The following is a 56,193-nucleotide window of genomic DNA, read 5'->3' on the forward strand; positions in this document are numbered from 1 at the left end:
ATATGTCCATTGTAAAAAAGGTATCTGTTGTAGCGATCATGCTTGCTGGTTTTTCCAGTTTTAATGCATCAGCTGGCTGCTCAACAGAAACAAGATTAAAATGTGATACACAAGGTAACTGTTCGATTGAGATTGTAATAATCTGTCCGTTCCAAAGTGTCGCTTAAGTTTATGTCTACTATATGAGAGGAGGAAAAGCTCCTCCTCTCATTTTAGGAGAAGCTATGAAACAACTAAAAATATCTTTTACGCTGATTTTAATGACGATTTCATTTTTCGTGAATGCAAAAACTATCGATCAAGTATACGAAATGGATGTTAACGAATTTTTATCTTCAGGAATAGTAAATAAAGTACCAGCAGTTTACTTGTGGAGCAAAGAAGGAAAGCCCAAACTTTTCAAATCGGGAAATGAAGCTACTAATGCAATCAGATCTAACTTTCAATTCCCAAAAGAAGATCATAATTTAGAAAACAGTAACTTCGAAATTTTAAAATCTATTCTAGTTAGAGAAGAATATTGGAACGACAAAAGCAAGAACCTAGTTTTTCTAAAATTCGATCAGTCGGTAGGATCATGCCAAGCCTGCATCGACTCTGAAGAAGAAATTAATTCACTTGATCAGAATGACTTCAATATCATTGAAATATTAATAAAAAATTGAAACATTACTGAAAAATCAGGGACGTTATTAGCGTCCCTATTTCTTAAGGATGACCAAACTCACCGAATAAAGATTGAAACTTTAATTAACGACAAAAGGAAACAACTACACAAATATTTCGCCTCAATTTACCCCCTTTAGGCCAAAGCAGACGGATCTAAATTAAAAAATCTTATCCAACTGCTCACGATAACGGTCAAACGCTTCAAACTGCGGCATATGACCAAGGCCTTCCAGCTCATACAAGTGACCATCGGGAATTTGCTCTACCACAATTTCACCTAGTTGGTCGTAGCGGCCAAGCTGATAATCAACGCCTTCTTTTTTCCAGCCACGGCCAGGGCCGGTGGTGTCCCGGGTTCCCAGAATTAGATGCGTTGGTACCGTTAATTGGTCAAACTCGTTAGATACATTACCGGTAAAAATCATGTCGTAAGTCAACGCGTTATTCCAGGCTACCAGATCCCAGTCATCGCCGTTTATCCAGCCTTCGTGAATTTTGATTAACGCTTCGTAATCCTCTGACCATTTACCGTCATAGTAATTCTTCTTCTGGTAGGCCCGGACTTTATCAATGGTTTTGCCCTGCTCGTTCTTATAAAAGAAAGCCGGATCTTTGTATTGCACATAACGCAAATAGTCTTCCAGGCCAACAGGGTTAACCAACACCAGTTTCTCGACATTGTCGGCATGGTTCAGGGCATAGCGGGTAGCCAGCATGCCGCCCATAGAATGACCCATCACAACAAGCTTATCGATTCCAAGCGACTCCACTAGCCCTTTAGTGTTATTAGCCAGAGCTTCGAAGGAAAACTGATAATGCTCAGGTTTGGAGGACTTACCAAAACCGATTTGGTCCGGCATAAGTACCCCGTAGCCTTTTTCGTGAAGATAGTTAGCGGTTTTCTCCCAGTAGTCGGCTGCGAAATTTTTTCCATGCAGCAACAAAACCGTTGGCTGATCGCCTTTCGCCGGTAAGTGCATATAAGCCATTTCCAGTTTCTGTCGTTGGCTGTCAAATTCAAAGGTATGAACTTCAAAAGGGTAAGAATAACCGCTCAAGCGAGCGTCGTATTTCGGAGCATGGTCGTCAGCAGAAGCCGGCGCTGTCAGCCCAAATAGAAAAGCGGTAAACACGGTATAAATCCAGGTGCGCATGTGCAAGTCCTTAGTTTAACTTTTAATCGTTACTGTTTCGGTAAGCATTTAGACACGATAGTTCCTTTCGGCTACATCTGCAAAACTCAAGAGTACACACCGGGCTAGCCGAATAGGTCAGTATCAGAGATCACCCTCAACTTTATTGAGTATCAAGCTGCGATGGATAATACCAAGTTCAAAGCGGCTATCGTTGGCATTAACCGTGTTATCACCAAGAAGGAAATATTCTTCTTCGCCTGTTGTATATAAGCTATTAGAATATTTTTTACGTTTTATAACAGCACTAGCTGGCAAGTACTGCACTCCAGACTCAATCAGCTTTTCTGGTAGCTTTACTTTCTCATCATTTATATAGACACCATCTTCTTCGAGCTGAATCGTTTCATTAGGAAGACCTACGATTCTGAAAACCAAAAGATTAAATTGCTGAGGATTTTTCACGGCAACCACATCCCAGCGGCTAGGTTCATAGCCGAAAGACGAGAGAACCCCTATTTCAACTGTCTGCCCGGCTTTTATTGTCGGTTCCATTGAGGAGCCATTTTGAACGAATTCACGGCTAAAAGCAGATACACTGAACAATATCGTAATTATTAAAAAAACATTTTTTCTCATCTTTAAGCTACTTAATAACTGTTATATTTTTGCTTTCAATAACTGGTGAAAATGACTCAACCAGCCGTTCGTTGAAACCTTCTATTTTCTGAATATTTTCCAACTTATCTAAGTCGCTTAATGAGGACACCCCAAAACGGTCATCTTCACCATCCCAGAATGGTACTAGCTGACCGTAAATTTCTCTTGAAGCGTCGTAACTTAAATGAGTAATACGGGACAGTAGCTCTTGCGGAATAGCCAGCCCTCTCATGTAATCCAGAGCCTCAGGTATGCTTTCATAACCGGAAACTGAAATTTCTCTGGCGTCATAGGCTTTAGCGAAGTCTCTTAAATTAAATTCAGGAGACAACAACTTATTTACGTACATAAGCTCATCAATAACCATTAATTTAAAATTCAAATCTTCGAACTGAGCTTCACCGCCGGTAGGAAGCTTGTATGACGAGCTCACTCCCTGCTGCGTCAGCAGACCCGATAATTGCTTAGCTGCACTACCGCTTCCATTGGAGGCCAGTAATTTCGCCAGCTTCCCGGCCCCTTTTGAGCGAGTGAGTAAGGTTTTAACCGAGTTATTTTCGTCCTGCTCCAGAGCAAATAGACAATTAATTGCATGCTCGTTTTGCTCATCAGTCCACTGTCTGACTTTAGGCTCCAGATAAACGATTATTTGATTTAGCTGCTGAGCCGGGTATTCCTCAGGATCTAATAAGTCAAAGAAAAGCCGCCAGGCCATGCCACCATCGTTTTCATCAACCATAGAGGTTATATATAAATCAATGAGCCGTGCCACAACCTGAGGGTGCTCATCGGAGCGTTGCAATACAGACAGAATCAAGCCATTACCGAAGTTAATGTCTCTTTCGACACAGCTAAGCACCCATAACTCATAATTGGAGGGGCAGTTGTCTGAATGATAAAAACAAGTCGTTAAAAAGGTTTCGACGAGCTTGTAACCCGGCTGAAGGCCTGATTTATCAACCAGCAAACCTTCGGCATTAGAAACCGCTGATATTTTCTCGTAGATTTCGCTGAGAATAGGTTGCGACTCATCAAATACTTTTACCAGCTCACGCGGGCTCGGTGCGCTTCCGTCGCTTTGGTTTAGTAACAGCAACCATTGGTACGCCGCCTGACACTCTTCTTTCTTGTTATAGTCCAGATAAAGTAGTCGCCTAGACCACTCGTTAAATATAAATTTCGCACTCTCTGCCGATTTAGCCGCTTTTAAAAAGTAGGTTCCAATAGCCGCAATAAGCTGACCACTTGTCTTGTCACGAAGGTCAATATTGGCAGCCAATGAGAACAACTGGCGTACGAGTATATGCTTTGCTTCATCATCATAAGCATTCACGTTCTGCGAGAGCTTACCAATAATGCCTAATGTTTTTTTGCTACCGGACTTAATCGCAAAGTTTAAGTCTCGATCAGGGCCTTCAACTGCCTCAAGAAAGTTTTCGAATGCCATTAAGTGCCAGCCTCAAAGGGTTGTTATTCATATTTGAGAATTTCATTAAATGCGTCATCGCCCAATATCAGCGGAGCCATAAAGTCCCGTACGTACTCTTGTCGTTCCTGGGGGGCGGCCTCGCTCCACCAAGCTGAGTCAGCTATATGCTTAAGAAGTAACTTTGTTTCCAGTCGGTTCGTGTCGGCGCGTTGCCACTCGAGCCAGTCTTGAGCTCGTTTTTTCTGGCCTTCGTTGAAACTGGATGAAACAAGCAAATCGAACACCTTAAAAGCCAGGCTAGCCGTCAAAGGGCTACCTTGCGCGTCTTTGAGAGAAGAGTATTCGTCGAACTTAACGGCCATTAGCGTCTTATGTAAGGCCAACAACTCATAGTAATTTTCAATTTCAATATTCATATTTCATTTCTTATACTTTTTCTGTCACGCCAGTTCAACGACGTTGACTATTTCTTTTCAGCTGTACGGCCCGGTAAGGCATTAATAGAAGTCAAAATCTCACGTGTAATTTTTTCACGTTTGCCAAGATCAGCCATGCGGTTCGGTGTGTCGATGTTCAATGCAAAAAACACTGGGCCCTCTGGCCACTCAACCCAACCAACCCACCAACCAAAGCTGCCTTCCCAGCCGGTTTTTGCTCGCAAAATCCACTTCCGCTCAGCTTCAACAATCATCAGATCTTTTATCAACCGTTGATGTTCTACCGCAAAAGGCTGTTCGTTAAGGTAGAGCCTTTGCAAAAAATCAATCTGTTCGTTGGCAGAAATAGCCAACTTCCCATCCAGCCAATAATTACGGATATCGTCAGACGGAGCTGCATTTCCATAATCAATGCGCTTTAAGTAGTCTTTCGCTTTTTCCGCTCCAATACCTTCCGCAAACTGCTGATAAACCCAAACGGTTGAGTTGCGTATAGCCGAGCGCAGGTTCTGGTCACTATTGTGTCCGGCAAAACTGCGTTCCACTCCATCCCACTTAAACACCTCAAACTCGTCCTGAACGACGCCTGCATCAAGGGCAAAAAGCGTGTGTGGGATCTTAAATGTTGACGCAGGTGAAAACCGTTTTGCAGCTCTTTCTTTATCGAACACAAATGTCGTCTGATCATTTTCACGCCCATCGACTACGACAATAGTGCCCTGAACTTCATATTTTTCGAATACGCTTCCCCAATCAGAGCGCTCCTGAGTCTCCGCACACACGGGAACGGCAAAGCTCAATATAAAAAGCATGATTAAGCTAAATTTCATGTTGTCTCCAAAAGGTCTGGCGCTACGTTTTGATTCTATGGCTTACTTTACTGGCATCTGTGGAAATGGTGCTTCGACAGTCCTTAGGTTCCACAACTATTTACTACACCATAGCCAGCAAGAGTACCGCAATAAAATTTACGTTACACGAAAGTGACGCTGGCCGCTCGGGCGGCTACACTGTGCATTATTACTCGCTTTAACGGAGGCTCTATTATGCACGGCAGCTCACTTGGTCAATTCGGCAACTATCTGCGAGAAAAATGGGCCTCCCCGCGTCGCGTTCGGTTCTGGCTGTTGGTACTGATTATTCTCTACACCTTGCTGGGCTTTTTTGCCCTACCCTGGGTAATCCAGTACGTTGCGGTGAATACGGCTAAAGAAGATTTTGGCCGTGAGTTGCGCATAGAGTCGGTGCAAACCAACCCGTATACACTAACGCTTAGAATGAATGGCGTTGCGCTAAATGACAAAGATGACCGGCAGTTACTTGGCTGGGGCAATTTGTTCGTCAACCTGGAATGGTCGAGCATTATTGACCAAACCTGGACTTTCGAAGCAATTCAAATAGACAAGCTAATAATTCAGGAAGAACGCTTTGCTTCAGGTGAAACGCGCTTCTCACGTCTTGCCGCCGATAGCTCTGGCCCGGAATCGGAGAAAAAAGAATCAGGGAAAGAAGAGCCTGCGGAAATGCCTGCCTTACGCATCAGAGACTTTAAGTTGGAGAACGGTGTTCTGCGTTTTGCTGACAATCTAAAAGACGTAACAGCTGCTGACGATGCCGAACCCAAACAGGTGTCACTGGCTCTGCAGAACATAGGCCTTTCCGTAAAAGATTTCACCCTACAAAATGACGCGAGCTTCCCGCTGCGCCTGAATGGTCAGCTTACAAAGGGCGGTAAACTCGCCTTCAACGGAACTTTTCAATTATTGCCGAGCCCAGCTCTGGAAGGAAATGCCGAAATTAACGAGTTGGCGTTTAAGCAGGCAGCCCCTTACCTGCAGCAATTTATGAACGTGCAGCTTGAAAACGGAACACTGACCCTGAATGGGAAAATGAGTACCAATGCACAACAACCTTTTGCTTTTAAAGGCTCTGCCAGCATTAATACACTGAACATCAAAGAAGCCTCTAACGACGAGACTCTCCTTGGATGGGATAGCCTTAAAACCGAACAGTTTGATTTGAACATAGCAAACAACGAGATTGAAACAGCGCCCATTGTCGTTAAAGGCTTGTCCGGTCGGGTGGTCATTAACCAGGACAAAACCACTAACTTCGGACAACTTGTCGTTGATGCGCCGGCCGACACAAAAGACGATACGAGTAAAAGCGAGGAAACCAAACCGTTCGGTATCACTATAGAAGGTGTTGAGCTGTCTGACGGCGACATTCAGTTTTCCGATAACTCTCTGCCGCTGCCCTTCTCTACAAGTATTCACACACTAAGCGGAGAAGTGTCTACTTTGAGTTCCGATTCGTCTGAGCCGGCACGGGTGAAGCTTGAAGGCGAAGTTGCAGAGTATGGCCTGGCACAGGTAACCGGCACCGTTCACGCCTGGCATCCAACGCGCCAGACGACTGTTAATGTCAGATTCCGTAACCTTCAGATCCCTGAATACTCTCCTTATACCGTGAACTTCGCTGGCCGAAAAATAGCAGACGGCACGATGGATCTTGATCTCGACTACACCGTTAATGAGGAAAAGCTAGACGGACAGAATAACTTGGTGCTACATGACCTGAAACTGGGCGAAAAAATGGAATCCAGCGACGCAATGGATCTCCCCCTGGACCTCGCCATTGCATTGCTGCAGGACAGCGACGGTGTCATTGACCTAAATCTGCCGGTAAGTGGAGATGTTGGCAACCCGCAGTTCGACTTTGGCAAAGTTATCCAACAGGCCGTTGGAGACGCTATTAAGTCTGTCGTTACCGCACCTTTCAGCTTTTTAGCTAACCTTGTGGGCGCGGACTCAGAAGAAATGGGTAAAGTTGAGTTTCCGGAGGGACGTACCCATTTGCTCCCTCCCCAGCGTGAGCGCATTGCTAAGCTTCGCGAGGCCCTCAATGAACGTCCTGCTCTGGCTCTCGAACTAGCCGGTCCATTCAACCGGGCTTTCGATGCTCCTACTCTGAAAGAAGATAAAGCGGTGAAAGTTTTACGACAACGTCTGGCGGAAGAAGGAAGCGAGGTAGAGGAGCCAAGCCTGACAAGCGAGTCAAGTCAGGCCGCTATGGAGGCAATATTCTCCTCTCATTACCCGAACACAGAACTCGAAGCCCTGAAGGACCGCTTCACTGAAAAACCAAGTGAAGCATCCAATGAAGAGAAATTCGACGCTCTGGCCTATCGCAACCACTTAGCTGAAAAGGTTATAGCAGCGCAGTCGATTACAGATGAGGAGCTCAAAGCTATCGCAAATGCACGTGCAGAGGCAGTGCGTGATGCTTTGGTCAACAATTCTAAGAGCGGTATATCTGCTGATCGGGTACGTATTAGAGAGCCTCAGGAAGTCGATTCAGTAGAAAGCGAACGCATTGCCATGGAACTAGCTGTTACAACGGATTAAGCCGCTCACGTGGTTGGAGCACAGCAATATTCGTCAGCAAGGACGCTGTCGGTAGAACTGACATAATAACCGGTAAACCTCGGGCATGTGCTCTTTCATGTTCTGTGGATCTTCAAAAAAGGTTTCGCTACATACCGCGAAAAATTCAGCCGGGCTGGTTAACGAATAGCCATCAAGCGGTAACGGCCTATGATGGATAGAATCACTCTGCAACCTCTCCCAGGCCGCAGAAAAAATATCGTGCCATTCGCCGGGCTTCATATCCGGATGCATCGGCGGCGCACCGTTAGCACCATCGCGCAACATATCGAGTTTGTGGGCAAACTCATGAATAACGACATTACTAGCCTTTCCATGACGAGCATGAGGCCCTGTTTGACATACCGACTGCCACGATAAAATAAGCGGACCACGCAACCATGCCTCCCCACTTAACCCCGGGCTTTGAGGGTGAACAACGCCGTCGTCGCTACGATACGGACGATTAGGAACAAAGTCCCCTTCGTAAAGAATAATGGTGTATAAATGATCGTACCAATCTAACCCAAGGTGCAGAACAGGTACGCAGGCCATGGTCGCTATTTTTAGGCACATCGCATCGGTGAACTGAAAATCCCCGCCTGATGCAAAGTTTTTACGAACCAGAAAACGGAACGCCATATCTCGCAGTGCATCGCGCTCCGCCCCTTGATAACGAGCCATTACCGGCCAGTCAGCTACCGCGGACTCCCACTCACTTATCGTGAAACCCATTTTTCTAATGCGTCTATTCTCAAACCAATTGCGTAATCGCTTAAACATGGCGTCCTCGGCGTTGAACAGAAACGCAATAGTGAAATTGATTAACTACTTGGTTTCGCAATAGTTTGCACTCCTTTCCCTGAAAACACCCAGCCGCTTAGGCCGTCCTGGTTAATCTGAATGGCCATAAAGTCTTTGCCGTATCGTATACGTTTAACGTCATGGTCAGTTCCGGCCGGAACATCGAATACAACGCTGCAACCCGACTTATTAGGGTAGCCACATTCCCAGTTGCTGTATGCCGAGACAGCTTCCGTAATTTTTACTTTATTGCCGCGATCACTAGCAATATCGGCAGCCCATAGACCCAATATCACCAGGCAAATAGCGATGATTATTCCAATACTCAGTTTCATTGCCCACTCTTTAATTCAACGACAAACTCATCGAGAGACCTACCCATATCGAAAACACCAAAGTCAAAATCAACGTAGTAGACAGTACCAACAGAATTTGTAAAAAGCACGTTATCGCCTAAGGTGACGGCAAAAGGGCTGAGCTCCATGCCATTAAGGTAGGGCTTGTATGCATTCGCAATCTGCTCTTTGTCTTTCTGAAGAATTAGCTCAATAATTTCCAGGTTTCTATCCGGTATTTTCTCGGCAAGCTCCCGATACAAAGACACATCAATAAACTTTCCTACAATATCTGTGTTGTGATCAGGGGGAGCCAAAAGTTTGTCCTTTGTATTCCATAGAGTCGAAGGGAACTATCTTACCTGTTGAAATTAAAAAATTGCCAGCACCTTTACTTAACTTGATGACTCTTTATATCAACAATTCAAGGGTTAGGTGCTGAACTCATCAAAAGTACTTAGCAGACGTCTATTCGGGGGGAGCAAAGCGCCGAGGTTAGTCCTCAGCGCCGCTATCAGACTCTTCTGACTTGGTCGCCTGTTCCAGCATTTTTTCGCGGAAACTGTCCAGGCCTTTCATTACTAAATCGTAGGTTTTGTCGACACCACTTTCGACTTCGCCTTCATATGCTTGTAAGCCTGTAAGAATATTTTTGGCGTCATCAAAGCCTTTTTCAATACCGCCAGTAATAGCTTCCATGAAATTATTCAGAGTGTCTTCTTCCGATTCGCCCGGGTTCATCTCCTTGTAACGACCATAAAAATTGGTCGCAAAAGAAACAATGCGATCTGCCGTGGCCTCGGGAGAAGTATCAACGCCGGAATCGTAAATTTTCTGCGTGGCATTTTTGCCCATTACCGGTTCCAGCTCAGCGTTAATGCCTTCCAGCGCCGTTTTGTACAATAAGCTGAGCGAATCATTATTACTGTTCAGAGATACCCGCTCGTGAGCGCGCAAAATGCCAGCATTGTTTGCCTGCTTAGACTGCGCTGCCATCTCTTTCATACTGTTGCGGTTGTCGTCAGTTTTTGCGGGGCTATTCTGCTTGCCAGAGCCCGTTACGGAGGTGCTATTACCTGTAGTAATTGACATAATATTGCTCCTGAAAAGTTCGGCTATAGCTTGATTTTAGTATAGCCCGTAACTTGTTAACGGCAGCTACTGGTTAAAGTTTAATCTTTTTCCACAGCAGCATTGACCAGCCCAAGTATGCTCATTACTAGCTATTAATAACCACTTTCTCAGCATTTGGAAATAACGAGCCAGCTCGGTTAAACACCACGTCGGTATGTTTTTTCGACAGCGTGATATCAATTGCATTTGAGCTCTGATTGAAAACAGTCACAATTCTGTCAGCTTTCTGAATACGAGCTACCTTGTGTTTGTTAATGAGTTTCCCCAGAGACGGCACGACCCTGGCCAAAGGAGTATGAAGAATCCGTACGGAATCTCCCGTTTCTTGCAAAACATGTTCGGGATTATTTAAACGCGATGAGCGAAGCATAAAAAGAACAACAACTAATGAAAGCGGCCCTAATAAGCTTAGTAAGTAAAAATACTCCATTCGATACTCCTTTTCTTTTTGTTGCCTTCATCAGACAAGCTATCAGCTACAGATTGAAGAAACGAGGCAAGGCAGATGCCGCTTACAGCTTCAAGATCCCTCTCTTCCATTTTCCTGACAATCACCAAAACCTCCGGAAGTTTAATACTGCTGCGAGTAGCAAAACGGCAATTACGGTTATAAGGGTTGTCATAATTTGTTATCTTCTAAAAGACATATAAAGCGCATACTGTCATAAACCACACAACTGAGAGTGCTAAAACTGACTTTAGGTTAGCTGAACTCGCATTCGTTTTTATTAGAATATAACCAGAATATAGTGCAGGAACTACAGCCAAAAAGCCGCCAACGCAAAATCCCATAAAAAAACCAGCAATTTGAGCCCAACCGTCACCAGTCAAACTTACTACTAGAAAAATAAGCACGGCCAGCGCTACGGATGCTATGAGTAAGTTGAAAGACAGTTTTTCCGCCCGTTTAAGATCCATTGAATTCAATAATAGCTCCTTAACTCATAACCTTTGAACATACGGGTGGACACTTAGTGGACATTTAGTAATCAAGTGGTAAACAACTCCCGAAACAAGCGCTCTGACTCTTTTAATCCTTCCTCGGTGAACACAACAGACTTTGCCTTACCGACCGGGTTACCAATGAGTCCTTTTTCGTGAAGTCGGTTCATTGCATCCCAGTCAAAAGACTTCCAAGCCCGACTGTCATCATGCAATGCTAGATATAGCAAAGCCAAAACGGACTCATCGATTTTATCTTCGTCAATTGCCATAGATCATCCTCCAATGATGGCTTTGTTTAATGGAGAACTTAGCGGTTTCCTATACGGCTTATCCGAAAAAACAACAAAACTCATCTTCACTTACAACTTTAAAAACTTGGTCAATTGTTTTTACCTGGCTTTTAGGCTCGTAGGCATGCCACTTTAAATCACTCCGCATCCAGTAAATTTTCCAAACACCCTGACTGCGAACAAAGGTAGATTTTGCGATATCCAAATTCTGATATTCAGATGGATTATTCCAAACTGGTCGAGTTTCAAAAATATAAATAGATTGCTTTTCCAGGCGCCAACCAATATCTAGATCACTTCTTATACTTGGCGGTGGCCGGTGTTTAGCAAGAAATGCTTCTCCGGCTTTCTCTATTTTTTTGACCTCAAATTCAGTTAGAGCCATATATTCCTCCAGTTCAGAACTGTACTCGCTCAGAGTTAGCGAAAGAAGTCATACCAACGCCCGCTAATCCAAAAGCCTTTGGGGCGCATCCATGTCTTCGTGCAGAACACGAACAATAAGCACCTCTGACTTCAACACTTGATAGAAAACCGCATGATGCTCTACGTACAATCTGCGATAGCCGACAAGTACATGAGCATAGTCAGCGCCAAGCAACGGATGGCTAAGAAGCTGTTTCATGCCTGCCTCAAGATGATCTAAGTATTTATCAGCCTGCTCAGCTCCCCACTCTTCGTAGGTGTACAGCCAAATCGCGGTCAGGTCAGATTCTGCCTTCGGTGTAACGCTTAGCTTCAGCACTAATCAGCCGCCTTCATCAGTTTACGCCCAGCCGCTTTGATAGAAGATATATCCAATGGTTTAGGTTTTCCGCTTAACTCACCATCAGTAAGTGCCTGTCTTAGGGCGGCAAGACGTTCCTTGGCTTGCTGGTCTCTTCGAATGAGATCGCGGATATACTCACTATCATTGCCAAAATGACCGCTTTCAATCTGAGTTTTCACCCAGTCGTCCTGCTGCTCAGTCAGCGTGATTGTTTTCCTGTGCATGCTCATAGATAGTGCCTCTCGAAAAGAGCAGTATGAAAATATCATACCGCTTTCTTAAACTGAATCAATACCTCATTTATTGCCACCCATCAGCGCAGAGCACCTTTGGCGCGTCCGCTGAATGGTTTTGTTAGCTGCCTATTCACGGTTTACAACAGACTCATGGCTTGTTCTGAATTGCTCCAATACTTGCCATATTGCTTCCAATATTCATAAGCTTGATCAGCGCCTCCGACAATGATGCCCTCTGAGAAACTCGATTTTGGCTTTGGGTGACGCTTCCTTTTTAGTTCTTTTGCTACCAGAGGAAAAGCAGTCTTGGCATCATTAAGTAGTGTTCTTGCTTGATCAATTTCACCTAGCATAATTAACGCTAACGAATGCGTATACATGAGTTCTGGAGAGTAGTCGTCTGGATATTCTTTATTAAGACGCACAATAGAAAGAAAATCACCAGTTTCCATCCATAGCTTAGGCAAAACATACCTAACCCCAATGTTGTCATTTGGGCATGCAGAAAGCATATTTGAATACACTTTAATGGCCTCATTGACTTCATTTCGTTTTTCCAACCAAAGACCGAGATTATGATAGGCCCTTAAAAAAGGACGATTCTCAAGGTGACCCCATTCCATTTTTGACGTTGCCCATGAAAATTCTTCAGGAACCGCAGACAAACCTATTCGTACGCCCTCTCTACAGCAAAGGTAAGCTTCAAAATCGAGCCCATTTTCCTCATATATCATTGATGCATGATGGTAGGCATCTATGTGATAGGGATTTTTCTCTATAATATCTTTGATTAAGCTTTCAGCTTTATCTGGCTTTCCTGAATGCCACAGGTCTATTGCATCATCTAACCTCTCATGCACAGAGAAATCAACTAGGCTGTCCTCAAAAACCCACTCATCATCGCCAATATTGTGTAACTTGATCATACGATTCTCTTCGATTCTTGCGCTGCTAGCGCCGTTATAACCCGCCTAAACGGAGTTGGTTTGTTTGCGCTAGCGTAGCGTTTAAGCGCAAACGAAGCAACGCAGTGGAGGTCGGGTTGATAACTTTGTTATACACGCATTTACCTTGGTATATCGGGGAGAACCGCCCCCGGGTTTACCGATAAATGCCCCGGCATGCGCTCATAATCCAAAAGTACAGGAAGCGGATTTAATGTTGCCGAGTACAGCTCCGGCTGATACAAGTACAAGAGCAAACAAAATAATCCGCACAGCGACTCTTTAACGTTTTTTTGATTTGCTAATGTCGAATGAGTATCGCGCTGATGCTTAACCTTGTTGTGATCTTGCCACCAAGAAGGGTTGCTAGAGCCTGACCAACTTGCCCAAGGCTGAATATTGATGCCGTAGCGAGGAATCATGCACTCCACTGTATGAAATGATGGATACTTTTCAATAATTTCCGAGCAATAATCACCAATATTTCTTGCTGACGATGAAGCATTTATTTTCTTGCAAACCAGCTTGGCAACAACGTCGATCTCCGAGCATATGGCTAGGAATAGCTTTGTATATGCTACCGAGAAAGCGCCATCATTTGATTGGTTAAGCTCAACAAACTCAATCGTTTCGATGAAATCTCTTTCTAACGATAAAAAATGCTGCCAGTGTGGAAAATGCACTGAATCTCCTTTTGTGTATAGACACAATGACTCCCTGCCAAATGCTAGCCTCCGCATTTTCCTGGGTTAGCTAAAAGCCAGTGCCATAATTAGTTTGTTCAAGACTAAATCATTTGGAGGCTAGCATGAACAAACATAGCATGATTTTTCTAGGGTTGGATACTCATAAAGAGTTTCACGAAGTCGCCTATTGTGAAGAGCAACGGGGAGCGATTTAAAACCGACCGCCGTGATGCGCTGAAGTTGGTGAAGCTTTTAAATTCAGAGGATCTCACCCCGATTTGTGTGCCTGTGCCTGAAGACGAAGCCGTCCGTGATTTATCCCGGGTTCGCGAAACGGCGATGAAAGACTTAAAGAACGCGAAATACCAACTGAAAGCTCTGCTGCTCAGAAAAAATATTAATTATGAGGGCACGGCGAACTGGTTGAAGGAGCGCACAGTTATCGCTACCCCGCCAACGTGTCGAAGGACTTACAACTTAGCCAGGAAGGGTTACCCAAAGATATTGTAGATATCGCCTGGAAAACTCAGCTCAGGCTGTGCAAGCGCTATCAACGTATGAATAAAAAAGGCAAACATTACAATCTTATCATCACCGCCATAGCAAGGGAGATGGCAGCTTATCTCTGGGCCATTGCCAGAGAAGTGGTACTCACGCCAGTTAATCCAAAGCTTCGATTAAGTCGGGTACCCGCATGATAAACGAGTTTGAGCTAACGCATTCGGATCAGGCCGCGGACGTGGCACAACCTACGACGGCGTTATGATGGCAATAACCTAATTCGTTATTGACCCACGAGCATAGACTGATGAGAAGGAGCTACGGCGGAGTGAGTAAGGTAGGCGCTGTTTATCACAAGATAAATAATCCACGGATACCAGCATAGCAACCGACGACATTACTGCCTCATCTGGTGCGTTAGCTCAATTTATTTGAGAATAGAAAGAACTGATTATGGTTGAAAAGAGCCAGGGCTGCACGCGTTCAGAGTTGACAAAGGGAGTCATACCAACGCCGCGCTCTGCGGCAAACTTGGAGCGCAGCGGAAAATTTGTCCGACAGCAGCGCTTTGTTAGGCGAGAGAATGCACCGCCAGCAAATCATACGGTCACTCCGAAGAGCGCACCGACCCCAGCCGTCAAACCCATTGCCAAGGCACCCCAAAACGTAACCCGGGAGGCTGCCCTAAGAACAGGAGCGCCGCCGACTTTCGCTGCTAATGAGCCTAGTAAGGCAAGGAACACCAACGAACTGCCGGGGACTATCCACATAAGCAACCACTCCGGAAACAACAGGACGACACATAGGGGAAGGGCCGCACCTACCGAGAATGTGCCTGCCGACGCAAATGCAGCCTGAATTGGGCGGGCCGTAGAGACTTCTGAAATTCCAAGTTCATCGCGTGCATGTGCCCCAATCGCATCCTGCTTCATCAGTTGACTTGCTACGGTGTCTGCGAGCGCTCGGTCTAACCCGCGCCTGACATAAATCTCGGCAAGCTCCGCATGCTCTTGTTCAGGCGCATCAGCCAGTTCGGCTCTCTCTCTCGCAAGGTCGGCCCCCTCCGTGTCGGCTTGAGAGCTGACTGACACGTACTCACCCGCTGCCATCGACATAGCGCCTGCAACGAGACCAGCAACGCCTGCGACCAACAAAGCCTTGGAGTCCGCCCCTGCTGCTGCCACACCCAGGACCAAGCTCGCAGTAGATACAATCCCGTCGTTTGCACCAAGAACCGCAGCACGAAGCCAGCCGATCCGTTCTGTTTTGTGTCTTTCAGAATGTCTCACGCGAAGTTCCAAATAAAAAGGTGAGCAGAAGAGCATAACGCCCGCATTTGCGGCTGGTTTGGAGCGCAGCGGAAAACCAGTCCGACAACATGCGCTTGTTATACCTATCGTAGCCTCGATTGCCGGCGTAATGATTCAACTGCAAAAACAATAGAGTCACTTTTAGATTCCTTGCTCGACCAGTCACGCCAAAAGTCTTTAGTTGCACTAGCGGGCTCTAAATTTGGCTTATTCAACTTTATACGTGATGGCAACAATACCGCATCTCCTAGCACAACAGCCTCGCCAGTATCTAATATAGGTAAGACAGATGTAAGAGAACTTAATGAATCAGGCATCATTTTGTGGACGACCTGCTGATCTTGTGGGTTACTTAACCTCAATGCTATAAGGTTGTTACATTGACTCAAAATAGTTCGACTAACATCTGAAGGTCGTTGACTAACAACAAGTAACGACACACCATACTTTCTGCCTTCTTTAGCTACTTTTTCAAAAGTATCTAAAGCGATCTTTGAGTCACCATCGCTAACATCTTTTGTTGGTAAATATATATGTGCTTCATCGCACACAAAGGTGATAGGAGTTCGGTCTTCTTCTGCTCGCCAAAATTGTACGTTATACAAAAATCTAGTCAATACGCCGATTACTATTGGTAATATGTCAGAAGGCACTTCTGAGAAGTCTATAACCTTTATGCCAAGTGAGTCCGTTTTTGTTTCCATAAATTGGTTAGCATAAGTAGCTAACCATTCGTACTCATTTGCTCCCTCTGGAGATTCAAACAAAAACGAATTTCTCTTATCCTCTATTTTAGTCTCTAAACGACCTATAAATCTTGTTAACTTACCGTTCCAATCACCCTTCACCTCAGTCTTTCCATTTGCGCCTAATTTCATGCCATTATCATCGGCAGAAAGTCGTTCTAAAAGATCGCGAATTGGATATGGAATAGGTGAATCAATCGTTAACCCATTAGCAAGTCCTTTGAGATCATTATCAACTAAGTATTGTTGCTTTAACTCTCTGACATGGTGAGTAAATCGAGATGACTGATTCGGCGCGTTATTATCAGATCGATCTAAAAGCAAAGCCAACATTTCATCTTTGTTAAGCAACCAGTGTGGAACAAATACAGAGCTAGAATTTTTATTTTCAATGTCAGCAGGCCCAGCTATTTTGTAATATTCTGCTATTGGCTCTTTTCCATCTTCAACACCTTCTCCAGTTAGAGTTTTATATTCACCATGAAGATCAAAAAGAATAATATTTGTATGCTCTAATTTTGCTGCTTGCTCTAGCAGAGATGCTACCGTCCAGCTTTTCCCTGACCCCGTACTACCAAGAAGAGCAGCGTGCCGCTGAAAAAGCTTGTCGCCATTTGCAACAGCTTTAGATTGAGTGTTCCCGTAAGTTCCAAGTACTAATTGAATGTCCTCTGGAGTGTCACTAGCAACAACTGACATCAAACTTTCAAGACTTTCTTCTTTTATTAGATAAACCCGTTTATCTACTCTTGGGAAGTACTTTGCCCCGCGCTTGAATATTTGACGCCTATCTCCAAGAACCTCCCAGTATGTACCGATCAGCGCAACTTGAACAACGTCATGATCAATAACAGCATCAAAATCTTCCTCTTCACTATCTTCAATCTCTGGATCTATTAATATTGGATTACCGACACTGCGCTTCACTTTCTCAATAATACCAATCAAAAATTCTTGCGGAGTAGCGCCTTGAATAGCAACTAGATCTGATACGGTAAGCGTTTGAATAACTTCTGGAGACTCAGCTAATATAAGAGCACGATTTGTATCGACACTGGCCACCCTCCCTATATAACATTCATCTGTTGTTGATACGACATAATCTTGCGTTGTCATTTTAAAACTCCATTTATAAATTCTTTAAGTGACCACCAATTTTCATTGTGCAGAGTTTCAACTCCATCAATTCTAACTTTGGTCTCGTTATCATTACCACCAACAGAAACCAAAGTGACGTTATTTAGACTGCCGCAGATTCTAATAGCATTCGGTGTTAATACCTTGGTAATAACTAAAGCAGGAACACCTTCGCGAAGCTTATTTAACAAATGAACCTCAAGTTGTTCATCATTAAACCCGTATCCAATAATCAATATCGATTTGGCTTCTTGAATATGCTTATTTGATAATTCCCGGTGATAGTCAAAAGGGTGTTGGTATCCCTCTCTAAACTTACTTGTTCCAGGAGTAATAATTAATCTTCTGGCATTGATTTCGTAAGATGACCGTATAATGCTACCATTGACTTCATACCAATCTAGGCTTCCATGAGGTTTAAATATTTTGGCATGTTTCTTTACCGAAACCCTTACTTCAGAACCACCTCTTAAATTCCTTTTCCTTTCGATGACTGAAATTTTATCCTTTTCACTTTCAGGATTATGTATTCCACAGTAACAACCATTGAATCCAGTGATTATATCCAGGCTAACTGACTCACAGGCTAGCTCTATTAAGCGATCATAATTGGGCGTAACAATGATTAGTTCACTTTGATTATGTAATAGTTGATTTAACAAAAGAGAAAATGACAATTGCTTTTCTTGCAGAACAACATCTTCGATTATTGATTTTTCATCTTTACCTATAAGTTTGGTAGTTTCAGAAACGATAAAGGGAACCAATTCACTTCCTTGTTCTAAAGATGCCATAGCATCTTCAAAACCTACATCTTGATCAATTAGTTCTTCTACTTGCTTCCATTCTTCTAACAGCTTCCCTTCAACAAGCTTTGGGATTTCCTCTTTCAAATGCTGAGCAAGGTGCCACATTCCTGATATTCCTTCACCCAAGGATAATCCCGAGCCAATGAGTACCAAAGGGCTTTGTATAAAAAACTCTTGTAGATGCTTTTTTACTGAGTCAACGTCCAATATGTCCTCTCAACTTTAAAATAGGTATAACATTTATATATTGTGCATGCGCAATTTGTCATTCATTAAATGGCAGCATTTTCTTTCGCAATCATTTAATAAATAAAATATTTTCACCAAAAAATAGCAGTAAAAGGCAAAAACAAAGTAAGCGTGCTCATTTAACTATTTTAAAGTGCACAATATCAGTCTTTACAATTTACGTATGTAATTGACACTAAACGGGTTAAAAACTAAAAGCAACAATAAAACATGCAATTTAGCAGGCAAAAGCGAGCCATATCTATCGATGAAAACAAGGGAGCTCCTTGTGGCCCATTAGAAACAAAGCGCACAAAAAAAAGCCTGGCAACTCAAAAAGAGCCATCAGGTTTTAATTAACAAACTAAATTTAATTCTATCGAGAAAGCCGGGAAACCAGCTTAATCAACCCACCAAATCATCCGGCATATCGCCACGCAGGCTATGCCAAATTTCGGCGGACTCGTAGCCGTAGCGGCGAACCAGGTTCACGGACTCGTTGTAGTCGCCTTCACGGGTTACGGCTATTAGGTTTTCATAGTAGTCGCGGGCCAGCTGGCGAGCTTCTGTCGATGAAAAGTAATACTGGCCAATGCGTGCGTACAAGCCTTTAAAGCCGTTCAGTACCAGCACATAAATGGGGTTGCCGGAGGCCATTGCCAGGTCGTGGTTCAACTGATAGTCAAACTCGGCAAAGGTCTTTTTGTTGTCTTCCAGCTCGCTGGTGGGTTCCAGTAGCTCCAGAACTCGCTTGGGGTTATGGCGAATGGCGGCGCGAATATAAATGGCGCTAATATTGGTGCGGGCAGACAACAACTGGTCGACTAGCTCCGGCATGCCGTCTTCGTCCAGACGCGCGAGGGTTTCCAGAATATTAAGGCCAGAGGTTTCCCAAAAGTTGTTCACTTTGGTGGGCTTGCCGTGCTGAATGGTCAGCCAGCCGTCGCGTGCCAGACGCTGCAGCACTTCGCGCAGGGTAGTTCGCGTTACGCCAATGAGTTCTGACAGTTCTCGTTCAGCGGGTAGAATAGTGCCCGGTGCAAAATGCCCGTTCCAGATAGATTTTACGATGTACTCCTCGGCAAAACCCGCCGGACTTTTAGCTTTTATTATCATATTCCCGCCTGTGAACTAACTAATAAAAGGATTCTAGCAGCCTTGTGTGAGGTCGGACAAGATAACTTCTGCCTTTATATCGACAACACCACGCTATTTGGGTATGGTTTCTACGTTTTTACAGTTTCTTAAGGAAAATCATCATGCTGTCTGTGGGTCAGTGGCCTAACAAACCTTTTGCCTGGTTACTGTTATTTCTAGGGTGTTCAGGCCTGTTGGGCGCCGCGCTTTACTTCCAGATGGTTCTTAACTTAGAGCCCTGCGTAAAGTGTGTTTATCAACGTATGGCGGTTGTCGGTATTGGCTTGTCCGCTATTGTCGGCCTGTTTGGTTCCGGGCTTTGGTTAACGCGCTGGGCGGCTTTAATTGGCTGGCTTTACAGCAGTTATCAGGGCTTATTAATTGCCTACGATCACTGGGATCTCCAAACCTCGAAAAACGCGTTCTTTGCGGTGTGTGAAAGTGCGCCTAATTTTCCTGACTGGGCTCCACTGCACGAATGGATGCCGGGGTTATTTGCCGCGCCGGGGTTATGCGGTGACATTGACTGGCAATGGCTGGGGTTAGGTATGCCCGGTTGGATGACGGTGATTTTTGCGGGCTTGTTGCTCATCGGTATTATTGTGACTATCTGCCACATTATTTCGTCGTTCACGAAAAAAGACGGGCTGGTGCTTTACCACAAATAATACGTTTTAATGCCAGGGCTAAGACAAGGGCCAGGTTACTATTCGGTCTTCCAGGTCGCCCTTAAACTTCGCCTCGCTAACGCAATGGCCGGCTACATGATAGCCGGCTTTTTTCATGGGCTCTTTACTGCCCTCATGCCTTAACGGATGCCATTCAGGCAAAGGCTGCCCTTCTGCCCGCAACCGATACGCGCAACTGGCTGGCATAAAGTAAACATCGTCGAGGTTGTCGGGGGTTAAAGTAACGCACTCGGGTACGCGCTGGCTTCGGTGAACGTAGTCACTGCAACACGCGGTGTCGGTGTCTAATAACCGACAGGCAACATTGGTGGAATAAAGATGGTCTTCTTCGTCCTGCAATTGGTTTAAGCAGCACTGCCCACAGCCGTCGCACAGGGCTTCCCACTGTGCATGGCTGAGCGTATGCAGCGGCTGCTCATACCATTTCATTAATACCGACAAGGCATTACCTTGGAAAACGAATGCGGTCGGACAAATAGCCCACTGCAGCCACAAAGTAATGTGAACGGTTCCAGCGCATTAAGGCGTCGTAGTTGGCATAAGCCAGATAAACACGGCCTTCTTTGTCGTCAGGAATCACTATTGAGGCGTCAATATCGCCTCGCGATGGCAACTCAGAGCCATCAAAACGCGTAACGCCTAAGTCAGCCCACTCGCCCAGCTTTTTCTTAGTGTCCAGCCCGGCTAATGACTCATCAAAACCTTCAGGTAGTTGTACCTGGCGACCCCAGGTAACGTCGTCTTTCCAGCCGACAGAGCTTAAGTAGTTAGCGGCTGACGCAAATACGTCCGGGTAGCTACCCCAAATGTCTTTTTTACCGTCGCCGTCATAGTCTACAGCGTAGCTCATGAAAGAGCTGGGCATAAACTGAGTCTGACCCATAGCGCCAGCCCATGATCCTTTCATTTGCTCCGGTTCAATGTGGCCGTCTTCGATAATGGTTAAGGCTTCCCACAATTGCTTTTTGAAAAACTCTTCGCGACGTCCATCAAAAGCCAGCGTAGTTAATGCAGAAACCACATCAAAACCACCAGTGAACGAACCAAAGTTGGTTTCAATGCCCCACAGCGCCACAATAAAGCGCGGCTGCACGCCGTACTCTTTGCCCACTTTTTCCAGCAGCTCTTTGTGTTCGTTGTACTTTTCCAGTGCCTTTTCGGCTTTCCAGTCCGGTACTGCACGTGGCAGGTAAGTATCCAGAGTTAACTTAAATTCCGGCTGGTTTTTATCCAGCTCGACTGCCCGCTCGTAATACTTAACTTTGGCAAACGCTTTATCCAGTGTGTCCTGCTTATAGCCGCTTTCAATGGCTTCGGCTTTCAGAGCTTCAACGTAGGTGGCAAACTGTTGGTTCACATCTTCGCTGGACTCTTTCTTCGCATTATCCTCAGCTTCCTGAAACGCAGAAACCGGTGCGCTAAGCGCAAATGAAGAAGCCAGACAAAGAGCCAGCCCTGCCACTTTTATTTTATTTGTTAACATTGACTTGAAGTTCCTCTCGTTTCGGTGGTAACTGCAAATAGAAACCATCGTTATGCAAATGCTGTTGTAACTCTTCGACCGTTAAACGCGCCAACTGTTCACGGTTGGCCAGGTTAATTGTCAGCACTTTTTCGGCGCGACCAAACTGGCCCAACAACACATCGGGCACGTCGGTAAATTCGTTACCATGAGGCAGGTAAAGATAGGTATCGGCTTTTTTCGAGCTGCGATAAACATCACACAGCATGGCAGTTCTCCTGAATGGGGCTACTTGCTAATTATAGCCTGTAATTCTGCCCCAATTGCGTGCTGACGCCAACCCACCATTAAGTCAGGTTGCGGCAAACGCTGCTGTTGTTGCTTTGAGTATTGCCAATGAAAGTTAATAAAATCATTAATTTGCTTGCGTGACGCCACCAGTGACGCAGGTATGTGTAAAGATTCAGCCAGTTCCGTAACGGCCTTTTTAATGGCCTTAAAAGTTGGCTTGTAGCCTTCCATATCGTCCAGACGTTCCAGCGTTTGCTGAAATTCAGACTCAGGCACTTGTTCGGCTTGCTGAATACAGCGAATAATATCGCGCCCCGAATACTTGCGTGACATGGGGGCTAAATCGGGAATGCGGCTTAGCTCGTCGTCATTTTTTGGCATTCTTCGGGCTAACTCGAGCAAGACACCGTCTTTGGCAATAAAGCCCAGCGGAATGTCGCGCTCACGCGCTTTGTGTAAACGCCAGGGCGTCAGAATTTTCAGCGCAGCCAATTGCCGCGGGTTCAGCTGCCAGGCATTGCCTACGCCCAAATAGAGCAGATCATCCGGCCAGCTTTGTGTGCGTTTACGCACCTGAATTTGCGACTCTTCGTACACAATATCCAGCACACCTTTTTCTTCACACAAAGCTTTAAGATACGGGTACATTATCGCCAGATAACTGGCATCGGCGGCAGCATAGTCTAACTGTTCATCGCTTAACGGACGCTTAAGCCAGTTGGTGCGTGACAAGCTTTTGTCCAGCTCAACGCCGTCAAACAAAGCGTCGACCAGACGCGCGTAACCCATTGAGTCACCCAGGCCACAAAAACCGGCGGCTATCTGGCTATCAAAAATTTGTTTGGGTTGGCGGCCATTGCTTTGCTGGAAAAACAGTTCAATATCTTCGCCGCCGGCATGCAATACGGTTTCGACTTCATCGCCGGAAATCAGCTGCCATAAAGGCTCTAAATCAATATCCGCCAGCGGATCAATAACAACCGTTGTGCCGTTAGCGTGAATTTGTAATAAGCCTAGCTGAGCGTAGTAAGTGCGTTCACGCACAAACTCAGAGTCAATAGCGAACCAACCGCATTTTACGGCCTGCTGGCAGAGATCTTGTAAATCATCAGTGGTGGTAACGAGCCGGTATTGTTGTACCGACTCGGGTAATTCTAACGGCAGAATCAAGCGTCATCCTCTTCTTCGCGTAATTCACGGCGAATTATTTTGCCGACGTTGGATTTAGGCAATTCGTCACGAAACTCAACCAGTTTAGGTACTTTGTAACCGGTCAGATTTTCGCGCGAAAAGTCGATAACTTCACGTTCGGTCAATGACTTATCTTTCGCCACAATGAAGACTTTTACCGCTTCACCTGACGACTCGTGCGGCACGCCTATGGCTGCCGACTCAAGAATCTTAGGATGGTCAGCTAATACGTCTTCAATTTCGTTCGGATAAACATTAAAACCCGACACCAAAATCATGTCCTTTTTACGATCCACAATTTTGAAGTAACCACGCTCATCAACAGTGGCCATGTCCCCCGTTGCAAACCAACCGTCTTTAATTGATTCGGCTGTCGCATCAGGACGGTTCAGGTAACCCACCATAACTTGCGGGCCTTTCACTTCCAGCTCGCCCGGTTCACCTAAAGCCACTTCTTCGCGCGTTTCAGGGTCAACAATACGCATGTCGGTACTTGGTACCGGCAAACCAATGCTGCCCGTGTAATGTTCAATATCGTAAGGGTTAACGGTAACCACCGGAGAACACTCGGTTAAACCATAACCTTCCAGCAAACGAGACTTGGTTACCCGCTCCCACTCTTCGGCCACTGCACGCTGAACCGCCATACCGCCGCCCAGGGCAATTTTTAAATTAGAGAAGTTAACGTCTTTAAAGCCTTTAGTGTTCAACAGACCATTAAACAGCGTGTTAACCCCTGAAATCATTGAGAAAGGATACTTATTCAGCTCTTTCACAAAGTTAGGCATATCGCGCGGGTTGGTAATTAAGACGTTCTTGCCGCCGTGCTTAATAAAGGTAAGGCAGTTCGCGGTTAACGCAAAGATATGATACAGCGGCAACGCAGTAATAATGGTCTCTTCGCCGTCATTCATTATAGGAGTAATAACCGAGGAAACTTGCTCGAGGTTAGCAACCATATTGCGGTGCGACAGCATAGCGCCTTTGGCCACCCCCGTTGTTCCACCGGTGTATTGCAAAAAGGCAATATCATCGCCGGTCACTTCAGGGCGTTTATAGTCAACCATAGTTCCTTTGGCCAGCGCCTGATTAAAACTCACCGTGCCTTTTAGCTTATGAGAAGGCACCATACGTTTTATATGCTTAACCACAAAGTTAACCAGATAGCGTTTAAGCAAAGGTAACTGATCGCCAATTTGTGTGGTAATAACTAAATCGAGCGGAGCTTCTTCTTTTATTTTTTCATAGGTTTGAGCAAAGTTTTCTAAAATAACCAGAGCTTTTGCCTGAGAATCTACCAGCTGATGCTTTAACTCGCGCGGCGTGTAAAGTGGGTTGACGTTCACTACAGTCATGCCTGCTCGCAGAATACCGAATAACGCCACAGGATATTGCAGCAAGTTTGGCATCATAACCGCAACGGCATCGCCTTTTTTAAGGCCGGTACTGTGCAGGTAAGCGGCAAAGTCGCGAGTTTTCAGACCCAGTTCTTTGAAACTCATTTCTGAGTCCATATTTACGAAAGCCGTTTTCTCGCCGTACTTTTCAATGGACTGCTCAAGTATATCAACCAACGACGCAAAGTGATCCGGGTCAATTGTTTCCGGTACTCCCGCTGGGTAGTTTTCCAACCAAATTTTATCCATAAAAGGCTCCGCCTCTCACTATTTATAGTTATTTTCAGTGGCGCAATCATCGCATATCCGACCAGTTAATCCTAGTCGTTACCAGCCGCTAAACGTACGATTTAAGCAGTTCAGCTATTTTCTCAGGTTGTTCCATATGTACGTGATGTCCACCTTCCAATGTCTTACAACTTAAGCCTGAAACTTTATCCTGCCATCGCTTAAATGCGCTATCTAACTGATCATAACCGCGGCTCCCGCGCACAACGGTCACTGGCATGATTAACTTTTCAAACAAGTCATCCACTGCCGAACTCGGTAACCTGTAGGCCGATGTTGTTTTTACCCTGGCATCGGCTCGCCAGTGCCAGCGGCCATCTTCACCATGCTCGCAGCCACGCTCAACAATTAACCGGACTAAATTTACTGAGAAGTCAGCCTGAGCGGCTCTGGCCTCTACCGCCGAGTCGAAATTCGCGTAGCTTCGCCAGCGTGGTGTGTGTAGTTTTTTGCGACTTAAAAAGCCCTGTTTCAATTGCTCCTGCGCATTCGTTCCGTCAGACACCAGTAACCCAAAGGCTTCAACTAATAGCAGTTGCTGAATACGCTCAGGACATAATGCTGCAACCACATTGCTGACAAAGCCCCCCATAGAGTGACCGAGCAAGGTTAAATTCTGCCAGTCCTGCTGTTGAATCAGCTGCCATAAGTCATAAGCATAGTCGATAAAATGATAATAGTTGCCCACCGGACGGTGATCACTGTGCCCGTGACCGGGCCAGTCAAGCGCTAAAAAACCACCTTTTTCAGGTGACCAGTACCGGGCTATAGGTAAAAAGCTGTGACTGTTGTCTAACCAACCATGAGTTGCAATAACTCTTATGTCGTTAGGATCGCCCCAGCACAGCCCGCGAACCGTACCCCAGTCCAGTTGATAACTGACCGGGGTAGCCTGCTCTAAAGCCTCTCGATAATCCATTAAAGAACGAATTAGTTGCGGTTTTTAGCCGGAGTACCCGAGTTGTCCTGCACACGAACACGTACCGGAACCGGATAACGGTAAGGATAATAAGGCGAATAGAAGTTATGACGGAACCACAATGGCGAATAGTCAATTTCTACCTGGTTGTTTTGTTTTTCAATCTTCCACAGGTGATAACCCGTTGCTTCAATAACCGGGTAGGTATAAACATATTCGTCAATTTTGCCCTGCTGAGTTTGGCCTATCGTACCAACAAAACTGATTGACCGGCCTTGCTGATACACGTCGGGATCAACAAAGTCATTAACTACCGCTAAAAAACGCCCATCGCTGTTATCACTAACCTCAGGACGTCCCCAGCGCTTCAACGGGAAGCTGACGACTTCCAGCACGGTATGATCTTCGGCGTTGCGAACATCGGCAATGACACCGCCCCAACGGGCTGGCTCACCGGCTACTTCATCGCCCTGATGCTTGGCAACCTTGTAACTCACCAAAGCCTCTTCATTATCAGTGGCAAGCTCATCCGGAACCGAAGTGCAGCCAGCAAGCACCATTGCGCTTAATACTGCAAATATCATTTTCATAACAGACCTCACTCAGGCGTAAACATCAACACCAAACATTGACGTAATTTGCTCTCTTTTCTCGCTTAACGCTATGTTTTGATAAGCATTAAGTGCTTTTTGAGAACGTTGTGGTGGCTCATCGTAAAACGTATTAAGTGACTCCCACCGTTCTGCGCGCCGCTGACTTTGCCGGGCATCGGGCACTACCCGCCGGGTATCAGCGACTTTCGCCGGGTTCTGTTCCTGGCGTTGCTGATCTTCCGGCGCAGACCTTTGAGGCCCTTGCTGTTGGCTGTTTAGCGGCTGAACCGCTTGCGGATTAATTCGCACGTCAACGATGACTCATCTGTTAGTAAGACTGATTTTATTATGGCGAGTTCAGTGCCATTCTACAAGTTATCGACCTGGCAATTTTTTCCAGGTCACTTCATTACGAACATACAAAGGTTCTAAGTTCTCTGCATCGACCGAAGTAACGCAACCTTTAGTTGCTATTGTCAGCATGTCTTCCGCCAGCGGTAACCGGCAATCCATGCTGTGCTTTAATTCCTGCTTAGGGTCTAGGGTACCGGCGTAGTTGTCCCAGCCAGTTCCCGCAGTATGAAAGCCCTGGACATTATGCTCTGCGAATAAACTAGCAGAGGGTTCAGCAACGGCGGGCTCCGTTATTTGTTCAGCAAGACCATTATTATTACGGTACAAGGCGTAATAAATTTCACCCATGCGCGCATCAATACAGGCAACAACCGCTTCCGCATTGTGTTTACGAATGGCTTGTTGCGCTAACGCCTGCAGGCTACTGACCGGAAACACGGGAAGTTCCGCGCTAAAAGCCAGACCCTGCGCCATAGATACACCAATGCGTACACCGGTAAAACTGCCGGGCCCTACGCCAACAACCAGCCCGTCAAGCTGGCTTAAATCGGTTTTTGCCTGCTGCAGCATTTGCTCAACAAAAGGCAGTAAGCGCTGCGAGTGCTCCCGCGGGCTTTCTATTGCTTCGCTAAAGAAATTGTTCTGCCAGCGAATAGCCACTGAGCAATTTTCAGTCGACGTATCAACTGCTAATAAGTTCGTCATTATTGGTTTCATCTTTCTCTGCAACCTGCGCTAAAAAACTCAACGCTTCATTTAAATCCCGGGTTCGTGACATAGCCGGCAAGCTCGATAAAAACTGCTTACCGTATTGGCGCGTTACTAAACGACTGTCGCAAACAATTAACACACCGGAGTCGTCTTTATCGCGAATTAACCGTCCTGCGCCCTGTTTTAACGCAATTATTGCCTGCGGTAATTGTATCGTGCTGAAGGCGTCGACACCACGCAAACGGGCATCTTCAACACGCGCATTCAGCAAAGGATCATCCGGCGAGGCAAACGGCAGTTTGTCGATAATAACGCAGCGCAAGGCTTCACCCCGCACATCTACCCCTTCCCAAAAGGACGAAGTACCCAACAGCACTGCATTACCCTTTTTGGTGAAGGTTTCGAGTAACTCTGTTTTACCGGACTCGCCCTGCACCAGAATGTCGCGATCCAGCCTGTCACGTAATATTGAGGCCATTTGCTGCAACATACGGTGGCTGGTAAACAGTAGAAAAGTGCCCCCCCGGTTCACCTTAACGCACTGCTCCGCAATTTCAGTCAACATTTGATGCCGATTCGGGTCGTTGGCCTCGGGCAAATAACGCGGTAAACACAGCTTGGCCTGCTTCGCAAAGTCAAAGGGGCTTTCCAGCAACAAGGTGTCGGCGTCATCTATGCCTAAACGCTTGGTAAAGTAATCGAACTTGCCGTTAACCGCCAAAGTAGCAGAGGTAAATACCCAGCTCATTTTGTTGCGCTTGATATAGCCCCCGAAGGTCTTGGCAACGCTTAGCGGGGTTTGATGCAAACTGACGTGTCGGGGTGTAGTTTCAAACCAAAAGCTGTAGCCGGTGCGGTCGACGTCCATTAGCTGACGCCAAATATAGAGGTGCTGTTCAGCGCGTTCATGTAAATTATCAAAGTCTTTATTACGGCCGATAGCGGTTTTCATGACGTCGGTCAGCAGGGTTAAACGCTCCTGCACTCGCTCAGCCACCTCGGCAACGTCCGGTTTTTTGCGCCAGTCTCGCCAGTTGCCGCGCATAGGGTCCCGCGGAAACAACAACCGCCAGTCTTTCAGAGTCTGTAATAACGTACGTGCCATAGCGCTGGCCTGCGACAAGTCCTTCAGCTCAGTCATACATAAACGCTGCAGTTCTTCGCACATTTCTGTCAGTTGCCGACTGGAAACCGTTTCGCCAAAGTACTGGCTGGCAATGTCCGGAATTTGATGAGCTTCGTCAAAGACCACCGTATCCACGCTGGGAATCAACTCACCAAAGCCGGTATCTTTTAGCGCCATATCGGCAAAGAAAAGATGATGGTTGACCACCACAATATCGGCTTCCATGGCTTCTTTGCGGGCTTTGACTAAGTGGCAGTCTTCGTACACCGGACAGTCCCGCCCCAGGCAGTTGTCCTGAGTGCTGGTTACCTGCGGTAATACCGAGGCGTCTTCCGCTAAGGCGTTCAGCTCGCCCACGTCACCACTGCGAGTGGATGTCGCCCAGCGCTTTACCGTAATAAGCTGATTTTGAATGTCTTTGCTGAACTGTCCGGCCTGTTGGGTTGCCTGCTCCATGCGGTGCAGACACAAATAATTTGAACGGCCTTTTAATAAAGCGACAACTTTTTCCGGCGCCAGCACTTTTCTTAACATGGGTAAGTCGCGGTGGAACAGCTGTTCCTGAAGGTTTTTAGTACCGGTAGAAACAATCGCTTTGCCTTTGCCCAGTAGCACAGGAGCCAAATACGCAAAAGTTTTGCCGGTGCCGGTCTCGGCTTCAACGACCAGCTCACCTTTTTTCTTAACAGTAGCGGCTATGGCTTCTGCCATTTGCTGCTGAGCGGCACGTGGCTGAAAGTTTGTAATTGCTTGTGCGAGCTCGCCTGTTGGCTTAAATACTGATGATAAAACCGTCGCCATAACCTATACCGCCGAAGAAATAGGCACGTATTATGACATAGATGTTTGCCTAGGCGTAGGTGTCTATATGTCCTGAAGATAAGGTTTCATCGTTATCAGCAACCTCTTCAACGTCCGTTTGAGCCGACGATTGTTGATGCTGATGCTGTTGGCTACTTTCTCTTTTTTGATCATCTTCGATGGTAGCCCCTTCGTCTTCATCTACAGCGTTGAGTTCGCGTATCTTCTCAATCTGGTTTATTTTCATCTGCTCACGGGCGAAGTCCACAGGCACGCGAGTGTCTTTGGGGATCAACGGAACCATTGCATCAAAGTTAGCCATTGTTGTTGTCTTTCGCCTCGCAGAGAATGAATTCTGTTATTTGACTATACAACCACTGGTTAAATAATAAGCTTATATCGACTAAATAACCAATAAGTTTACTCTTGCATTACATTTCTCAGCTGTTATAGTGCTATACAACTTTACGAAGTAAAACTATTTTTATTGGAGTGTTAATTATGCGTTTTGTTCACAGCCACCATCATCATCATTGGAACTGTATGGCCTAGCCGTGAACTTAATGTTTGGGCTAGCCGTATAAACGCTAGCCTTTCGATTGACTATACAACCCCCGAAAGGCATATACCTTCGGGGGTTTTTCATTTTAGGAGCTGTTATGACTGACCGTTTAACCATTGCGATACAGAAATCTGGACGACTGAGTAAGGAATCTATGGCATTGCTGAATGCCTGCGGTGTGAAATTTAGTGTTAACGAAGCACGCTTAATTGCGCACAGCACCAGTCACCCTATCGATTTGCTGCGCGTACGTGATGACGACATTCCGGGTCTGGTTATGGACGGCGTGGTTGATTTAGGCCTTGTTGGCGAAAACGTGCTGGAAGAAGCCCGGTTAGAGCGCATTGCAACCGACTCTGTCGCTGCCTATCAGCCATTACGCGGACTTGAGTTTGGTCAGTGCCGGTTGTCGTTGGCGGTGCCCAGAGAAAGCCAGTACCAGTCGCTGAAAGATCTAGATGGCTTACGCGTTGCCACCACCTACCCGCAGTTGCTTAAGCGTTACCTGAAAGACAACGGCGTGAATGCGCGTACGGTTATGCTGACCGGTTCTGTGGAAGTTGCTCCCCGAGCAGGCCTTGCCGAAGCGATATGCGACTTAGTTTCCACCGGTGCTACGCTGGAAGCAAACGGGTTAGTAGAGAAAGATGTGATATTCCGTTCGCAGGCGCAGTTAATACAACGCGCTGACAGCCTGTCGGAAGAAAAACAGGCCATGATAGATCAGTTGCTGCCTCGCATAGACGGCGTGCAAATGGCGCGGGAAAGCAAGTACATTATGCTGCACGCTCCAAAAAACAAATTAGAGCAAGTCGTAGAGTTGTTACCCGGTGCAGAAACACCGACTATTCTGCCTCTTAGCCACACCGACGAACAAGTTGCCGTGCACATGGTCAGCACCGAGAAGCTATTCTGGGAAACCATGGAAGATCTTAAATCTATGGGCTGCAGTTCGATACTCGTACTGCCTATAGAAAAAATGATGGGGTGATCATGAGTGAATTACAAATACCCATTGAACAATGGCAGAGCCTGTCAGAAGCGGAGCAAGCTCAACGTTTAGCGCGCCCCGGACGGGCTCAGGCAGAGTCACTGCGAGAGAAAGTTGCAGTTATTCTGAGTGACGTTCGTGATAACGGTGAACGTGCGGTGCTAAACTATACCCGCCAGTTTGACAACCCGGATGCGACCTCACTGCGCATGAGTGATGAACAAGTGGAAGCCGCCGTTGCTAGTTTAGATGACAAAGTAAAACGCGCTATAGATACCGCGTATCAAACTATTTATCGCTTTCACGAAGCGCAGCGCCCGCAGAATTTAAGCATTGAAACAGCATCCGGCGTGCAATGTGAGCTACGTTATGCTCCTTTAGATGCGGTTGGTTTATACATTCCCGGAGGCAGTGCGACCTTGCCATCCACCGCTTTAATGCTGGGTGTGCCCGCACAAATTGCCGGGTGTCAGCGTGTGGTGATGGTCAGCCCGCCTAATAAGCAGGGTGAATTACCAGCCGCCCTGCTCTACGCTGCTAAGCGTTGCGGCGTAACCGATATTCTGCTGTGTGGCGGCGCTCAGGCTATTGGTGCGCTGGCGTACGGTATAGAGTCATCGCCTGCTGTAGGTAAAGTGTTTGGTCCGGGTAACAGCTTCGTTACCGAAGCCAAGCAACAAATCAGCCAAAACGACAGCGGCTGTGCCATGGATTTACCGGCAGGCCCCTCAGAGCTGTTGGTTATTGCTGATGACAGTGCAAACCCGGCTTATGTGGCGGCGGATTTACTGTCACAAGCCGAGCACGGACCGGATTCTCAGGTTATTTTGCTTACGCCCTCAATGACGGTCGCCGAAAATGTACGGCAGGAGCTGATGGCACAATGCGCTCAGCTAAGTCGCGCCGATATTGCCGAGCAGGCCTTACAGGCCAGTCGTCTGCTGGTAGTTGCCGATATGAATGAAGCCATAGCCATTAGCGAAACCTATGCGCCCGAACACCTTTCTATTCAGACGGATAACGCGCGTGATCTACTGCCACAGTTGACCCGTGCAGGCTCTGTCTTTGTCGGACACTACACACCAGAGTCCGGCGGTGATTATGCCACCGGTACCAACCACGTTTTGCCAACGTATGGCTATGCCCGCAATTACAGCAGCCTTGGGCTGGTCGACTTCTACCGTCGTTATACGGTCCAGGAAGCCAGTCACGACGGACTACGCCAGTTAGCAGAAGCCATTACTACTTTGGCTGACGTTGAAGGTTTAGATGCGCACAAACGTGCCGTGACTATTCGTACGGAGACTAAAAGTACGGAGAGCAAACTATGAGCATTGTTGAGCAGTTACAGCGCCAGCACCTGAAACAGCTAACGCCATACGCCTCTGCACGACGTAGCATGAGTGGCGGCAATATCTGGCTGAACGCTAACGAGTCTCCGTACAGTAACTCGTACACTGTTGATGACAGCAAACTTAACCGTTACCCGGAGTTTCAGTCTAAGCCGCTGAACCAGGCCTACGCTGAGTACGCCGGAATTAACGCCTCGAAGGTATTAAGCAGCCGCGGTTCAGACGAAGGTATCGAGTTACTGATACGAGCTTTTTGTGAGCCGGCGCAGGACAAGGTACTGATTTGCCCGCCCACTTACGGTATGTACGCTATTTCGGCTAAAACCTTTGCGGTTGGTGTTACTGAGGTTCCCTTACTAAATAGCGTAGAGGTGAACAACTGGCAGTTGGATACGGAGTCGGTTATAGAAGCTGCGGCTGAGTGCAAAGTCATCTTTCTCTGCTCGCCTTCAAACCCGCTGGGCAATGCGCTAAATACCGATGACATTGAACAAGTGCTGCAACACTCGCCACGTTCTATTGTGGTAGTTGATGAAGCCTATATTGAGTTCAGCTCTGGTGACAGCGTTGTCAGTTGGCTGGAACGTTATCCGAACTTGGTGGTGTTACGTACCTTATCGAAGGCCTTTGCTCTGGCCGGCATTCGCTGCGGTTTTTTGCTGGCGAATGACGACATTATTGAGTTACTGCAGAAAGTTCTGGCACCTTACCCTTTGCCAGACCCGACAGTGCAAATTGCGGTTCAGGCTTTGCAGACAAGCTCGCTTGAACGGCTGCAGCAACAGGTAGCAACCTTATTAGCCGAGCGCGACCGTGTGCAAACAGCCTTAGAGCAAACACCACTGACCCTGGTATCGGAAAGTGACACGAACTTTTTACTCTATCAGTGTGAAGATGCCGCTGGTTTAGTGAAATCACTTACCGATAACGACCTATTAATACGTAATCAGTCGGCGCAGCGGGGGCTGGAAAACGTTGTTCGCATAACCATTGGCAGCGCCGCCGAAAATGACGAACTGATTCAACAGTTGAAGGACTATTTTTCATGAGCCAGAAGCCTATTTTATTTATTGACCGTGACGGGACTCTGGTTGAAGAGCCAGTCACTGACAAGCAGTTGGACAGCCTTGAAAAGCTGGTGTTTGAACCGAACGTCGTGCCGGCTTTGCTGAAACTGCAACAGGCGGGTTATCAGCTGGTGATGGTGTCCAACCAGGACGGCCTGGGTACGGATAGCTTTCCTCAGGCCGATTTTGATGCCCCCCACAACTTAATGATGGCGGTGTTTGAGTCGCAAGGCATTCGGTTTGAAGACGTTTTGATTTGCCCTCACTTTGACAGTGATAACTGCAGCTGCCGTAAGCCTGCGCTTGGGCTGGTAAAGTCGTATCTGAAAGAAGGCCGTGTGGACTTTACCAACTCCTACGTTATTGGCGACCGTGAAACCGACCTGCAACTGGCTGAAAACATGGGCATTGAAGGCCTGCGTTACAGTCGTAGCGAACTCAACTGGGATGCCATTGTTCACCAACTACTGGACAACCCACGCACCGCTTCGGTTACCCGCACCACACGGGAAACGGATATTAACATTAAGGTTGATTTAGACAGTCAGACACCGCGCGAATTTAATACCGGCATTGGCTTCTTTGACCACATGCTTGAGCAGATAGCCACACACGCCGGTTTCTCGCTTTCGGTTAAGGTTAAGGGTGATTTGCACATTGACGATCACCACACCATTGAAGACACCGCTCTGGCGCTGGGTCAGGCATTGCGCTCAGCGCTTGGCGACAAGCGCGGCATTGGTCGCTTTGGTTTTGCTCTGCCTATGGATGAATGCCGGGCGGAATGTCTGATCGATTTATCCGGACGCCCCTATTTGAAATGGGAAGCAGATTTCACCCGCGACAAAGTCGGCGAGTTATCCACCGAAATGGTCGAGCACTTCTTCCGCTCGTTAACCGACGCCATGGCAATGAGCTTGCACTTATCGACCACCGAGGGTAATACCCACCACCAGGTCGAAAGCCTGTTTAAGGTATTTGGCCGGGCACTGCGTCAGGCCATTACCAAAACCGGAGACCAACAGTTGCCTTCAAGTAAGGGGATGCTGGCATGAATGTGGTGATTGTCGATACCGAGTGTGCCAACCTGACATCTGTCCGCTTTGCGGTTGAACGTTTGGGCTACTCAGTGCTTATTACCGATGATGCAGAACAAATACGCGCCGCTGACCGTGTCATTTTGCCTGGCGTAGGTACCGCTGCCGCAGCTATGCGTAACTTACAGCGCAAGCAACTCGTGGAGCCGCTACGGGAGTTAACCCAGCCGGTGCTGGGTATTTGCCTGGGCATGCAGTTACTGACCTCACACTCAGAAGAAGGTGACGTTGACTGCCTGAATTTAATTCCGGCAAAAACCAAACGCCTGCGCGATTCTGGTCTGCCTTTGCCGCATATGGGCTGGAATACCCTGCAGCCGACCGCAGATAACCCGTTAGTCGACACGAGCGACAGCTACTGCTATTTCGTGCACAGTTTTGCTGTAGCAGTTGATGAGTACACTATAGCCAGCAGCGAGTATGGTGAGCGTTTTGCCTCAATGATACGTCACAACAACTATTTTGGTGCGCAGTTTCACCCTGAGCGTTCAGGTAAGACTGGCGAAGCTCTGCTGAAACGTTTTCTGGAGTTAACATTATGCTGATACCTGCCCTGGATTTAATTGACGGCAAAGTGGTACGCCTATATCAGGGCGACTTCGCGCAAAAAACCGAGTTTGATTTAACCCCGCTGGGTCAGGCCCAACTCTATGCTCAGGCCGGTGCCGAATGGCTGCATTTGGTTGATTTAGACGGCGCTAAAGACCCGGACAAGCGCCAGCAGAAACTGCTGGCTAAACTAGCCTCAGATTCAGGTATGAAGTGTCAGGCTGGCGGCGGAATTCGTACAACCGAGGATTTGGAAGCCTTGTTTGACGCCGGTATTGAACGTGCCGTAATTGGTTCCACCGCGGTTAACCAGCCAGATACCGTAAAACAATGGTTCCAGGCCTATGGCGGCGAAAAAATTGTACTGGCGCTGGATGTGAATATTGATCAGAGTGGCAATGCCATGGTCGCTACCCACGGCTGGCAACAGGCCAGCACGCATACACTGGATGACATTCTCAACCGCTACCTGGATTTAGGCTGCCGTCATGTACTCTGCACCGATATCAGTAAAGACGGCACCATGACAGGCACCAATGTTGAGCTTTATAAACGCTATAAGCAGCTTTATCCGCAGGTCGTCTGGCAAGCGTCCGGCGGCGTCAGTTGCTTAGACGATCTTAAAGATTTGAAAGCCGTAAACTGTGACTCGGTTATATTGGGTAAGTCGTTACTTACCGGCGCTTTCACTATGCAGGAGGCATTAGCATGTTGGCAAAACGCGTAATCCCATGCCTGGACGTTCGCGACGGGCAAGTAGTAAAAGGGGTTAAGTTCCGTAACCATGAAATTATTGGTGATATTCTGCCTCTGGCAAAACGCTATGCAGAAAGTGGCGCTGACGAGTTGGTGTTTTATGACATTACCGCATCCGCAGATGGCCGCACGGTGGATAAGTCCTGGGTTGAGCGGGTTGCCCGGGAAGTCAACATTCCTTTTACCGTTGCCGGCGGTATTCGTTCGGTTGAGCACGCGCAAACCATGCTTTCTATGGGCGCAGACAAAATCTCCATTAACTCGCCTGCCCTGCTTAATCCCAATTTAATTAATACCCTGGTGGAGGAATTTGGCCAGCAGTGCATTGTTATTGGCATAGACAGTTTCTATAACGAACAGTCCGGTGAATACGAAGTGCACCAGTTTACCGGTGACGAAAGCAAGTCGCACAAATCGGCATGGCAGACCAAAGACTGGTTGCAGGAAGTCATTTCCCGTGGCGCTGGTGAAATTGTGTTGAACTGCATGAATCAGGACGGCGTGCGTCAAGGTTACGATATTGCACAACTGTCGGCATTGCGCGCGCATTGCTCTGTGCCGTTAATCGCGTCAGGCGGTGCCGGTGAGATTCAGCACTTTGTTGATGCCTTTCAAAAGGCGCAGGTGGATGGTGCACTTGCGGCTTCGGTGTTTCACAAAAACCTATTCAGTATCAGCGAAGTGAAAGCCGCAATGGCAGCCAATAATATTGCAGTTCGCCCCATTGAAGCGCTTCAGGAGACGACATGAAAATTGATTTGAATAACATAAACCAGTTGGCCTGGGAGAAAATGTCAGGTTTACTGCCCTGCACAGTACAACACGCTCTAACCGGTGAAGTGTTAATGCAGGCCTATATGAATACAGAAGCCATTAAGGAAAGCTTAGCAAGCGGTAAAACCACTTTTTACAGCCGCAGTAAAGAACGTTTATGGACTAAAGGCGAAAGCTCAAACAACTACCTCTGGCTTGAGGGCATCTATTCGGACTGTGATAACGACGCCTTGCTCATTCAGGCATTGCCCGATGGCCCAACTTGCCACTTAGGCAACCGCAGCTGTTTTGCTGACGCTCCTAAACCCTTGCTGCATGAGCTTGACTCGCTCATTGCCAGCCGCAAAGGCGCAGATACCAACGAGAGTTACACTGCCAGCCTGTTTGCTAAGGGATTAAAACGTGTGGCTCAAAAAGTTGGGGAAGAGGGCGTGGAAGTCGCTCTGGCAGCGGCAACTGCCGATAAAGACGAGCTGGCTAATGAAAGCGCCGACTTACTCTACCACTTGCTGGTTGCGCTACGGGCCAATGAACTTAGTCTGGACGATGTGCTGGAGGTATTAGCGAAGCGCCGCGGTTAAGCGGCGCTGTTTAACTGCTCACGAAAATGCTTACGCTCGTATCGGCGAGATACGCGGCGTAGGCGCAATGACAAGAGTACTGCTGCGACACTTAAGCCACTGATAAAGCCAATCCAGAAACCTGCCGCGCCCATGGCCGGCACGACCCAGTCGGTCAGCCCCAGAATATAACCAACGGTTAAACCAAATGGCCAGTACGAAATAAAGGCCAATATCATTGGGTATTTGGTGTCTTTGTAGCCACGCAGAGTGCCAATGGAAATAGCCTGGAAGGTGTCCGACACAGTGAAAATAGCCGCCAGCCCCATCAGCGTCGCTGCCAGATTAATAATATCCTGGTCAGGAGTGTAGAGGCTGGCTAACCAACCACCACCCAGATACATAATTAAACCGTTAACGCCCGCAAACACGCCACCAAACAGCATCGCGAGTTTAAAGCTCAACATGGCGTTTTTCGGATTCCCCGCACCCAGCGCAAAGCCAACCCGTAAAGTTACCGCCATAGAGATACTCAGCGGCACCATATACACTAAGGAACTTATGTTCAGTGCAATTTGGTGAGCAGAAACCACCGTCGGCCCCAGCGGCGCAATTAATAACGCCACAGCAGCAAACAGACTGACCTCGAAAAAGAGCGACATCGAAATAGGGAAACCGATACGGATAACGTAGGTAACGTCGTCCCAGTTAGGCCGGTACCAGCGACGGAGCAGGCGTAAACGCTTGTAACGTTTGGCGGTAAAGGTGTAGACGACCATCGACAGTGCCATTCCCCACAAGACAATAGCTGTTGCCAGGCCGCAACCGGCTCCGCCCAGCTCCGGCATACCAAATTCGCCGTAAACGAAAATGTAGTTTGCCGGAATATTTATCAATAGCCCGATAAAGCCAATAATCAGCGACGGCATGGTGTTAGACAAGCCCTCACAAAAGTTTCTCAGTACCGCGTAAATAACAAAGCCCGGTATGCCCCAGGAGATGTAAAACAAATAGTCCAGAGTAATGGCGCGAAAGTCGTCTTCAACTTCCATGATGTCCAGCAACCATGGCGCTGATGACATACCCAGTAACGTGATAACACCAACAATGGCGCAAGCATAGAACCCCTGCTGCAATATGTTAGCGACACGCCGGTGCGAATTTGACCCGTCCAGGTGAGAGATAATGGGCGCTAATGCCAGCGCCAGACCAAACACCAATAAAGTTGCCGGCACAAAAATACTGCCGCCGACAGACACAGCGGCCAAATCAACCGCGCCTTTACGCCCGGCCATGACCGTATCCACGACACTCATTAACATTTGAGTTAACTGAGCCACCAGAATAGGGCCGGTCAGTTTAGCCAGCTTATTAAATTCGCCTTTATTATTCGTCCACCAGTTCACGCGCGTTTTCTCTGGGTTAGGATTGCTTACGCAAAAATTGCAGGATACGCTGATTCACATCAGCCGGATGAGTCAAAGGCCCCATATGCCCCGCTCCAACGGAGTCTCGTTGGACATCAGGAAGTATCGTCGATAAAGCCTCTGCGACAGCTTTTGCACTGCGACGAGTGTGTTCGCCCTGCAGCAGTAGAACGCTTTGCTCTACCCCGCGGTAGTCTTCCAGACGTCGGGGTTCGTTAAGCAAGGCGTCGAAGTCCAGCGCCACTTTGGCAGCCTGACTGACCATGATTTGCTGAATGCGTTCAGGCAAAGCATCAAAATATCCGGCGTCATTCCAGTAATCGACAAAGGTGCGAGTGCATTCGACTGCGTCTTTACCGTTCATAGCGTGACTGATCTCCTGTATTTCCAGCATTCCGGGAGAATCATCCGGTAACACGTGAAAGGCAACAGGTTCGTAGACAACCACATCGGCAATTTTAAATGGCTTTTCCAGTGCCAGCTTTAATGCAACAGCACCGCCATAGGAGTGACCAACCAGTTGCACAGGCCTGGATAACGCAAGTTGCTCAACCGCGTTAATAATACGGGGCAGTTCCTGCTCCAGTCGAAAGTTTGCCGTAAACTCGACGTTAGGCGCCTGCCCATAGCCCAGCAAATCAACCGCAATAACAAAGTGAGTGCTGGTTAATTCTTTTATTAACGCCCGCCACTGGCTACTCGCGCTCTGCGAGCTGTGCAACAAAACAACCGGAGGGTTTTGTTGTTCGCCGTACAAATGGATACCTGATTCTAATTCAGACATAGCTTCACTTTATAATAAACTGACACCAACAAACTGACCGATACCAAAGCCAGCAGCTAACAATAAAACGGCAAAAGTCGTTAATACCCCAATGGTGCGAGGCAAACTCACGCCGACACTGCGGGTTAATCCTATAGCATGACATAAGCGAGCAACGACTAACGCAATACCCAACCCATGGAGCAGAGCAAGCGGAGCGTTTTGTACTTCCATCATAGCAAACAGAATAAGCGCCAGAGGCACGTACTCAATAAAATTCCCATGGATGCGTACTGCAACGTTGAGTTCTTCGGCTTCACCTGTACCAAGGCCTACCCGATGTTTCCAGCGCAAGCGGATAATGTTCACAGCCAGAACAAGATAAATAAGCGTTAAAATGCCCGCATAAAAGCCGGTGATTGTTAGTTGAGATGTCATTGGAATGCCTCTTGTTATTCGTTGGGGCCTTGCTTCATTAAAAAAGGCTCACCATGTGAGCCTTTTAGTAAAAAATTACTTTCTGAGCAAATCGCCCAGTTGCTCACTGACTCTTTCAACGGGTTGTGTACCATCAATTTTGTGATACTCCGTCTTACCTTCTTCAGACAGCTTTTGATAATACTCTACCAGAGGCTCGGTCTGTTCGTGGTAAACCGAAAGACGTTTACGAACCGTCTGTTCCTGATCATCCGGGCGAACAACCAAATCTTCACCCGTTTCATCGTCTTTGCCTTCCACTTTCGGTGGATTGTGCTCAACATGATAAACACGGCCGGAACCAGGGTGGACACGGCGACCACTCATGCGATCAACAATAATTTCGTCCGGAACATCAAATTCCAGCACGTAATCAATTTCAATACCGTTATCACGCATCGCGTCGGCTTGCGGAATGGTTCTTGGAAAACCGTCGAGTAAAAAACCATTCTGGCAGTCTGGCTCTGCAATTCGTTCTTTGACCAACTCGATAATGATGTCGTCCGACACTAACTGTCCGGCATCCATAACTTGTTTGGCCTTTTTACCCAGTTCTGATCCGGATTTTATTGCTGAACGCAGCATATCACCGGTGGAAATTTGAGGGATCCCAAAAGTATTCATCAGGAATTGTGCCTGAGTTCCTTTTCCAGCTCCCGGGGCGCCTAACAAAATAATGCGCATAGAAAACCTCTTTGCATGATTCAAAAGTCTGCCCCGAACTTTACCCTGACAGGCGGGCTATTACAAGCGCAGAAAGCCGCTGCAGGCAATGACTTACCCACAGCGGTAGGTACGAAATTAAGCGTTAAGCATTAATTTGTTAAGGCGGGTAACGAAGGAGGCTGGATCTTTCAGGTTGCCCCGCTCCGCTAAAGTGGCCTGATCTAATAACACTTCAGCCCATTCTTTGAAGGTATCATCCTCTTTGGTCAGCATGCGTTGAACCAACGGATGTTCTGGATTTACTTCAAAGATGTACTTAGTTTCAGGAACCGCCTGACCGGCTGCTTCCATCAGCTTAGCCATTTGCGTACTCATATCATTGTCATCGGTAATGATACAGGCCGGCGAGTTGGTTAAGCGGTTAGTCACACGAACCTTCTTAACTTTATCACCTAAAGCTTTTTCAAAGCGTTCCAGGTTTTCTTTAAAGGCTTCTTCGGCTTTTTCCTGCTCGGCCTTGTCTTCTTCGTCGTCCAGTTCGCCTAAATCAAGGTCACCACGAGTCACTGACTGCAACTGTTTCTCTTTAAATTCAGTCAGGTGGCTCATCAACCATTCATCAATGCGCTCTGAAAGCAGCAACACTTCAATGCCTTTCTTGTTGAAGATTTCCAGCGCAGGGTTATTTCTGGCGGCTTCGTAGCTGTCAGCAACAATGTAGAAGATTTTATCCTGACCTTCTTTCATTCGCTCAATGTAGTCGTCCAGGCTGACTGACTGCACTGCGCCGTCGTTATGCGTTGAAGCAAAACGCAGCAGCTCGGCAATACGCTCACGGTTAGTGTGATCTTCCGCCGGACCTTCTTTCAGCACATTCCCAAAGGTATCCCAGAACTGTTGATACTGCTCTTTGTCGTCTTTTGCCAGCTTTTTCAGCATTTGCAGTACTTTTTTGGTACTGCCGTTACGCATGGCTCGGGTGATTTTATTGTCCTGCAAAATTTCACGCGAAACGTTCAGCGGTAAGTCATTTGAGTCAACCAAACCACGCACAAAACGCAGGTACGTTGGCATTAACTGCTCCGCGTCGTCCATAATGAATACACGCTTCACATAAAGCTTAACACCGTGCTGTTGTTCGCGGTTCCATAAGTCCCACGGAGCGCGTTTTGGGATGTACAACAAATTAGTGTATTCGGTTGTGCCTTCAACTTTGTTGTGGCTCCACAGCAGTGGTTCATCAAAGTCGTGCGCTACAGTTTTATAAAACTCTTTGTACTCTTCGTCAGTAATGTCTGACTTCTCACGAGTCCAGAGTGCCTGACCTGAGTTTACAGTTTCCCATTCGCCGGGCTGCCCTTCTACTTTGTTGCCTTCGTCGTCTTCTGACTCAGGTACCGGTTCTTTCCACATTTGAACCGGGATACTCAGGTGCTCTGAATATTTGTTGATAATGCCACGCAGGCGGTTTTCATCTAAGAATTCATCGGCATCGTCTTTCAGGTGCAGAATAATGTCGGTACCACGACGGGCTTTATCAATGTCAGCAATTTCGAAATCGCCTTCGCCTTGCGAGCGCCATTCAACTCCGCGAGCGTCTTTATCTAATGCTGAACGGGTTCTTACGGTAACTTCATCGGCAACAATAAAAGCTGAATAGAAGCCGACACCAAACTGACCAATAAGCTTGCTGTCTTTTGCTTCGTCGCCGGACAGCTGACCAAAGAACTCAGCCGTGCCTGACTTGGCAATGGTTCCCAGATTATTCATCACGTCGTCGCGCGTCATACCAACGCCGTTGTCGCTGATGGTAATAGTACGGCTGTCTTTATCAACAGAAACACGAACGTGCAGGTCACTGTCGTCACCGTACAGAGAGTTGTCGCTTAAAGCTTTAAAGCGCAATTTATCTGCTGCGTCGGACGCATTAGAGACCAATTCGCGTAAGAAAATTTCTTTATTGGAATACAAAGAATGAATCATCAGGTGAAGCAATTGTTTTACTTCTGTCTGAAATCCATGTTTTTCCATTTGACCGGCTTCCGCCATAGTATATTTCTCCTGCTGTTATTACCTATGGCAATAACAATGGGGGCGCAGGAGACATTTTCAAGTCATCGGGAAAATTGTTTTCGGCCACTGAAGGCGTGACCCAGTGTGGTTTGATCGACATAACCCAGCTCACCGCCTACTGGCACCCCGTGAGCAATTCGGGTGGTGTTGATATTCAGTTGCCCGGCAATGTCGGCAATATAGTGCGCGGTAGCGTCCCCTTCCACGGTTGGGTTAGTCGCCAGCACAATTTCTTCCACCGGCTCGCTCTGCAGTTGCCGCTCCAGTTCATCCAGACCAATGTCCGCCGGCCCAATACCATCGAGCGGAGACAAATGTCCCATCAGCACAAAGTAACGTCCCTGAAATTGAGAAGTCTGTTCAATGGCTAATACGTCGGCGGGTGTTTCAACAATGCAAAGTACACCATTTTCGCGTCGCATAGGGTTGCTGCAAATACGACACAAGGGTTCTTCGGTTAAGGTCCGGCAACACTCGCAGTGGCCGACTTTTTCCACCGCCGACTGCAAAGACTCGGCAAGCCTTGAGGCTCCACCGCGATCGCGCTCAAGCAAATGGAACGCCATACGCTGTGCTGACTTTTGGCCAACACCCGGTAGGCGTTTTAAATTCTCGACCAGTTGATCGATTGCCGGACTGATACTCATTAACTGACCTTACTACTTAGAAAGGCATTTTAAAGCCCGGAGGTAAACCCATACCGCCGGTTATTTCAGACATGCGCTCTTTGCTGGTTTCTTCAACGCGACGCACAGCATCGTTGGTAGCTGCAGCAATCAAGTCTTCCAGCATTTCCTGGTCGTCTTCCATTAAGCTTGGGTCAATGCTTACGCGCTTTACGTTGTGGTTACCCAGCATGGTAATTTTAACCAGGCCTGCGCCGGCTTCACCGGTTACTTCCATATTGGCGACTTCTTCCTGGGCTTTTTGCATGCGCTCCTGCATTTGTTGCGCCTGCTTCATCATGTTACCCATTCCACCTTTAAACATAATTTTCTTCCTCGTTTAAGCTTTTAAAAAATTAACGCGCCTGAATTGATGACTCATCGATTTGCGCTTGAAACCTTTGCTGTAATTCCTGCACGCTGGCGTCCCCATGTAATATTTCACATGCGCGCTGGTGACGGTATTCATTGATATGTTGTTGCACCATTAAAGGGGTTGGCTGGCTGGGTACGCCAACTTTAAACTCTACCCTTGCGGTCGCCCCTAATAACCCGGCCAAAGACTCTCTGACGGCCTGACTGGTTGATTCGTTCAATAAACTTTTTTGTTCTTCAGCCACCAGAATAAGCCAGTCGTCGTCACCGAGCTTTTGCAGTTCGGAGTTTAACAAAACCTGACGAGCCAAACCGGAAATGTCCATGCCCGCAATCATCGCACTCCATTTATCAACTTCGGCGGCTTCGCGAATATCGTCATTTAATTCTGGCAGCTCTTCGTTTAATTCGTCTTTTGTTTCCGGCTGATGCTCGGGTTGAGCTTCTGGTTCAGCTTTTGCCGGAACAGTTAACGGCATCGTCGAGCTGTTTTCTGTCTGGCTGTTTATTGTTTTATTGCTATTGTCTGGATTTTTTTTTTCAGCCAGTTGCTCTCGCACGCGTAAAAGATCGGCTACGCCAGAATTGCTCTGCGCCCCAGGCTCCGGCGTCGGTTCTGCTGTTTGATCTGCTGCTGGCTCAGGTACGGGCTCCGACCTAGCGGCCTCTTCCATATGATACGGAGGCTCATCATTATGATAAAAACCCGCATCATCATCCGGTTCAGAGTAATGAAATGCAGGAGGCTCTTGATGCTCACTATAAGACGGTTGCATAGGCTCTGATAGTTCCGCTTCAGGCTGCGGCTCTGCTTCTGCCTGCGGTGTTACTTCTGCTGCCGTCTCGGTTTCAGTCTCAGTCACTTCCGGCGCAGGAGCCGTTAGCTTTGACTCCGGCATATCAACAGCAGACGAGTCCGCTTCTGAAATGTTGTAATCGCCCTTGTCTGCCGGGCGGAAACACAGCAGCCGCAATAAAGTCATTTCGAGTCCGCTACGCGCGTCTATAGCGTAAGCCTGCTCGCGGCGACCTTCCAGAACCGTGCGATAGAAAATCTGAATAAGTTCAGCCGGCATGCGTCGCAATAATGGTTTCACAACATCGCTGCTTTCGAACACGTTAGCGGCACTGGGTACTTGCTGCACCAATGCCAACTGATGCAATAAGCTTTGTAGCTCAACCAGAACTGAACTCAAATCCGGTACCATGGATACCATACTGTCCACACGTTGCATTACGGCTTCTGCATCCCCTTCGAGAACACATTCCAGTAACGCGGCAATATCTGCCACGGGTACGTTGCCAAGCATACGTCTGACACTGTCGATACTAACCGAGCCGCCACCCTGGGCAATAGCCTGATCGGTTAAACTAAGCGCATCGCGCATACTGCCACGGGCAGAACGAGCCAAGAGAGGCAGCGCTTCGGAGTCAGCCTGAACCTGTTCCTGCGATAAAACATAGCTAAGCTGCTGCGTAATATCCTCGTTCGACAAGGCTTTTAAATTAAACTGCAAACAACGCGATAAAATGGTGACCGGTAGCTTTTGCGGATCGGTTGTCGCCAGCAGAAACTTTACGTGCTCCGGTGGTTCTTCCAGTGTTTTCAGCAGCGCGTTAAAACTATGCCGTGAGAGCATATGCACTTCATCAATTAAGTACACTTTATAGCGGCCGCGGGTGGGCCGATATTGGACGTTATCAAGTAACTCGCGAGTGTCTTCAACTTTGGTTCTTGATGCTGCATCAATTTCCAGCAAGTCAACAAACCGTCCCTGTTCTATTTCAAGACAGGCACTGCATTTGCCACATGGCGTTGCCGTAATACCTTCTTCGCAATTCAGCGCTTTAGCAAGGATTCGTGCAATGGTGGTTTTACCCACCCCGCGAGTACCGGTAAACAGATAAGCATGATGAAGTCGCTGCTTGTCTAACGCGTGCTCAAGCGGCTTCAAAACATGTTGTTGGCCGACAACTTCTGCAAATTGCGAAGGTCGCCATTTTCTTGCCAGTACCTGATAACTCATAGGATGGATTATTAACTCTGTTTCGTTAAAACTGACATAAGGTATAGCACGCAACGCCGGCCTGCTGCAATTTATCTTCACCACCGAGCTCAGGCAAAGAGACTACAAAAGCGGCTTCAACAACGTCTGCACCTGAGGACTTAATCAACTGACTTGCAGCAACCACCGTTCCGCCGGTAGCCAGTAAATCGTCGACAATTAGCACTCTGTCGTTTTCAGTCAAAGCATTTTCATGCATTTGCAATTCGTCTAAGCCGTACTCTAATTCGTAATTCTGGCGCGTTACTTTACCGGGTAATTTTCCCGGTTTTCTTAACAAAGTGACCCCACACCCCATGGCATAAGCCAATGCGGAACCAAAAATAAAGCCACGGGCTTCAACGGCAGCAATTTGCGTTATGCCCTGCCCTGCATAGCGTTGCTTTAAGGTATTAATGGTTAATCTGAACGCATCAGCGTTTTGCAGTAAAGGCGTTATATCCCGGAAAATAATACCTGGCTTAGGGTAGTCCGGAATGGAGCCGATAGAGTCTCTTATATCAGTCATGGCTGATTCCATAATATTATTCTCATCATTATGCGACAAAGCGCACCGCCCAGGATTTTAGCGTATCCAACAGGAAATCTTCGCTCAAAGGTTTAGCCAGACATTGAGTTGCACCGGCCTTTAATGCTTTTGGCTCTATCTCTACCAAATCCTGAGTTGACATAAACAGCAACGGAGTGCGGTGATAAGCGTCTAAATCGCGCAGGTTTTTCAGTAAAGACAAGCCGTCCATAACCGGCATTTTGTGGTCAAGCAAAACCATATCAAAGTAGCTCTTTTTCGCTTTACTTAAGCCATCTAAACCATCCCGGGCTACAGTAACCTCAAAGCCAAGTGGCTTTATCGCGCTACAAATAGACTCCAGAGTTTTGTCTTTATCCTCGACAACGAGCAAAGTGACTGACATAAATGTCGTTTACCTGATAGTTAATGAGGATGTATTTAAGAAGAAAGAATTTGTGTTAAACGCAGAACCAGCGGTAAACAGGCCCAGAATAAAAACAACACTGCCGTAATAAGCAAAAATCGTTTGCCTGCCGGTTCTTTAAAGGTTTCTGATGACATAACTTTTACCTCTTGATGAAATCGGGGCTGATCATACTCGATCCTCGACAACGATAAAAGTTGAATTCAATTCTTTACCTTCAATATCAATTGCTGCCCGGCTAGCCTGTTTAAAGTCTGCCCGGCCCCTTGCTGTAATTGTTCTTTGGGCCATTGAGGGAGTAATTCAGGTAAAAGCTCGAGTAAGCTATTTAATTGAATACTCTCTCTATTTTGTAGCTCTGTTAACAGTAAAAAAGTCATCGCATTAATGCGAATAAAGCGAACCTTATCGTTGCTATCGCGAAACACGATCAAAAAACGCGGTTCGGGCAAGGCTTCCTGAGGTTGAAACTCAGTACTTATTTCATCAACAGGGTACTGATATGACGAGACGATAGCCGTGGGGTTAAGTGCAATCAGAGAGTCACTTTCAAGCGCCTCTGCCGGATTAATATAATTTTCAGGCCACGACTTTTGCTCTACCGCCAGTTCTGCCCATTCATAATGAGCCAGTTCAGCCGCAAAGATAAACAACTCATCGTGAGACTGCAGGTATTCAACAAAACTTGCGGCAATACCAGTAAAATATGGTGACTGAGAGGAAAAGGTGCGAAAGAACCGTTCTTTGGTTTCTGTCCATTGCTTTCCCGCTGTCAGCTTTTTAAGCACAGGGAATGCACTATCAATAAAACGAAAGATATTATTGCGCAACAATCGTTGATAAACAGCCAGCCTCCGCGCTTCTATCTCATCTAGCCAAGGTTCGTCTACGAACTTTTCCGGTTCTTTTAACTGTTCAACAAAGCGATTTTGAATTTTTTTAAAAGTCATTTTACTCATGGCGAGCCTGTATCGCTTTTATTCTATTCAACTCCTGGTTTAACTCTTCCAGCGAAGGGAAGTTGAAATCTCTTTCCAACAAAGTAGGGTAAACGCCGTGCCGCCCATAAGCATAGTCCAGAAGCTGGAAAACTTCGTCTTTTACGCTGGCACCATGAGTATCAATATAAAGGTAGTCGTATTCTTCGTGGTGCCCGGCTATATGTCCGTAGACAATTCGCTCAGAAGGCAGACCGTCGATGAACTCATAAGGGTCATAACTGTGGTTTACGCTGTTAACAAAAACATTGTTCACATCCAGCAAAAGCTTACAGTCTCCTGCTTCAAGCACCTGATTAATAAACTCTAACTCTGTCATTTCCGGCGAGAGGCTGGCGTAATAAGAGACGTTTTCTAATATTAAAGCTTGCCCTAACCTATCCTGTACTTCTTTAATTCGTTCGCCAACATAGGCAACAGCATCAGTTGTAAAAGGAATGGGCAGTAAATCGTATAACTGGCCTTTATGAGAACAATAGCTTAAATGCTCACTGTAAACTCCTATGTCAAAGTCGCTTAAAAAGTGTTTCACATCTTTCAGAAAGCTTTGGTTCAGCGAATCCTGGCTGCCAATGGACAATGATAGCCCATGGCAGGTCAGTTGATATTTTCCGGCTATTTGGGCGAGTTTTTCCAGACGGGAACCTTTAAAAGGTATCCAGTTCTCAGGGGCTATCTCAAGAAAATCCGCATCAATATCTCCAGCTAAAGCAGCGTCAAGCAACTCGTTTCTTAAGCCAAGACCGACCGAATTAGACCTCATGTTTCTCTCCCCAGAAAACAAAAACCCGACACTGTGGCCGGGTTTTACTATGCAGTTATAAAAACGAAAAGTGGTTAATCGAGATCGATACCTTTTCGTTTAGCTGTAGACTTAATATAACCCTTCCAGCTACGAGCACTGCGACGTTGACCATCGAAGGTTGCAGCTTCATCAACATAACGCATAGCCTGGCGATAGTCACCACCATAGAAATACGCTTCCGCTAATGACATGTACACACGACCTTCTTCATTACGCTCCAAATAATCCAGAGCCTTTTTTAGGGGAGTTGCTGCCGCAATATACTGTTCATTTAACAGCATCAAGTTACCTTGCTTGCGGTAGTACTCACCTTTGTCATCACGTTCTTCAGCTGACTCAGCTGCGCGTTCATACCAGGAAACGGCTTTCTCAAGTTCTTTAGCACGATGGTAGCTGTTAGCGATGGTCGCAAAGTTTTTCGCTGTCTTTTCGATATCACCCGCTTCTACATGCTTCTCCATAGTAGAGGCCGCTTTGTACGGAATACCTTCGTTATCATACAACTGAACCAGCATTTTATACTGACTCTCCGTATCCAGGTATCCTGCCAAATACGCGATTTCCATAGTTTGAAGAGACTTATCTAAGTTTTCTTCTAACATATAAAATTGCGCTAACTGAGGCCACCAGCCAGTTTGCTCCGGCAACTTATTCAAACCTTCTTCAAGAACCTCTATCGCCTGAGGATACATCTTACGCTCATAGTAAGACGCCATCATCAGGTTGTAGATATTCTTGTCAGGTTTCTCTGACTCTTGTAAAGCCACTCGGGCAAAAGGAATGATCTGAGCAAAGTTCTTCATCTGGTAATGCGCATTAGCCATATACAAGAACACCTGAGCATCACGTTCGCCTGTAAACTGAACCCATTTTCTAAGGTATTCAAGACTTTGCTCGTACTTCTCTTCTTGCAGGCTAATTTGACCTACCAGTTTCATAGCCGCGGCCTGATCATTCCAGCCTAGAACGTCTTGGTCGACTGCACTTTTCAGAACGCTCAAAGCATCACCCATGCGCTCGTCTGCTGCATAAAGGTTACCAAGGAAGCGGGCTAAGTATGCCGAGTCGTAACCCGGATCCGGCTCTTGCTCTTCGAGAACCGCTATTGCTTCTTTGATTTTATCTTCTTCATACAGTTCAAACGCATCCATGATTGCCCGGCCAATACTCTGCGAAGCAGCTTTATTGTCGCGAGCTTTCTTCTGCGCCTCAACGGTCTCTTTATCCGGAATGCTGAAACCAAGGTCCTGAGCCGAAGCCTGGGCCGTTGTCATCAACATTACCGAAGCAAAAGCCAGGGCACTAACAAATGTTTTTATTGTATATTTCATTTCTTAGTTCCCATCCATTGTGAAGTCGAGCTGAACAGTCATACCTTCCTGACGAATAGGCTTACCGTCTACAACCTTAGGCTTATACTTCCAACGCAACAATGCGCGGCGTGCCTCACGGTCAAACACTCGACGAGGTTCAGAATCGATGACTTCAACGTCAGTTACACCACCTTGCTGGTCGATAGTGAAGCGCAGCTGTACCCAACCTTCGGTGCCGTTTCTTGCAGCTGAAGGCGGATAACGCGGTTCGATACGAACAATAGGTGTTGCGTCTCCGTCAGAACTTAATCCACCACCAGGTCCTGAAAGACCTGTATCAGCACCACCAACATCAACATCAAAACCCATGTTCATGTTCATGCCACTGTCTGATGTATCAGGCTCAGACTGTGGTGTTTCTGGTGGCTGCTCCGGCGGCGGCGGTGGCGGCGGCGGTGTACGCCGACGCTCCTGAACGTCAGACTCAGGTGGCGACGTTACGATGTCAATAACGGGCGTTGGAGCCGGCGCTTCGTTGCGCTGTGCTCCTCCGCCGATTAAGTAAGCCATGAAAGCAAACAGAGCAAACGTAACGGCGGCACCTAGTAGTAAAGATACTAAAAAGCGCACCATATTAGTTATTCTCCGCAGCTATGGATATCTTATCGATACCCGCTTCCTTAACCTGATCCATGACTTCTACAACGACACCATGTTCAGCTTTCTTGTCGGCCTGGATAACAACAACATCAGTTGGTTGTTCGGCAAGCATACGTTCAATGTTAGCGCCTACACGCTCAACATCCACTTGACGTTTATCCATCCAGACTTCACCAGTATCACGAATAGCGATAAAGATGTTAGCTGAAGGCTCCTTTGTCGTATTACTGGCTTCAGGCTTATTAACCTGAATACCCGCTTCTTTGACGAATGAGGTCGTTACGATAAAGAAGATCAACAGAATGAAGACGATGTCAAGCATCGGCGTCATGTCGATCGACGCATCTTCCTCTTCTCGATTACGATTACGTGCCATAGTTTTACTCTCTTAGTGATGTGGCAAACTGTCAACAAGGCCTTCTTTCGCTCTACGCACTTTACTTTCCAGGCGTGTCGCGAAAAACATACCGGATAACGCAGCAACCATTCCCGCCATAGTCGGGATTGTTGCCATCGAAATACCCGATGCCATTAGACGAGGGTTACCCGTCCCTTGTACTGCCATGATTTCAAACACCGCAATCATACCTGTTACGGTACCCAGCAGCCCAACTAGTGGACATAAGGCAACACAAGTTTTTATCAACAGAATACGTGCATTCAGTTTATCGTTCGCTTCGGAAATCCATGCTTCACGGATTCTATGGGCGTACCATGAGGTGGTGTCCTTACGGGCATCCCATTTCGCTATAATGTCATTGCGAAGTTTAGGGAAAGCACCTGTAAGGTACCAATAACGCTCAATCATCAGTACCCACATTAGAAAGAGCACCCCCATGACGATGTACAGGACATCGCCACCGGTAGCCAGAAAATCCCTGATAGATTCCCAAAGTTCCATCAGGTAAAGCATGGGTTACTCCTTCTCCGAATGCGCAGCTACGATACCCGCTGCTTGCTCGTCCAGAATATGAACAATAGACTTGCCGCGAGAAGCCACAATACTGTGAGCCAAAATCAATGGAATAGCTGCAATCAGACCCATAGCTGTTGTTACCAACGCCATAGAGATATCGCCTGCCATGATCTTCGGATCACCGGTACCAAACAGTGTAATAGACTGGAACGTACCAATCATACCAACAACTGTACCTAACAAACCAAGCACTGGAGCAATAGCCGCAAGGATCTTAATGACGTTAATGCCACTTTCGACTCTCGGGGTTTCACGTAAAATTGCTTCGTCCAGTTTCAACTCTAAGTTTTCAACGTCTGCATTCTTATTCTCTTGATAAACCTTAAGAATACGGCCTAATGCGTTGTTGTCTTTAGGTTGCTCTGGGTTCTTCAACTGAGAGCGGATTTTTCCTGCAGCAGTTGTCAAGGTAACCAGTTTGAATACAGAAATTAACAGACCAAGAATTAATACTGCAGTAATTACATAACCAACAGTACCACCTTGATGATAACGCTCTTCCAAAGTCGCTTTACCAGTTAACAAGCTAAGAATCTGACCTTTTGAAGGATCAAGAAATACACCTTCATAACCTTCTTCAGTGTTAGTAAACTCTTTAGCTTGCGAAGTCGCACTACCTTCTGGTTGACGACCTAACGGCTGAACTTGTTCCGTCGTGTCGTTGTATACCAGGTACTCGTTATCAGAAATTAAGTTAAAGGTACCAACACGAACCACTTCACGAGTTTCACTACCGCCGTCAAGCAAAGTTACATCAGTATTGAACTTAACCACTTTGCCCGATTCCACCATTTCAGTCAGCAGGGCTTTCCAAAGCTCTTCAAGTTCTTCCAGAGTAGGAAGTTCTTTTGCTTCAGACAGGCTTTCCAGAACGTCTTCACGACCCGGGTATTCTGCACTGATAATAGAAGTCGCAATACGACCGATAGTTTCTGTCGCAGCACCACGAACAACACCGAACATTTCACCTAAGGTGCCTTTAGCATTCTCAAGCTCTTGCTCTTTGTTGGCGAGGTCAACTTCGTTCTCAGAAAACTCTTCCTGTAAACGCTTACCACGAGCTTTTTCTTCTTCTAACTGCTTCTCTGCACGATTAAGCAAAGCTTGCTTATCCGCACGAGCAGCTGTGAATTCACGCTCACGTTCAGCGTTCAATTCACGAGAAGATACACGGTTTTTCTCAACAAGCTGTAATAGCTCGTCTAAACTTTTGGCTTCAGATTGCTCCTGAGCTTGCGCAGCGAGAGTCGTACCTGCAGAAAGGCTGACTGCTGCTGCAATCATTAACGATTTAACTAATTTATTCATTCTGCACTCTCCGCTGCGAATACTGGAAGTTTCACCAGATCGTAAGCAAGCTGCTTACGTGACATACGAATCGCTTGGGTTAGAGGACGGATAAACTCGTCTTCCAAAGCAGTCCACTCATCGGTTTCGTTGTTGTAAATCCAGGCATTTTTCAAGTCCAGAGACTGAGCCAGAAACGCAACACGACCCATGTGAAAATAATCAACGGCAATTTTTTCACCATCGATTTCCAGGTTGCCCTGATAAGAAATCAAGCCTGAACCGTAGTCCATTTCTGTTTGATAAGCTTCGATGATTTGACGAAATTGCTCTGATGTAGAAACACTTGAGCTATCCATGATATCGCGCAGACGCTCTACACGATCCATACGCTTTTCACGGTGAATTGGAATGTCCAATTTCACAAATTGCTCAAGCGAGTCAATCATTTCATACATCAAAGGAACAACGCCTTGTTTCGTGCGTTCGATTCCGTCGATCTGCTTCTGAAGAGACTCAAGCGTAGCGTTCTGGTCATTAACCAAGCCTTGAACGTGATCGTTATAGACCTTTAAGTTCTCGTACTCAGAAACGACTGAACGATATTCGATAAGAAGATCCTGGCTTTGTTCGAACAAAGAGTCGACTTTCTTCTGCGACTGTTCGTCAGCGTTCAAAATCTTTTGCTCTTCGTTTTGTAGCTTAGCTACATCTACTTGCTGTGCAGCGGCAACGCCGGTGCCAGCAAACGCCATCACACCCATCAGGGTTGCAGCGAGTTTGGTTCTTTTGATTACTTTGGTCATAGTTCCCAACCAATTTGACTTAACTTCCGCTTCAACGCCTAAGGCGCGAAACACCAGTTGTTTGAATGACGAAAAGATCTAGTTCTACACTTATTATTATTATTGCCAGAAATACAGCAATACCAACGAATACTCCCACGATGACTATACGCTGTCAACCAAGTAAACTGAGTCAACCGCGCTATAGCTGCCGCGCTATATCCAGTGCAGAACACGGATCTGGAGTCGCGTAATTTCCAGATATTTTCTCGGACAACATCCTGTCGTCAACTCTTTTCATACCCTCAGTATCAGCACTTGTATACCTAACTTTGGATATTACTCCTACCTGAATAGTATCACTTTTTGATCGACGAACAACACTGACATTTCAATTTCAACGTTTTTTAAACAAATAATTTACCAGCCTATATGCAATGGTAGACCCAATTTCGTGACCTAAGTTTCAAAATCCTTTAGTATAGAGGGATGAGAGAGATATTAAATGTAACCTCAATACAACATATTGAACAGCTGCTCAACACTTTACAGGAGCGAGCTGAGGAAATTGATGGGAAAAACAGAAAGAAACATCGCCAACTTAGCGAAAATTGGTTTAGTTCCTCCCTATTCAGTCAGAGTTCTAATCTGGCTATCGATTACGTTGCGGAGACCCGCAACCTTTTCCGACAGCTCCGGCAAAGCGACAATCAACAGGCTCAACGTTACCTCGCGGAAAAACTTAGCCTGCAGCTAGAAGCATTAAACACAGCTTTTCGAGCTAATAGACCACCTAAACAGCAGCAAGATCATCGCATTACTGCGCAAAACCAACTACAGCAGATGCATCAACAATTAGTGACTTATCGTGACTACGAAAGGCGACTGACAGAAAACCTGGATACGGCTGCTGCGGGTAATAACCCAACCGTGATTCAAAGCGCGCAGCAACGCCTTAACCGTTGCCAAATGGCCATTGATACTCTGGAGAAAAAGATTAGCCGTTATGAAGAAGGTTGACGTTCCTTTTATCTACTCACCTTTATACAGTGAATTAGATTTACCTCCCAGACACCGTTACCCAATAGAGAAGTATCGCCTACTAAAAGACTGGGCGGTTAAGCACGGAGCAACCAATAATCAATGGCATCAACCTGAGCCGCTTAGCTGGGAACAGGCAACGCGAACGCACTGTCCCGGTTATTTGTCTCAGTTGCGGCAGAACAGCATGGATAAAAGCAGCTGGCGACGCATAGGCTTTCCCTGGTCAGAACAACTATTGTACCGCACCCTCACCTCCGCTGGAGGCACACTGTTGACGACAGAGCTGGCACTAACGAAGGGAATTGCCATACACTTTTCCGGCGGCTACCATCATGCTCACAAAGACTGGGGCAGCGGCTTTTGCTTACTCAACGATTTAGCAATAGCCTGCAATGAAATACTAGTTTGCCACCCAAAGCTAAAAATAGTGGTACTGGATACCGACGTTCATCAAGGCGACGGAACCGCCACGCTCTTCGAAAATGACGAGAGAGTTTTTACCTGCTCAATACACGGAGAGCGCAACTTTCCATTTTCCAAAGTGAGCTCTAATCTGGACATTCCTTTAGCTAAACATACCTCTGACAAAGAATACTTAGCTGCTCTTGAAAATACTCTCGAACACATCAACCAAGAAATCAAACCTGATCTTATTCTTTACGATGCCGGTGTCGACATTTATCAGCGGGACGAGTTAGGTCATCTGAATATTAGCCTGGCGGGTATTTTTCAAAGAGACCTTACTGTACTACGCTTTGCTAAACGACATCAGACTCCTCTAGCCGCTGTCATCGGCGGCGGGTATCAACGTAATTTACCACGTTTGGTCAGAGCCCATGCCCAACTACTAAGAGCCAGTTATTATGTCTATACTGAGAATGAGCTAACAGAAGGATAAAGGTATGAAGTTTGACGATGACATTCACAATTATTATGAACGCTTAGTTGCAGACCGGATAGAAGAACTGGAACTGGAAAAGCAACACAGCCAGGAGTTTCTTGCTGATCTCAGTTGCCTGGTACTTAATCAGTTGCCGCCGCGGTATATTCGTCACGAAGTTGATATGGCTTTCTTTTTACCACCGTCAAAGCGGCTGGACATGGAAATGCAGGTACACAAAGCAATAGCGGAAGCGCTGGAGTTTTTAAAAGGAAGAAAACGTCCTGACGGAGATTAATAAAGATTGGGTGGCGACTCTACCAGCCACACCTCGGCACACACATCCCTGACTACGGCTGCTCCCTTCCGGGCCTGACCGGGTTCACCAGTTAGCGTTGCGAGGGGACCCGCAGAGTCACCATAAACGCTTTACTCAAAGCGGGCTGCATTATGAACCAGTTACCCAGCTGAAACAACCCACAGTTTATCTTTTGCTTACTTTTTCTGCAGCTTTGCAGCAATTGCCTGACGAGCTTCATCTGAGCTTAACGCTTTTGCAAAAAACGTCGCTTCACGACTGATGCGATCCGCTACTGATTCCGCTGGCTGCTTTAACAAATGCTTGGAAATTCGTAATGACTTGCTGGATTGCTTACGAAGTTTATCCAGAGTTTCGTCAACCACAACAGGCAAACGCTCAAGCG

66 protein-coding genes, 1 other RNA gene and 1 pseudogene (1 of these 68 only partly in view) are annotated in these 56,193 nt (G+C 46.8%); 15 read left to right on the plus strand and 53 right to left on the minus strand.

Features of this window, described 5'->3' with window-relative positions:
• Window positions 1-224 precede the first annotated feature (224 nt).
• Entirely contained in the window at window positions 225-665 is a 441-nt protein-coding gene (locus RJ32_RS13545; protein ID WP_034822948.1) for a hypothetical protein, read from the plus strand.
• 162 nt (window positions 666-827) lie between these two features.
• On the opposite strand, the gene RJ32_RS13550 is transcribed toward RJ32_RS13545, so the two are convergent.
• The 5 genes from RJ32_RS13550 to blaOXA all read right to left on the minus strand — a co-directional run bounded on the left by RJ32_RS13550 (window position 828) and on the right by blaOXA (window position 5,140).
• Entirely contained in the window at window positions 828-1,823 is a 996-nt protein-coding gene (locus tag RJ32_RS13550; RefSeq protein WP_034822950.1) for an alpha/beta fold hydrolase, read from the minus strand.
• 123 nt (window positions 1,824-1,946) lie between these two features.
• Window positions 1,947-2,441 (minus strand): signal peptidase I, encoded by a 495-nt coding sequence (lepB, locus tag RJ32_RS13555; protein ID WP_051018804.1) that lies wholly within the window; start codon window positions 2,439-2,441, stop codon window positions 1,947-1,949.
• A 7-nt stretch (window positions 2,442-2,448) separates the two neighbouring features.
• Window positions 2,449-3,909, minus strand: a complete 1,461-nt coding sequence (locus RJ32_RS13560; protein ID WP_051018806.1) for a hypothetical protein — start codon at window positions 3,907-3,909, stop codon at window positions 2,449-2,451.
• A gap of 23 nt (window positions 3,910-3,932) precedes the next feature.
• Window positions 3,933-4,307 (minus strand): hypothetical protein, encoded by a 375-nt coding sequence (locus RJ32_RS13565; RefSeq protein ID WP_034822952.1) that lies wholly within the window; start codon window positions 4,305-4,307, stop codon window positions 3,933-3,935.
• Between the two features lie 47 nt (window positions 4,308-4,354).
• Entirely contained in the window at window positions 4,355-5,140 is a 786-nt protein-coding gene (gene blaOXA, locus RJ32_RS13570; RefSeq protein WP_201029221.1) for a class D beta-lactamase, read from the minus strand.
• A gap of 234 nt (window positions 5,141-5,374) precedes the next feature.
• Between blaOXA and RJ32_RS13575 the strand changes: the two genes are divergently transcribed.
• Window positions 5,375-7,735, plus strand: a complete 2,361-nt coding sequence (locus tag RJ32_RS13575; protein ID WP_034822955.1) for a DUF748 domain-containing protein — start codon at window positions 5,375-5,377, stop codon at window positions 7,733-7,735.
• Window positions 7,736-7,768: 33 nt separating this feature from the next.
• Here the strand turns inward: RJ32_RS13575 and RJ32_RS13580 are convergent, their stop codons facing one another.
• From RJ32_RS13580 to RJ32_RS13635, 12 genes are all read right to left on the minus strand, one after another.
• A complete protein-coding gene (locus RJ32_RS13580) occupies window positions 7,769-8,536 on the minus strand; it encodes a zinc-dependent peptidase (RefSeq protein WP_034822957.1) in 768 nt (255 codons plus the stop codon).
• 41 nt (window positions 8,537-8,577) lie between these two features.
• The gene (locus RJ32_RS13585) at window positions 8,578-8,892 is read right to left on the minus strand and encodes a hypothetical protein (protein WP_034822959.1); all 315 of its coding nucleotides are present in this window, start codon (window positions 8,890-8,892) and stop codon (window positions 8,578-8,580) included.
• On the minus strand, window positions 8,889-9,209 hold the full coding sequence (locus tag RJ32_RS13590; RefSeq protein WP_034822961.1) for a hypothetical protein: 321 nt from the start codon (window positions 9,207-9,209) through the stop codon (window positions 8,889-8,891). Before RJ32_RS13590 ends, RJ32_RS13585 begins: the two co-directional genes overlap by 4 nt.
• A gap of 178 nt (window positions 9,210-9,387) precedes the next feature.
• Complete coding sequence (locus tag RJ32_RS13595; protein WP_034822963.1) at window positions 9,388-9,984, minus strand: DUF5610 domain-containing protein; 597 nt, start codon at window positions 9,982-9,984, stop codon at window positions 9,388-9,390.
• A 127-nt stretch (window positions 9,985-10,111) separates the two neighbouring features.
• The gene (locus RJ32_RS13600) at window positions 10,112-10,456 is read right to left on the minus strand and encodes a hypothetical protein (RefSeq protein WP_034822965.1); all 345 of its coding nucleotides are present in this window, start codon (window positions 10,454-10,456) and stop codon (window positions 10,112-10,114) included.
• A 206-nt stretch (window positions 10,457-10,662) separates the two neighbouring features.
• Entirely contained in the window at window positions 10,663-10,953 is a 291-nt protein-coding gene (locus RJ32_RS13605) for a hypothetical protein (protein WP_133493656.1), read from the minus strand.
• A 62-nt stretch (window positions 10,954-11,015) separates the two neighbouring features.
• Window positions 11,016-11,240 carry a DUF6429 family protein gene (locus RJ32_RS13610; RefSeq protein ID WP_034822969.1) on the minus strand — a complete coding sequence of 75 codons (225 nt, stop codon included), beginning with the start codon at window positions 11,238-11,240 and terminating at the stop codon, window positions 11,016-11,018.
• A gap of 58 nt (window positions 11,241-11,298) precedes the next feature.
• Window positions 11,299-11,646 carry a DUF3024 domain-containing protein gene (locus tag RJ32_RS13615; RefSeq protein ID WP_034822971.1) on the minus strand — a complete coding sequence of 116 codons (348 nt, stop codon included), beginning with the start codon at window positions 11,644-11,646 and terminating at the stop codon, window positions 11,299-11,301.
• 63 nt (window positions 11,647-11,709) lie between these two features.
• On the minus strand, window positions 11,710-12,006 hold the full coding sequence (locus RJ32_RS13620) for a type II toxin-antitoxin system RelE/ParE family toxin (RefSeq protein WP_034822972.1): 297 nt from the start codon (window positions 12,004-12,006) through the stop codon (window positions 11,710-11,712).
• Window positions 12,006-12,260 (minus strand): type II toxin-antitoxin system ParD family antitoxin, encoded by a 255-nt coding sequence (locus RJ32_RS13625; RefSeq protein WP_034822973.1) that lies wholly within the window; start codon window positions 12,258-12,260, stop codon window positions 12,006-12,008. Before RJ32_RS13625 ends, RJ32_RS13620 begins: the two co-directional genes overlap by 1 nt.
• Before the next feature lie 143 nt (window positions 12,261-12,403).
• Complete coding sequence (locus tag RJ32_RS13630) at window positions 12,404-13,192, minus strand: lipopolysaccharide assembly protein LapB (protein WP_051018808.1); 789 nt, start codon at window positions 13,190-13,192, stop codon at window positions 12,404-12,406.
• 140 nt (window positions 13,193-13,332) lie between these two features.
• Entirely contained in the window at window positions 13,333-13,893 is a 561-nt protein-coding gene (locus tag RJ32_RS13635; protein WP_051018810.1) for a hypothetical protein, read from the minus strand.
• Between the two features lie 183 nt (window positions 13,894-14,076).
• Between RJ32_RS13635 and RJ32_RS14585 the strand changes: the two are divergent.
• A pseudogene (locus tag RJ32_RS14585) lies at window positions 14,077-14,594 on the plus strand (IS110 family transposase); the annotation flags it as partial.
• A gap of 402 nt (window positions 14,595-14,996) precedes the next feature.
• On the opposite strand, the gene RJ32_RS13645 reads toward RJ32_RS14585, so the two are convergent.
• The 4 genes from RJ32_RS13645 to fadR form a co-directional block, all read right to left on the minus strand.
• A complete protein-coding gene (locus tag RJ32_RS13645) occupies window positions 14,997-15,686 on the minus strand; it encodes a VIT family protein (RefSeq protein WP_034822974.1) in 690 nt (229 codons plus the stop codon).
• 104 nt (window positions 15,687-15,790) lie between these two features.
• Window positions 15,791-17,569: an ATP-binding protein gene (locus RJ32_RS13650; RefSeq protein ID WP_034822975.1), complete on the minus strand. Its 1,779-nt coding sequence runs from the start codon at window positions 17,567-17,569 to the stop codon at window positions 15,791-15,793.
• A complete protein-coding gene (locus RJ32_RS13655) occupies window positions 17,566-18,606 on the minus strand; it encodes an SIR2 family protein (protein WP_034822976.1) in 1,041 nt (346 codons plus the stop codon). Before RJ32_RS13655 ends, RJ32_RS13650 begins: the two co-directional genes overlap by 4 nt.
• Window positions 18,607-19,032: 426 nt before the next feature.
• Entirely contained in the window at window positions 19,033-19,743 is a 711-nt protein-coding gene (gene fadR, locus RJ32_RS13660; protein ID WP_034822978.1) for a fatty acid metabolism transcriptional regulator FadR, read from the minus strand.
• 143 nt (window positions 19,744-19,886) lie between these two features.
• On the opposite strand from fadR, the gene dsbB reads away from it, so the two are divergent.
• Entirely contained in the window at window positions 19,887-20,432 is a 546-nt protein-coding gene (gene dsbB, locus RJ32_RS13665; protein WP_034822980.1) for a disulfide bond formation protein DsbB, read from the plus strand.
• 18 nt (window positions 20,433-20,450) lie between these two features.
• Here the strand turns inward: dsbB and RJ32_RS13670 are convergent, their stop codons facing one another.
• From RJ32_RS13670 to RJ32_RS13720, 11 genes are all read right to left on the minus strand, one after another.
• A complete protein-coding gene (locus RJ32_RS13670; protein ID WP_370543308.1) occupies window positions 20,451-20,894 on the minus strand; it encodes a YcgN family cysteine cluster protein in 444 nt (147 codons plus the stop codon).
• Between the two features lie 4 nt (window positions 20,895-20,898).
• Window positions 20,899-21,936, minus strand: a complete 1,038-nt coding sequence (locus RJ32_RS13675; RefSeq protein WP_034822985.1) for a lytic transglycosylase domain-containing protein — start codon at window positions 21,934-21,936, stop codon at window positions 20,899-20,901.
• Window positions 21,923-22,183: a YcgL domain-containing protein gene (locus RJ32_RS13680; protein ID WP_034822987.1), complete on the minus strand. Its 261-nt coding sequence runs from the start codon at window positions 22,181-22,183 to the stop codon at window positions 21,923-21,925. The genes RJ32_RS13675 and RJ32_RS13680 overlap by 14 nt, the downstream gene beginning before the upstream one ends.
• 20 nt (window positions 22,184-22,203) lie before the next feature.
• The gene (gene rnd / locus RJ32_RS13685) at window positions 22,204-23,376 is read right to left on the minus strand and encodes a ribonuclease D (RefSeq protein ID WP_034822989.1); all 1,173 of its coding nucleotides are present in this window, start codon (window positions 23,374-23,376) and stop codon (window positions 22,204-22,206) included.
• On the minus strand, window positions 23,373-25,043 hold the full coding sequence (fadD, locus tag RJ32_RS13690) for a long-chain-fatty-acid--CoA ligase FadD (RefSeq protein ID WP_034822991.1): 1,671 nt from the start codon (window positions 25,041-25,043) through the stop codon (window positions 23,373-23,375). Before fadD ends, rnd begins: the two co-directional genes overlap by 4 nt.
• 88 nt (window positions 25,044-25,131) lie before the next feature.
• Complete coding sequence (locus RJ32_RS13695) at window positions 25,132-26,001, minus strand: alpha/beta fold hydrolase (protein WP_034822993.1); 870 nt, start codon at window positions 25,999-26,001, stop codon at window positions 25,132-25,134.
• Window positions 26,002-26,012: 11 nt separating this feature from the next.
• Window positions 26,013-26,591, minus strand: a complete 579-nt coding sequence (locus tag RJ32_RS13700) for a Slp family lipoprotein (protein WP_011235061.1) — start codon at window positions 26,589-26,591, stop codon at window positions 26,013-26,015.
• A gap of 12 nt (window positions 26,592-26,603) precedes the next feature.
• Window positions 26,604-26,903, minus strand: a complete 300-nt coding sequence (locus RJ32_RS13705; RefSeq protein ID WP_011235062.1) for a hypothetical protein — start codon at window positions 26,901-26,903, stop codon at window positions 26,604-26,606.
• A gap of 66 nt (window positions 26,904-26,969) precedes the next feature.
• Window positions 26,970-27,653 carry a tRNA (adenosine(37)-N6)-threonylcarbamoyltransferase complex dimerization subunit type 1 TsaB gene (tsaB, locus tag RJ32_RS13710; RefSeq protein ID WP_034822996.1) on the minus strand — a complete coding sequence of 228 codons (684 nt, stop codon included), beginning with the start codon at window positions 27,651-27,653 and terminating at the stop codon, window positions 26,970-26,972.
• On the minus strand, window positions 27,631-29,586 hold the full coding sequence (locus tag RJ32_RS13715) for an ATP-dependent DNA helicase (RefSeq protein ID WP_034822998.1): 1,956 nt from the start codon (window positions 29,584-29,586) through the stop codon (window positions 27,631-27,633). Before RJ32_RS13715 ends, tsaB begins: the two co-directional genes overlap by 23 nt.
• A 49-nt stretch (window positions 29,587-29,635) precedes the next feature.
• Complete coding sequence (locus RJ32_RS13720; RefSeq protein WP_011235065.1) at window positions 29,636-29,908, minus strand: hypothetical protein; 273 nt, start codon at window positions 29,906-29,908, stop codon at window positions 29,636-29,638.
• Between the two features lie 337 nt (window positions 29,909-30,245).
• Here RJ32_RS13720 and hisG point away from each other — a divergent pair, with 337 nt between their 5' ends.
• The 8 genes from hisG to hisIE are packed head-to-tail and all read left to right on the plus strand — an operon-like array spanning window position 30,246 to window position 37,315.
• Window positions 30,246-31,139 (plus strand): ATP phosphoribosyltransferase, encoded by an 894-nt coding sequence (gene hisG / locus RJ32_RS13725; RefSeq protein ID WP_011235066.1) that lies wholly within the window; start codon window positions 30,246-30,248, stop codon window positions 31,137-31,139.
• A 2-nt stretch (window positions 31,140-31,141) separates the two neighbouring features.
• On the plus strand, window positions 31,142-32,470 hold the full coding sequence (gene hisD, locus RJ32_RS13730; protein ID WP_034823000.1) for a histidinol dehydrogenase: 1,329 nt from the start codon (window positions 31,142-31,144) through the stop codon (window positions 32,468-32,470).
• Entirely contained in the window at window positions 32,467-33,540 is a 1,074-nt protein-coding gene (gene hisC, locus RJ32_RS13735) for a histidinol-phosphate transaminase (RefSeq protein ID WP_034823001.1), read from the plus strand. The genes hisD and hisC overlap by 4 nt, the downstream gene beginning before the upstream one ends.
• Window positions 33,537-34,613: a bifunctional histidinol-phosphatase/imidazoleglycerol-phosphate dehydratase HisB gene (gene hisB / locus RJ32_RS13740; RefSeq protein ID WP_011235069.1), complete on the plus strand. Its 1,077-nt coding sequence runs from the start codon at window positions 33,537-33,539 to the stop codon at window positions 34,611-34,613. The genes hisC and hisB overlap by 4 nt, the downstream gene beginning before the upstream one ends.
• On the plus strand, window positions 34,610-35,200 hold the full coding sequence (gene hisH / locus RJ32_RS13745) for an imidazole glycerol phosphate synthase subunit HisH (protein ID WP_011235070.1): 591 nt from the start codon (window positions 34,610-34,612) through the stop codon (window positions 35,198-35,200). Before hisB ends, hisH begins: the two co-directional genes overlap by 4 nt.
• Window positions 35,194-35,931, plus strand: coding sequence for a 1-(5-phosphoribosyl)-5-[(5-phosphoribosylamino)methylideneamino]imidazole-4-carboxamide isomerase (gene hisA / locus RJ32_RS13750; protein WP_011235071.1), 738 nt, complete (start codon window positions 35,194-35,196; stop codon window positions 35,929-35,931). Before hisH ends, hisA begins: the two co-directional genes overlap by 7 nt.
• Window positions 35,913-36,710, plus strand: a complete 798-nt coding sequence (hisF, locus tag RJ32_RS13755; protein ID WP_034823003.1) for an imidazole glycerol phosphate synthase subunit HisF — start codon at window positions 35,913-35,915, stop codon at window positions 36,708-36,710. Before hisA ends, hisF begins: the two co-directional genes overlap by 19 nt.
• A complete protein-coding gene (hisIE, locus tag RJ32_RS13760; RefSeq protein WP_034823005.1) occupies window positions 36,707-37,315 on the plus strand; it encodes a bifunctional phosphoribosyl-AMP cyclohydrolase/phosphoribosyl-ATP diphosphatase HisIE in 609 nt (202 codons plus the stop codon). Before hisF ends, hisIE begins: the two co-directional genes overlap by 4 nt.
• Here the strand turns inward: hisIE and RJ32_RS13765 are convergent.
• The 19 genes from RJ32_RS13765 to RJ32_RS13850 form a co-directional block, all read right to left on the minus strand.
• A complete protein-coding gene (locus RJ32_RS13765; protein ID WP_034823007.1) occupies window positions 37,312-38,700 on the minus strand; it encodes an MATE family efflux transporter in 1,389 nt (462 codons plus the stop codon). The two genes, hisIE and RJ32_RS13765, sit on opposite strands and share 4 nt — an antisense overlap.
• A 16-nt stretch (window positions 38,701-38,716) precedes the next feature.
• Window positions 38,717-39,505, minus strand: coding sequence for an alpha/beta fold hydrolase (locus RJ32_RS13770; protein ID WP_034823009.1), 789 nt, complete (start codon window positions 39,503-39,505; stop codon window positions 38,717-38,719).
• 9 nt (window positions 39,506-39,514) lie between these two features.
• Window positions 39,515-39,922, minus strand: coding sequence for an MAPEG family protein (locus RJ32_RS13775; RefSeq protein WP_034823011.1), 408 nt, complete (start codon window positions 39,920-39,922; stop codon window positions 39,515-39,517).
• 75 nt (window positions 39,923-39,997) lie between these two features.
• Window positions 39,998-40,645, minus strand: coding sequence for an adenylate kinase (gene adk / locus RJ32_RS13780; protein ID WP_011235077.1), 648 nt, complete (start codon window positions 40,643-40,645; stop codon window positions 39,998-40,000).
• Window positions 40,646-40,762: 117 nt separating this feature from the next.
• Window positions 40,763-42,676, minus strand: coding sequence for a molecular chaperone HtpG (gene htpG / locus RJ32_RS13785; protein WP_011235078.1), 1,914 nt, complete (start codon window positions 42,674-42,676; stop codon window positions 40,763-40,765).
• Between the two features lie 65 nt (window positions 42,677-42,741).
• Window positions 42,742-43,347 carry a recombination mediator RecR gene (gene recR / locus RJ32_RS13790; protein ID WP_034823012.1) on the minus strand — a complete coding sequence of 202 codons (606 nt, stop codon included), beginning with the start codon at window positions 43,345-43,347 and terminating at the stop codon, window positions 42,742-42,744.
• 16 nt (window positions 43,348-43,363) lie between these two features.
• The gene (locus RJ32_RS13795) at window positions 43,364-43,690 is read right to left on the minus strand and encodes a YbaB/EbfC family nucleoid-associated protein (protein WP_034823014.1); all 327 of its coding nucleotides are present in this window, start codon (window positions 43,688-43,690) and stop codon (window positions 43,364-43,366) included.
• A gap of 31 nt (window positions 43,691-43,721) precedes the next feature.
• Window positions 43,722-45,767, minus strand: a complete 2,046-nt coding sequence (dnaX, locus tag RJ32_RS13800; protein ID WP_034823016.1) for a DNA polymerase III subunit gamma/tau — start codon at window positions 45,765-45,767, stop codon at window positions 43,722-43,724.
• Between the two features lie 25 nt (window positions 45,768-45,792).
• The gene (locus tag RJ32_RS13805; protein WP_034823069.1) at window positions 45,793-46,326 is read right to left on the minus strand and encodes an adenine phosphoribosyltransferase; all 534 of its coding nucleotides are present in this window, start codon (window positions 46,324-46,326) and stop codon (window positions 45,793-45,795) included.
• Window positions 46,327-46,342: 16 nt separating this feature from the next.
• Entirely contained in the window at window positions 46,343-46,720 is a 378-nt protein-coding gene (locus RJ32_RS13810; protein ID WP_034823018.1) for a response regulator, read from the minus strand.
• A 35-nt stretch (window positions 46,721-46,755) separates the two neighbouring features.
• Entirely contained in the window at window positions 46,756-46,878 is a 123-nt protein-coding gene (locus RJ32_RS15370; RefSeq protein ID WP_255801606.1) for a hypothetical protein, read from the minus strand.
• A 66-nt stretch (window positions 46,879-46,944) separates the two neighbouring features.
• The gene (locus tag RJ32_RS13815) at window positions 46,945-47,691 is read right to left on the minus strand and encodes a DUF2063 domain-containing protein (RefSeq protein ID WP_235598963.1); all 747 of its coding nucleotides are present in this window, start codon (window positions 47,689-47,691) and stop codon (window positions 46,945-46,947) included.
• 1 nt (window position 47,692) lies between these two features.
• The gene (locus RJ32_RS13820) at window positions 47,693-48,502 is read right to left on the minus strand and encodes a DUF692 domain-containing protein (RefSeq protein ID WP_034823023.1); all 810 of its coding nucleotides are present in this window, start codon (window positions 48,500-48,502) and stop codon (window positions 47,693-47,695) included.
• A gap of 74 nt (window positions 48,503-48,576) precedes the next feature.
• Complete coding sequence (locus RJ32_RS13825) at window positions 48,577-49,875, minus strand: lipopolysaccharide assembly protein LapB (protein ID WP_011235086.1); 1,299 nt, start codon at window positions 49,873-49,875, stop codon at window positions 48,577-48,579.
• A gap of 3 nt (window positions 49,876-49,878) precedes the next feature.
• Complete coding sequence (locus RJ32_RS13830; protein ID WP_011235087.1) at window positions 49,879-50,490, minus strand: energy transducer TonB; 612 nt, start codon at window positions 50,488-50,490, stop codon at window positions 49,879-49,881.
• Window position 50,491: 1 nt separating this feature from the next.
• Window positions 50,492-50,893 carry a biopolymer transporter ExbD gene (locus RJ32_RS13835; RefSeq protein ID WP_034823025.1) on the minus strand — a complete coding sequence of 134 codons (402 nt, stop codon included), beginning with the start codon at window positions 50,891-50,893 and terminating at the stop codon, window positions 50,492-50,494.
• A gap of 12 nt (window positions 50,894-50,905) precedes the next feature.
• The gene (locus RJ32_RS13840) at window positions 50,906-51,430 is read right to left on the minus strand and encodes a MotA/TolQ/ExbB proton channel family protein (RefSeq protein ID WP_011235089.1); all 525 of its coding nucleotides are present in this window, start codon (window positions 51,428-51,430) and stop codon (window positions 50,906-50,908) included.
• Window positions 51,431-51,433: 3 nt separating this feature from the next.
• Entirely contained in the window at window positions 51,434-52,801 is a 1,368-nt protein-coding gene (locus tag RJ32_RS13845; RefSeq protein ID WP_034823026.1) for a MotA/TolQ/ExbB proton channel family protein, read from the minus strand.
• Window positions 52,798-53,586, minus strand: coding sequence for a DUF3450 domain-containing protein (locus tag RJ32_RS13850; protein ID WP_034823071.1), 789 nt, complete (start codon window positions 53,584-53,586; stop codon window positions 52,798-52,800). Before RJ32_RS13850 ends, RJ32_RS13845 begins: the two co-directional genes overlap by 4 nt.
• Window positions 53,587-54,054: 468 nt before the next feature.
• Here RJ32_RS13850 and priC point away from each other — a divergent pair, with 468 nt between their 5' ends.
• From priC to RJ32_RS13865, 3 genes are read left to right on the plus strand one after another with little or no spacing between them, the layout of a single operon-like run.
• Window positions 54,055-54,585, plus strand: coding sequence for a primosomal replication protein PriC (priC, locus tag RJ32_RS13855; protein WP_034823028.1), 531 nt, complete (start codon window positions 54,055-54,057; stop codon window positions 54,583-54,585).
• Entirely contained in the window at window positions 54,572-55,507 is a 936-nt protein-coding gene (locus RJ32_RS13860; protein ID WP_034823029.1) for a histone deacetylase, read from the plus strand. Before priC ends, RJ32_RS13860 begins: the two co-directional genes overlap by 14 nt.
• Before the next feature lie 4 nt (window positions 55,508-55,511).
• A complete protein-coding gene (locus RJ32_RS13865; RefSeq protein WP_011235094.1) occupies window positions 55,512-55,787 on the plus strand; it encodes a late competence development ComFB family protein in 276 nt (91 codons plus the stop codon).
• 17 nt (window positions 55,788-55,804) lie between these two features.
• Here RJ32_RS13865 and ffs read toward each other — a convergent pair.
• Both ffs and RJ32_RS13875 read right to left on the minus strand, forming a co-directional pair.
• Window positions 55,805-55,901, minus strand: an RNA gene (gene ffs / locus RJ32_RS13870) — signal recognition particle sRNA small type.
• An 83-nt stretch (window positions 55,902-55,984) separates the two neighbouring features.
• Window positions 55,985-56,193, minus strand: partial view of an enoyl-CoA hydratase gene (locus tag RJ32_RS13875; protein ID WP_034823030.1) — the end only. Its footprint extends 541 nt past the window's final position; only the last 209 of its 750 coding nucleotides appear in the window; its start codon lies off the right edge, out of view — the gene reads right to left on this strand; the stop codon is at window positions 55,985-55,987.

This window comes from Idiomarina sp. 28-8 (assembly GCF_000320945.2).
GTDB lineage: Bacteria > Pseudomonadota > Gammaproteobacteria > Enterobacterales > Alteromonadaceae > Idiomarina > Idiomarina loihiensis.

Bases quoted from the DNA above. Each gene is read 5' to 3' on its own strand.
- RJ32_RS13545 (WP_034822948.1), top strand. From the start codon at position 225: ATGAAACAACTAAAAATATCTTTTACGCTGATTTTAATGACGATTTCA.
- RJ32_RS13550 (WP_034822950.1), bottom strand. From the start codon at position 1,823: ATGCGCACCTGGATTTATACCGTGTTTACCGCTTTTCTATTTGGGCTG.
- lepB (WP_051018804.1), bottom strand. From the start codon at position 2,441: ATGAGAAAAAATGTTTTTTTAATAATTACGATATTGTTCAGTGTATCT.
- RJ32_RS13560 (WP_051018806.1), bottom strand. From the start codon at position 3,909: ATGGCATTCGAAAACTTTCTTGAGGCAGTTGAAGGCCCTGATCGAGAC.
- RJ32_RS13565 (WP_034822952.1), bottom strand. From the start codon at position 4,307: ATGAATATTGAAATTGAAAATTACTATGAGTTGTTGGCCTTACATAAG.
- blaOXA (WP_201029221.1), bottom strand. From the start codon at position 5,140: ATGCTTTTTATATTGAGCTTTGCCGTTCCCGTGTGTGCGGAGACTCAG.
- RJ32_RS13575 (WP_034822955.1), top strand. From the start codon at position 5,375: ATGCACGGCAGCTCACTTGGTCAATTCGGCAACTATCTGCGAGAAAAA.
- RJ32_RS13580 (WP_034822957.1), bottom strand. From the start codon at position 8,536: ATGTTTAAGCGATTACGCAATTGGTTTGAGAATAGACGCATTAGAAAA.
- RJ32_RS13585 (WP_034822959.1), bottom strand. From the start codon at position 8,892: ATGAAACTGAGTATTGGAATAATCATCGCTATTTGCCTGGTGATATTG.
- RJ32_RS13595 (WP_034822963.1), bottom strand. From the start codon at position 9,984: ATGTCAATTACTACAGGTAATAGCACCTCCGTAACGGGCTCTGGCAAG.
- RJ32_RS13600 (WP_034822965.1), bottom strand. From the start codon at position 10,456: ATGGAGTATTTTTACTTACTAAGCTTATTAGGGCCGCTTTCATTAGTT.
- RJ32_RS13610 (WP_034822969.1), bottom strand. From the start codon at position 11,240: ATGGCAATTGACGAAGATAAAATCGATGAGTCCGTTTTGGCTTTGCTA.
- RJ32_RS13615 (WP_034822971.1), bottom strand. From the start codon at position 11,646: ATGGCTCTAACTGAATTTGAGGTCAAAAAAATAGAGAAAGCCGGAGAA.
- RJ32_RS13625 (WP_034822973.1), bottom strand. From the start codon at position 12,260: ATGAGCATGCACAGGAAAACAATCACGCTGACTGAGCAGCAGGACGAC.
- RJ32_RS13630 (WP_051018808.1), bottom strand. From the start codon at position 13,192: ATGATCAAGTTACACAATATTGGCGATGATGAGTGGGTTTTTGAGGAC.
- RJ32_RS13650 (WP_034822975.1), bottom strand. From the start codon at position 17,569: ATGACAACGCAAGATTATGTCGTATCAACAACAGATGAATGTTATATA.
- fadR (WP_034822978.1), bottom strand. From the start codon at position 19,743: ATGATAATAAAAGCTAAAAGTCCGGCGGGTTTTGCCGAGGAGTACATC.
- dsbB (WP_034822980.1), top strand. From the start codon at position 19,887: ATGCTGTCTGTGGGTCAGTGGCCTAACAAACCTTTTGCCTGGTTACTG.
- RJ32_RS13675 (WP_034822985.1), bottom strand. From the start codon at position 21,936: ATGTTAACAAATAAAATAAAAGTGGCAGGGCTGGCTCTTTGTCTGGCT.
- RJ32_RS13680 (WP_034822987.1), bottom strand. From the start codon at position 22,183: ATGCTGTGTGATGTTTATCGCAGCTCGAAAAAAGCCGATACCTATCTT.
- fadD (WP_034822991.1), bottom strand. From the start codon at position 25,043: ATGGATAAAATTTGGTTGGAAAACTACCCAGCGGGAGTACCGGAAACA.
- RJ32_RS13695 (WP_034822993.1), bottom strand. From the start codon at position 26,001: ATGGATTATCGAGAGGCTTTAGAGCAGGCTACCCCGGTCAGTTATCAA.
- RJ32_RS13700 (WP_011235061.1), bottom strand. From the start codon at position 26,591: ATGAAAATGATATTTGCAGTATTAAGCGCAATGGTGCTTGCTGGCTGC.
- tsaB (WP_034822996.1), bottom strand. From the start codon at position 27,653: ATGACGAACTTATTAGCAGTTGATACGTCGACTGAAAATTGCTCAGTG.
- RJ32_RS13715 (WP_034822998.1), bottom strand. From the start codon at position 29,586: ATGGCGACGGTTTTATCATCAGTATTTAAGCCAACAGGCGAGCTCGCA.
- RJ32_RS13720 (WP_011235065.1), bottom strand. From the start codon at position 29,908: ATGGCTAACTTTGATGCAATGGTTCCGTTGATCCCCAAAGACACTCGC.
- hisG (WP_011235066.1), top strand. From the start codon at position 30,246: ATGACTGACCGTTTAACCATTGCGATACAGAAATCTGGACGACTGAGT.
- hisD (WP_034823000.1), top strand. From the start codon at position 31,142: ATGAGTGAATTACAAATACCCATTGAACAATGGCAGAGCCTGTCAGAA.
- hisC (WP_034823001.1), top strand. From the start codon at position 32,467: ATGAGCATTGTTGAGCAGTTACAGCGCCAGCACCTGAAACAGCTAACG.
- hisB (WP_011235069.1), top strand. From the start codon at position 33,537: ATGAGCCAGAAGCCTATTTTATTTATTGACCGTGACGGGACTCTGGTT.
- hisH (WP_011235070.1), top strand. From the start codon at position 34,610: ATGAATGTGGTGATTGTCGATACCGAGTGTGCCAACCTGACATCTGTC.
- hisA (WP_011235071.1), top strand. From the start codon at position 35,194: ATGCTGATACCTGCCCTGGATTTAATTGACGGCAAAGTGGTACGCCTA.
- hisF (WP_034823003.1), top strand. From the start codon at position 35,913: ATGTTGGCAAAACGCGTAATCCCATGCCTGGACGTTCGCGACGGGCAA.
- hisIE (WP_034823005.1), top strand. From the start codon at position 36,707: ATGAAAATTGATTTGAATAACATAAACCAGTTGGCCTGGGAGAAAATG.
- RJ32_RS13770 (WP_034823009.1), bottom strand. From the start codon at position 39,505: ATGTCTGAATTAGAATCAGGTATCCATTTGTACGGCGAACAACAAAAC.
- RJ32_RS13775 (WP_034823011.1), bottom strand. From the start codon at position 39,922: ATGACATCTCAACTAACAATCACCGGCTTTTATGCGGGCATTTTAACG.
- adk (WP_011235077.1), bottom strand. From the start codon at position 40,645: ATGCGCATTATTTTGTTAGGCGCCCCGGGAGCTGGAAAAGGAACTCAG.
- htpG (WP_011235078.1), bottom strand. From the start codon at position 42,676: ATGGCGGAAGCCGGTCAAATGGAAAAACATGGATTTCAGACAGAAGTA.
- recR (WP_034823012.1), bottom strand. From the start codon at position 43,347: ATGAGTATCAGTCCGGCAATCGATCAACTGGTCGAGAATTTAAAACGC.
- RJ32_RS13795 (WP_034823014.1), bottom strand. From the start codon at position 43,690: ATGTTTAAAGGTGGAATGGGTAACATGATGAAGCAGGCGCAACAAATG.
- dnaX (WP_034823016.1), bottom strand. From the start codon at position 45,767: ATGAGTTATCAGGTACTGGCAAGAAAATGGCGACCTTCGCAATTTGCA.
- RJ32_RS13805 (WP_034823069.1), bottom strand. From the start codon at position 46,326: ATGGAATCAGCCATGACTGATATAAGAGACTCTATCGGCTCCATTCCG.
- RJ32_RS13810 (WP_034823018.1), bottom strand. From the start codon at position 46,720: ATGTCAGTCACTTTGCTCGTTGTCGAGGATAAAGACAAAACTCTGGAG.
- RJ32_RS15370 (WP_255801606.1), bottom strand. From the start codon at position 46,878: ATGTCATCAGAAACCTTTAAAGAACCGGCAGGCAAACGATTTTTGCTT.
- RJ32_RS13815 (WP_235598963.1), bottom strand. From the start codon at position 47,691: ATGACTTTTAAAAAAATTCAAAATCGCTTTGTTGAACAGTTAAAAGAA.
- RJ32_RS13820 (WP_034823023.1), bottom strand. From the start codon at position 48,502: ATGAGGTCTAATTCGGTCGGTCTTGGCTTAAGAAACGAGTTGCTTGAC.
- RJ32_RS13825 (WP_011235086.1), bottom strand. From the start codon at position 49,875: ATGAAATATACAATAAAAACATTTGTTAGTGCCCTGGCTTTTGCTTCG.
- RJ32_RS13830 (WP_011235087.1), bottom strand. From the start codon at position 50,490: ATGGTGCGCTTTTTAGTATCTTTACTACTAGGTGCCGCCGTTACGTTT.
- RJ32_RS13835 (WP_034823025.1), bottom strand. From the start codon at position 50,893: ATGGCACGTAATCGTAATCGAGAAGAGGAAGATGCGTCGATCGACATG.
- RJ32_RS13840 (WP_011235089.1), bottom strand. From the start codon at position 51,430: ATGCTTTACCTGATGGAACTTTGGGAATCTATCAGGGATTTTCTGGCT.
- RJ32_RS13845 (WP_034823026.1), bottom strand. From the start codon at position 52,801: ATGAATAAATTAGTTAAATCGTTAATGATTGCAGCAGCAGTCAGCCTT.
- RJ32_RS13850 (WP_034823071.1), bottom strand. From the start codon at position 53,586: ATGACCAAAGTAATCAAAAGAACCAAACTCGCTGCAACCCTGATGGGT.
- priC (WP_034823028.1), top strand. From the start codon at position 54,055: ATGAGAGAGATATTAAATGTAACCTCAATACAACATATTGAACAGCTG.
- RJ32_RS13860 (WP_034823029.1), top strand. From the start codon at position 54,572: ATGAAGAAGGTTGACGTTCCTTTTATCTACTCACCTTTATACAGTGAA.
- RJ32_RS13865 (WP_011235094.1), top strand. From the start codon at position 55,512: ATGAAGTTTGACGATGACATTCACAATTATTATGAACGCTTAGTTGCA.